Raw genomic sequence first — 54827 nt, forward strand, 5'->3', positions numbered from 1 at the left:
GCATAGCGCAGTTGGATGGCGGCCTCGTCAATCACACCGCGATTCTATAGGCTTCAAACCAAAAGGGAATCCCGGCGCCGCAAAAAATCCAAAGCTGCGATTCCTTTATTTATCAACAGTTCCTTAGCTTGTTGTTTCAGTTGAAATCCCGAATCGGGAGCTGCATCAAGCGCCGCTTTGCTTTCCGATTGCAAAGCGCTCAACGACTTGGCTCCCCGCACCTGCTTCCAATTTTGAGGCTACTGCCGTCCTTCGGTCGCTCGGTGCAAAAGGACACCCAACAGGTCGCATTTTCCTGAAGTCCTCCTTACGCCCTGCACAAAATCTGCAAGCGAGCCCGGCAATGTGTTGCCATGATCAAAAACAACACCCCGCCGCACGCCACATCCTCAAACCTTCCAGATCGCATCCGCAATGATGGATGGTGGCTGACAGACGATTGCCGGGCTAGCTGGATCAATCCTCGCCCAGTCCCAGCGGCCACGCTCGTCGGAACCGAAGCGAAATGTCAGAAAGAGAATCTCAGTGCAGATGACAGATAAATTGGACTACCGGAATGTCCGTCCACGCAGCACCAACCGGCTCGCCATTGTCGTCGCGGTCGTGGTGCTTTCGGATTTCCTGATCTTCGGCCAAACGCCTGGTCTCAACTTTTTCCTTTTTGCGATCTTGGTTACCGCCGCCATTCTCGTATCAGCAGCAAAGCAGCGGCATTTCTCGACGGCGGCCTGGTGCCTGGGCATTTCCGCATTCGCCTCAGCACCGCTGCTCGAGGCTCCTTCTCTCATGGGGATAGCCGTCTCACTTGGCGCGATCCTGTGTGTCGCGCTTGTGAACGCGAAGCTCGTACCCCGGCGGCTAACCCGTCTTCCCCTAGTGCTTTGCCGCTTTGTCCTCGTTGTCCCGATACGGCTTGTGCAGGATTACCGAAAGTATCTCAACTCGCACACTGAACGCTCGATCCTTACCGCGACCCGGCAATATCTAGGCACCTGGATGGTGCCGCTCATTCTCGCATCCATCTTCCTGTTCCTCTTCGCAACAGCCAATCCGCTGATAGAGCACGTGCTTCACGACATCGATTTCGCGTTCCTGCTGCCATTTATGGATTTCTGGCGCATCGGCTTCTGGGTGAGCGTAGCGGCGTTTGTGTGGGCCATGCTGCGACCGCGACTGACGCGCCGGACGCTAAGGGCCACGGCCGATCGCAAGGCTCCGGACCATGCAGAGAACAAGTTTCTCAACCAGGGCTCCTTGCTGCGCTCCCTTATCCTATTCAATGCGTTGTTTGCCGTGGAGAGCCTGCTCGACCTCATCTATCTCTGGGGTGGCGCAGCGCTGCCCGATGGCATGAGCCATGCGGATTATGCTCATCGCGGCGCCTATCCCCTGATCGCCACCGCGCTGCTTGCCGCCGGTTTCGTTCTTCTCGCCATGCGCCGGGATGGCCCGGGAAATAAGAGTCCTTTAATTCGCGGCCTCATTCATGTCTGGATCGGTCAGAATATCCTTCTCTGCCTGTCGTCGATCCTGCGGCTCGAACTGTACGTCGAGGCGTACTCGTTGACGGAATTGCGGGTTGCCGCCGGGATATGGATGGGCCTCGTCGCCGTTGGCCTTGTCTTGATCTGGTTGCGCATCCTGTTGAACCGGTCCAATGAATGGCTGAACGCCATGAATATCGCGATCTTGGCAGGCGTCCTCTATCTCAGTGCCTTCATCGATTTTCCGGCCTTCATTGCGCCATTTAATGTTGCGCACTGCCAGGAGCTAACGCACGAAGGCGTGCCGCTGGACGTCGACTACCTGTCTTCATTGGGGCCATCGGCTATCCCAGCGCTCGACAACTACCTTTCCTCGCTGCCCCACGATGCCGTAGACAAAATGCGTGCTGCGCAGTCGATCAGACAATCGCTTGCCCATGACTTTGAACGCCGCTCCCATGATTGGCGAAGCTGGACATTCCGCGCGGCGCGGATTGAAGCCTATCTTTACTCATCTGCCACCAATGCAAGATAAACGGAGAAGGATAGGACCGACAAAGAGTATTTTAGGGGCCGGACATGGCGCAGCGCATCCTCGTCGTCGACGACGAACCCCATATCCGCGACGTCATCTGTTTCGCCCTGGAGCGCGCCGGCATGATGCCGACGATCGCCCGGAACGGCAGCGAGGCGATGATGGCCTTCCATCGCGGCGGCATCGACCTCATCGTTCTCGACATCGGCATGCCTGGCATGGACGGTTTGGAGGTTTGCCGCCAGATACGCAGAACGTCGGGGCTTCCGATCCTGTTTCTGTCGGCAAGAGACGAGGAGATCGACCGGGTGCTGGGCCTTGAGATCGGCGGCGATGACTATGTCACCAAGCCATTCAGTCCCCGCGAACTGGTCGCGCGCGTCAAAGTTATCCTAAAGCGCAGCGGCGATGGCGACAAACCGGACATAGGTGAGCTCGTATTGGTCGCAGGAGACCTCAGACTTGATCGGGCTGCCAGGGCAGTGACCTTCGGTGACACCATGATCGCGGCAACCGCGCTTGAATTCTCCATTCTCGACACGCTGCTTTCGCGCCCCAACATGGTGTTCAGCCGTGAACAGTTGATGGAGGCGGCATATGGCGCCAGCACCTATGTGGCCGATCGCACGATCGATAGCCATATCCGCAACATCCGGGCAAAGTTTGCAGCCGTTGGGGCGTCCGGCATAATCACGACCGTTCATGGCATCGGTTTCAAGCTGAACGGTGATCTCCCGAGGAAAGCCTGATGCGGACGCCCAAGGTCAAGACGAAATGGCGCCCGCCGCTTGCACTTATCGTCTATGCGGTGCTGCTCGCCGTCATGGCGCTGCCAACCCTGATCATTGTCTGGTTTCGCGCCATGGAAAGCACCTCGGCCCGATTGGCGCCCTCAGAAATCGGCGCGCTTGTCGTGGTCTTGGGATTGACCCTGGCGGTCGCCTACGTCTTGACACGCGCCGTCACCGCGCCGATCAACGCCCTCATCGTTCGCACGGACGAAATCGCCCGTGGAGGCAAAACTGCCATCCGACCGCTCAAGAGCTATGGCACACAAGAGATCGCTACCCTGTCGCAGAGCTTCCTGGACCTCGCCGGCAAGCTGGTCGATCGCACCGAGTATGTCCGCTCCTTTGCCGCGCATGTGTCCCACGAACTCAAGTCTCCTTTGACGGCGATCAGGGGTGCCGCAGAGTTGCTTCGTGACGACGATGCCGGCCAACCAATGTCGCAGGCTCAGCGCTTGCGTTTCCTTGGCAATATCATCGCCGATGCCGAGCGACTTGATACGCTTTTGCTAAGGTTGCGAGAGCTTGCGCATGCGGAGCTTCCGATAGCCAAAGGTCAGATGAGCGTTGAAGGCATCGTATCCATTCTACGTCAGCGTTTTCCGGCACTGGATGTTGCCATCGACGGAAACACGCAACTTACTTTCGCTTTGCCAACCGAGGCCGCTGGCATCGTCTTTGCCAATCTCGCGGAGAACGCACTTCAGCATGGCGCGGTGCGACTAACTCTGGCTGCGACCGCCAGCGACCAGAAGGTCACCCTGCTCGTGAGAGACGACGGCAGCGGCATCTCTGACGCCAATCGCGGACAGATTTTCCAACCGTTCTTCTCCACCCGGCGCGAACACGGCGGAACGGGCATGGGGCTCGACATCGTCCGCACGATGCTTGGGGCATATGGCGGCACAATAAAGTTGAACGACAGCATCGGCGGCACGGAATTTGAGGTCGCCATCCCAATTGCTCACAGCATGAAATAATTGGAACTGATGGCCGCGTCTGGGTTCATGTCCGTGCCACCACAGAGGGCATTCGACTTGATCGGACCGGCATCGCCGATTACTCAAACCTCGTAGAATGGGTCAGGAAGCTAAGCCGATCCTGGCAGAATTGAAGCTTGATTTGCATGAGGAGCACCATGTCAACCGATAAGACCGACGCCGCCTTCAGCACCTGGTACATCGATCCGGACGCGGAAGATAAGATGGCAGACGGGCATGCGCCAATCTGGCGGCACCTGATCGACTTGATCGTCGAGAAGGACCTGAGCGCCAAAAGCGTGCTTGATTTCGGGTGCAATCAAGGCGGTCTCCTTCGGCATCTTTACGCCATGCGGCCGTTTCAGAAGGCGCTCGGCATCGACATCGCCGAAGCCTCGATCGCACGGGCCGAATCCTTGAAAGGAAATCTTCCGGTACAGCACCAGGTCGGCAGCTCGCTTCTCGGATGGGACGGAGAGTTCGATCTGGCGATCAGCCATGAAGTGATCTACCTCATTCCAGATATCGCGGCCCACGCTACGGACATCTTCCGCTCGCTGAAGACGGGCGGCGTCTACTACGCGGTCACCGGTTGCCACACGAACAATCCACTCTGGCCGAAGTGGCGGACCTTGGTCGCCGAACGCACCAACACCGTCGTCCAGGATCGTTCCATCACGGATTATGCGAAGGTGTTTCAGACCACCGGCTTCACGGTCTCCGCACGCAAGCTCGAGTTCGACGGCTTCCTTCCCTATTCCGAAAGCACCTGGACGCCAGACTTTGCCGACGCCCTCGACTACTATACCCAGATGAAGATCGTCTTTCGCTTGGTCAAGCCGTAACAGAGCTGCGTTTCACCAGCTCGACGCTTACACTTTCCCTTGCTTCCAATCAGCGCTCAAGTCGCTGGCATTCAACAAAAGCTTAGTCGATCCGTGCCGGCCCCGCGCGCCCAACGCCGAGGTCCGTGGGAATGTCCCAGAGGCTATCGCCGGCACGGGTAGCGGAGGGCGCTCGCGCATCTGGATTTCAGACGGTTTCTATACGGAATATGCGATGGCGCAGGCGCGCAAACTCATCATCTTCCACGAGGCCTTCGCAGAGATCGAAGGGCGGGCGTCAAAAATGGAAGACGAGGATTGTGCCGTTTTTTCATAGCTTTGGCTCGGCCTGTCTTTTTGTCGACTGCCATTGAGGTCTTCCTCCTGTGTGGAATGGCCTAGTTGGCTAGGCATTTATTGCGCGAATCCCCGTCTGACGACGGGGTCAATCTGAAGCGATCTCGACCGAGGCAAGAAGAGTCGAGCGGGCGGTCTTCAGATGCAGGCCGCAGGCCTGGCGTGCCTGTTCCAAGTCTCCACTCTTTAGCGCCGCGATATAGGCGAGATGCTCGTTCATCGCGACGTGGTTGCGCTGCCGCTCGTCCTTCTTGTTCCATTGATAGTGGTAGTGAAAGATCACTGACATCACGCCCTGGATATTTATAAAAAACCGATTGGGGGCCGTACCGTTGACCAGCCGGTGGAAGCGGTGGTCGAGATCGGAAAAATCGCGGTAGCGCCGGTCGATGTCGGCCAGCATTTCCCGGTGCTCCTGTTCGAGCAGCGCCAGCATACGCCAGGCGACATGATCGCGCGGCAGCGCTACGAAACGCTCTACTGCCCGGAATTCCATGAATTCACGCATGTCGAAAAGCTCGGCCACGAAATCCACGGTGAGACCGAGCGCCTTCCAGCGTCCGTTGCTCTGCCGCTCCAGCAGGCCAAAATGGCTGAACGTGTTAAGGCATTCGCGGATTGCGGTGGTGGAAACGCCGAATTGGCGGGCGAGATCAAGCGCGTTGACGCTCTGGCCGGGGCGGCAGTCGGGCCCTACCATCCACGTCATGAACTTGCGCTCCACAATTTCCGCCAATGGCCCAAGGTCGGTTTCCGACAGATAATCCTCTGCACGCGGCCGGCGCAGGAGCACTTTTGAACGGCCATTGAGCGCAACGATACCGCTGTTCGCAAACTCTGCGAGCACGGCGCGTAGCGTCGTGCGGCTGACACCGAGTTCGGACGCAAGTGTCGGCTCCGACGCAAGTGCCGAGCCCGGCGAAGCCCGTGCCAGAACGTCGAGACATTGATTGAATGTCCGTTTGTAAAGCGTGTTCGTTTTCATGCCGCCCCTTCGGCTGCGTTGTTTTTTTCTGTGATTTTTTTATAAAAAAAACAGATTGCCCGCCAGAATAATGTCTTTTATACAAAAAAAACAGACCTGCTGTATGGAAGGAGGAGTTCATGCAAGCAGATATTGGATGCGTGAGGCATCCTTATACCCTTTCCTATCCCTGTCCTGCGTCCCACACTGGCGGCCTTCCGGTATCATGCCGATGACCGGGCTCATTCTCCAATTTGGTACGAGCCGTTTCCTCCAGGCTCATGCGGATCTGTTCCTGCATGAGGCGCGGGAAGCGGGTCAGGACGTACCGCCTGTCGTCATCGTCCAGACCTCAGGATCGGCAGAACGAGCTGGTCGCCTTGCGGCCTTTTCCGATCCGGCGGGCTTTCCTGTCGTCATCCGCGGCCTTGAGAACGGCACGGCCGTCGAACGCCGCGTAGCGGTGAAGAGTGTGTCGCGCGGCCTTTCGACCGCCCGCGACTGGGCGGAGGTCGTCGACCTTTTTGCAGACAAGGCCGATTTCGTCCTCTCCAACACGGGTGATGCCGGCTATGCGGTCACCCCTGGCGAGGCCTCATCGGGCCTCGGGGCTGACACGCCACTTGCCTCCTTTCCCGGCAAGCTCGCCCAGCTTCTTTACGCCCGTTGGCAGCGCGGCGGACGACCGCTGACGGTGCTGCCCTGCGAACTCATCAACCGCAACGGGCCGGTGTTGAAGGCCGTTGTGCGAGAGCTGGCAGCAACGGCCAATGCCCCTGCGGATTTCATGCGCTTCCTCGAGCAAGATGTGCTCTTCGCCAACACGCTGGTCGACCGTATCGTCTCTGAGCCGATCGAGCCTGCGGGCGCCGTGGCGGAACCTTATGCTCTCTGGGCGATCGAATGTGCGCCGAGCCTGCGCCTCCCTTGTGAGCATCCGTCCATCGTGCTGACAGATGATCTGGAACCCTACGAGCGGCTAAAGCTGCACATCCTCAATCTCGGCCACAGCGTGCTTGCCGATATCTGGCAGTACGAGGGACGTCCGGCGGACGAGACCGTGCGCGCCATCCTCGCCGACCCCAGCATCGCCCCGCGCCTCGAGGCGATCTACCGCGACGAAGTCCTGCCCGGTTTCACCGCACGCGGCATGGAGGACGCGGCACGCGCCTATGTTGCCACCACAATGGACCGTTTCCGCAATCCCTATCTTGATCACCGCATTGCCGACATCGCCGGCAATCATGCACTGAAGGTCGAGCGGCGTATCGCTGCCTTCCTTGATTGGACCAACGCACAGGCGCCCGTCCTTTCCTCCATCGTTTCCCGGCAGAGGGCAGCGATATGAGCTACACCTTCGACTTTTCGGCCCTCTTGCCTTACTGGCCGGCCTTCTTGCAGGGTGTCTGGCTTACGCTGAAGCTCTCCGCGCTTGCGACGATCTTCGGTTTCGTCGTCGGTACGCTCTGCGCCATCGCGCGGGCAGACGGCCCTTCCTGGCTGAAAATTCTGGTGGCGATCTATGTCGAGACGATCCGCAACACACCCCTGCTGGTGCAGATCTTCCTCGTTTATTTCGGCTTCGCCTCGATGGGTCTTAAGGTAACGGCGAACACGGCAGCCGTCGCGGCCCTTGTGGTCAATGTCGGCGCCTATACCTGCGAGATCGTGCGCGCGGGCCTCGAATCCATCCATAAATCGCAGTTGGAAGCCGCCGAATGTCTCGGCCTGACGCGCGCTCAGACCTATTGGCACGTCGTCATTCGCCCGGCAATAGAGCGGGTCTATCCAGCACTAACCAGCCAGTACGTGCTCCTGATGCTCGCCTCATCGATTACGTCGCAGATTTCCGCCGAGGAACTGACAGCGGTGGCAAACCGCATCCAGTCGGATACGTTCCGCTCCTTCGAGACCTATATCGTCACTGGGGTTCTCTACATCGCCCTCTCCTTCGTGGTGCGAATGGCGTTCGTCCTGTTCGGCCTCGTCATCTTCCCCCGCCGGCGCACGCTCGGCACGGCCATCTGACGAGGAGCAGGACATGTCACTCACACCCGTCCATATCCAATTCATCGCCGTCGGTGCGCTCTGGACTATCGGCCTCTCGGTCGTCGCCTTTATCGGGGGTTCCATCCTTGGTTTCGCGCTGGCGCTCGCCCGGATCTCGCCAAGTCCGCTCGTACGGCGGCTTGCCAGCGGCTATATCCAGATCGTGCAGGGTACGCCGCTGCTCGTCACGCTCTTCCTGTTTTATTTCGGCCTTGCCGTCATCGGCTTCGATAGCCTGCCCGCTATCGTCGCGGCCGGTCTCGGCCTCGTCGTCTATTCCTCCGCCTTCCTCGCGGAAATCTGGCGCGGCTGCCTGCAATCCGTGCCGAAGACCCAGTGGGAGGCGGCCGAATGCCTGGCGCTCACTCGCTGGCAGCGCATGACGCGAGTAATCCTACCGCAGGCCATGCGCATCGCCACGGCGCCGACGGTCGGCTTCCTGGTGCAGATCGTCAAGAATACCTCGCTCGCCTCGGTCGTCGGCTTCGTCGAGCTCGCGCAAGCCGGCAAGCTCGTCAACAACACGATCTTCGAGCCCTTCATGGTGTTCATTATCGTCGCCGCCTTCTACTTCGTTATCTGCTACCCCCTCTCGGCCTGGAGCCGCCGCCTGGAAAGGAAACTCAATGTCGGCCGTCGTTAGCGTCAGCAACGTGCACAAGAGCTTCGGGGCCTTGCCGGTCCTGAAGGGGGTAAGCTTCGAAGTCGGCGCCGGCGAGGTGGTCGCTGTGATCGGCGCGTCGGGCTCCGGCAAGTCAACGGCGCTGCGCTGCATCAACGCGCTCGAAACCATCGACAGCGGCGAGATTGTCGTATGCGACCATAAGATTCACGACGCGGCACTCGACCGGCGAGCGCTGCGGCGAGACGTCGGCATCGTCTTCCAGAGCTATAATCTCTTCCCACACCTGACGGTGGCGCAGAACATCATGCTCGCGCCGACCTGCGTGAAAAATATGGGCAAGGCCGCAGCCCGAACTCTCGCCGAGCAGGTGCTGGCGAAGGTCGGCCTCGCGGAGAAGGCGGACAATTACCCCGAGCAGCTTTCCGGCGGCCAGCAGCAGCGCGTTGCGATTGCCCGCTCGCTCGCCATGCAGCCGAAGCTGATGCTGTTCGACGAGGTAACCTCGGCGCTTGACCCGCAACTCACCGGCGAAGTGCTGCGTGTCATGGAGGATCTCGCCCGCGGCGGCATGAGCATGATCCTCGTCACCCACGAAATGGCCTTCGCCCGCAAGGTGGCGAGCAAGGTGATCTTCATGCATCAGGGCAAGGTCTGGGAGACCGGCCCGGGGTCGATGCTCGGCAGTCCGCAAACGAAGGAACTCACCGAGTTCCTCAGCAACGACCTCTAGTCCATCGAAACATCTCAAGGAGGAGATCGAGAAATGAAACGCAGAACCCTGATGACCGGCGCTTTGGTGCTCGCCCTCTTTGGCGCCGCCCCGGCGGTAGCCGCGGCCGACACGCTGAGCGACATCAAAACACGCGGCACGCTGCGCGCGGCCATCGACCTCGGCTCGCCGCCCTTCGGCATGCAGGACGCCAACATGCAGCCGACCGGCTCAGAAGTGGAAAGCGCCAAGCTGCTCGCCGATCATCTTGGCGTGAAACTTGAAATCGTCGAGGTAACGAGCCCGAACCGTATTCCCTTCTTGCTCACCAATAAGGCCGACGTAGTCATCGCCTCCCTTTCTATCAGCGACGAGCGCAAGAAGGTGATCGACTTCGCCGACCCGCATGGCGTCATTCAGATCATTGCTGCGGCGCCCAAGGCGGTCGAAATCAAGGCGTTGGAGGACCTCAAGGGCAAGGATGTCGCCACGACCCGCGGCACTACCAATGACAAGGAGGCAACGGCACAGGCGACTGGAGCCAACATCGTACGCTACGACGACGATGCAACGCTCGTCACCGCGCTCGTTTCCGACCAGAACAACATCATGATCTCTGCGCCGCAGATCATGAACACCGTTAACAAGCGTCGGACGAACGACCCGCTGGAGGTCAAGTTCGTGCTCAAGGTGAACCCCTATGCAGTCGGCCTGCGCAAGGGCGACGACGCGCTCAAGGCCGCGGTCAACGACTGGGTCAAAACAGATCTCGCCAACGGCAAGCTGAACGCGATCTACAAGAAGTACAACAACGTCGACCTTCCGGCGGAAATGCCGAAGCCATAAGCGAATAAAACGGGCGGCCGGCTCTCGGTCGCCCGATACGTCCCGCTCATGCGGTCCGTTTCCCAATGAAATGGAAAGCGAGGGGATTTTTACGATAAACGGCGGCCGTCTGATGGCGCTGCCCTCCCCTTCAGACAACAGGAAGATACCCATGAAAGCGCTTTTCTGCGAGGAACCCGGCCGTCTCACGCTCGTCTCCCGTCCTGCCCCGCAGCGCAGCGCAGGCGAGGTTCTCGTCCGCATCCGCCATGTCGGCATCTGCGGCACAGATTTTCACATCTTCGCCGGCAAGCATCCCTTTCTTGAGTATCCGCGTATCATGGGCCACGAACTTTCCGGCACGGTAGAGGAAGTCCCGGAAGGCAGCCGCCTCAAGGTGGGAGAGCCCGTCTATATCGTGCCCTATCTTTCCTGTGGCAGTTGCCATGCCTGCCGAAAGGAACTGACGAACGCCTGCCAGTCGATCCGCGTGCTCGGCGTGCATTGCGATGGCGGCATGGCCGAATATGTCTCGGTGCCCGAGGCCAATGTCGTGCCGACGGGCGGCATCGCGCTCGACGATGCGGCGATGATCGAATTCCTGGCGATCGGCGCACACGGCGTCAAGCGCGGCGCGATCACCGCCGCCGACCGCGTGCTCGTCACCGGTTCCGGCCCGATCGGCATGTCAGCCATCATCTTCGCCAAGGCACGCGGGGCGAACGTGACCGTCATGGACACGCGCGCCGATCGCCTCACCTTCGCCACTGACAGGCTCGGCGCCGATGCCGCGATGCTTGCCGACACCTCCGCCGAGGCGGAAGCAAACCGCCTGACCGGCGGCGACGGCTTTGACGTGGTGATCGACGCAACCGGCAATGCCGGCCCTATCGAACGCGGCTTCCGGTTCCTTGCCCACGGCGCGCGCTATGTGCTGCTCTCCGTTGTACGGCAGGATATTACCTTCTCCGATCCGGAGTTCCACAAACGCGAAGCGACCCTTCTCGCCAGCCGCAATGCGCAGCCGGACGACTTTGCCGAGGTCGTGCGCCAGATCGAGGCGGGCCGCGTACCGACCCGCGCGCTCAACACCCACCGCGGCCGCCTGGAAGACGGCACGGGACTGCTGGTAGAATGGGCCCGTCCCGAAGCAGGTGTGATCAAAGCGATCTTGGATGTCTGAGGCAATAAACGCGAAGAAGACCCTTCGGCTCAATCCGTGCCGAGCGACACTCAACGACAGGACTTCGATGGGGAAGTGTGCTGCGAATTTTTAATCTCGACCGGATATCCGCGCCGGCGCCGATCAACAGCGCTTCGGATCCGGTGGCCGCGGTTGCTCGGGCGTGTTTCCGAGCGCCCCACCTCATGGCCTCCAGGTTAGCAGACCTTAAGGACCGCGATCATCCTGACGCGCATGACCCCTTCAGAATGAACCACAACTGAATGGTGTCTTCAGCATCGGTTCCAACGACAGTTTCTAAAAGGAAGATGTTCAACCGGTACCGTCTGCCAAAGGAGACGCAGTCATGATCCGTAGTTCTTTCATTGCAACCGCACTCGTCGCAATCGTCGGCATTGCCACCGCAGCCCCCGCCATGGCCAACGATGTGCGCATCGAACAATATGGCTGGTCCAATTCGGCCGGTGGTGCCCAACAAGGGTTCAGAAACCGGATCAGAGTCTACCAGAATGGTGGTTACAACAGGATGGTCGGCCAGCAATATGGTAGCCACAACCTTTCCGCCGTCGGCCAGGAAGGCAACGGCAACTATGGCGCCACCTATCAGAATGGCGACCACAATGTTGCCGGTATCGGCCAGTTCGGTTCCAACCATACCACCATCCTTACGCAGGACGGCAACGGCAACATCGCCGCCGGGGTTCAGGTGGGACATGGCTGCAATGCCAATGTCAGCCAGGGCGGCAGCGGCAACGTCGCTGCCTTCGTCCAGGCCTGCCCGTAACCTGCAAGCATTGATGGAACGTCAAGGAGACGAACCATGCCAAATGTCGTCAATCAGCCGCGCCGTCTTATGACGGCGCTCGCTTTGGTCCTTCTCCCCGCCGGCGCGCTGGCGGCCATGGTTGCGACCGACCAATCCAATGGGGGCCTGCGTTGCGAGATCCGCATCACGCCGGAGGCAGGCATGGTCACGTTGGAGGCGCTTGCCCGTACTGACAAGCGCGTCAGCGGCACCTATGCCTTCCATGTCGAAAGTGTCGGAGGCACAGGCGGCTCCAATATCGATCAGAGTGGTGCCTTCGATGCCTCTCCAGGGCGCGCCGCCACACTCGGTTCCGTCTCGCTCAGCTCCAAAGCTGGCGCCTACGACGCCACGCTTGATGTCACCGCTGACAGCAACACCATCCGGTGTACGCGGCGGATCGATGCCGCGAACTGAGCATATTCGCAAAATTCACCACAAAGGGCGCCAGGTTTCCGGCACCCTTTGTGGTGTCAGCCGCTCTCGGACATGACCGATTGATAAATGATAGCTGAACAATGAATTCCGATTGGGTTCAGCCGCAAAATGCGAGGGTTGGCCATTGGCTTGAGGACAGCCGGAAAATGGAGACCAAGATGACCCCGAAAATGTTCAAGATCGTTACCGTCGCTCTTCTTGCCGGCAGCATCGGCCAGGCGGCTTTGTCGCTGCCAGCCTATGCCGGCGGCCGGATCTCCGTAAACTTCGCTCCGGCCAATGCCGAAGACGCTGGTACCTTTGCGACCGGTCTCCGTTTTTACTCGTTGTATCGCGGCCTGCGCGATGGCGATATCCGACAGTCCGGCCATGGCAATGTTGCCGGCCTGGCTCAGAACGGCCGAGGCAATCTCGGCATTATCCAGCAGCGGGGCAACGGCCACTCCGCAACCTTGCAGCAGAACGGCAACGACAATGCTTACGGCATTTTCCAGTACGGGAAACACACCAGCACCGATGTGGTGCAGGATGGCGATGGCGGAAGCGGCGCTACCTTCAGCTATGGTTGGTAGCGGCAGACGAGTTCTTGTGCCCCGCTAATCGTAGTCAGAGCATTTCGTCCGATCCGTCGGCGACGCCGACGTGGTGCCGATAGACCATTCCCCAGCCTTTCCAACCGGTGAACAGGAGGATGAGGACGACGATGAGCGACAGGACAAGGCCAACCGGCATGACCGCCGCATCGCCGTGAGCATAGCGCGAGTACCAGTTGTAAAGCTCGATCACGACGACGAGGACGTTACCGCCGGCGTGAAACCATAAGTCCCGGAGGTTGCGGATCTGGGCGTCCCCCAGGACATCGGTGAGGCCGGCAAGGGCGGCCAGCGCGGCCATCACCAGCCCGGCCCCAAGCAGCCAGAGCGAGCCAGTGAACCAGGCTGTATTACCGGTTCGCCAGAAGATGAGGTCGCAAAGGAAGGTCGCGACGAAGAAGGCAATAGGGAACGGTACTAGCATTGCATGGACCGGATGGCCGGCAATGCTCGCCGTGCTGTGCGGATTGTGGGTGATCATGCCCTGGGCCATCGTATGCCTCCCGAAGGCGTGGCGAGCGCCGCCATCAGACCACATCACAACGTATGACGGGTTTGGCAGCAAACTTGCCGATACATTCTGAACTCCGGTTGCACGGGAATGTTCCACACCTTCGCGTACGCGGGGCGCTTCTGGTAGGTGCTATCTGATCATGCGACAGGTGGGGCAATTTGAACGGCGACAGCCGCAAAATTTCATCGCGCTGCCTCTGCATTTGCATGGACGCGGGCGAAGGCGAGTGCGTCGGCGTAGGCGGCATCATCGGGGAAAGCGCGCCGTGGCAGAAGAACAGCCTGGCGGCTCGTGAGGCTCATCAGGAAGAAAGTCCGGCCTTCGATAACTCGCTTGATTGCCGACCATTTGATAGTCGAAGCCATATTCGGTGCTCGGAAGGCAACCTCCGTTTCATCCAGCTCAACCTCATGCCGCTGCCCGGCTGTCGGCATTTTCCTGAACAAGAAATAAGCGAACAAACCAGTTATCCAATGCCCGAACAACGCGACAAGCACCACCACCATGCAGACGCTGTAGATCCAGATTGGCACCTCGCCGGACGCAAGCGCCTTAACGACCTCAAACAACGTCGCAAAATACCCATCCTCAGAATCCATTCCGGCCCAAGTGCCGACGAGAAGTGCCACGAGAACAAGAGCAACGGCGCGAAACAGCCGACGAGGCAATGGGCGACGGCTTAGCGCAACCGACATCAGGACATAGTCGTTTCGAGTAAAGCCATATGAAACTATTAAGGCCAATTCAGTTCATTCTCTAAAGGTTCATGTTCAAGTGAAACGGGACCACACGAAAAGAGTGCGGAATGCCAATGATTTCAATGCCCGTCCTTTGCGACAGCATCCTTTGGGATGCCATCGGTCAGGTTCTTCCGGTGGAAGATGAAGAGGCCGGCAAGCACGATGATGATCGATCCAACGATTATCTGGGCGTCCGGAATGTCGCCGAAGAACAGAAAGCCCAGGGCGATCGCCCAGATCAGCAGGCTGTATTGCAGCGGCGCGAGCAGTGAGGCCGGCGCGAGTTTTAAGGAACGGGTGATCAGCAAATGGGCGCCGCCGGCGATGGCGCCGAGTGCCAGCATGGCCGCGAAATCGAGTGTCGAGGCGGAACGCCAATTGCCGATGCTGAGAACCAAACCTGTGGCCAGAGCGCCGAGCGTCTGCCAAGCGACCAGGGTTGCATCGCTCGTCTGCCGCAGTCGACGTCCAAGGACCAGCGTGAGCGCGAATCCAAGGCTCCCGCCAAGGCCGAAAATCGATGGCCAGGAGAACATTGCCGCGGAAGGTCTGAGCGCGATCAGCACCCCGATGAAGCCGACGAAAACGGCCAGCCACCGCCGCCAGCCGATGCGTTCACCAAGGAAGAAATGCGAGATTGCGGCAACGTAGATAGGGCCAGCCATGTAGAAGGTTATGACATCGGCAAGCGGCAAATAGGCGACAGCGGCATAGAAGAGAGCAACATCGGCAGTCGTCATGACGATCCGCAGGATCTGCAGGGGCGGCCGTTCGAGACGGAAGAGTGCATCACTTCCCTGCCGCGCGATCATCGGCGCGAGAACAATGAAGGAACCGAACGAGCGCACCACTAGAATTTGGCCGACCGAGAAACTTGCAACCAGCCATTTGCCCATGGCATCGTTCAGCGAAAACATGAAATCGCCGAGAAGCATCAGAAGCACACCGGCAAGCACGAGGTTGCCGCCCGTGCCGACCCTGCTAAAATTCATGATCTTTCCTCAAGCTAGTTCAAGTTTCTCCTGGCCGGCTTTACCCGGTTTCGCCCCTTCCCCGCAAGGCGCATATATGCGCATTCAAACGCCCTGAAGGTCTTTCACGGATTCGAAGGAAGTTCGTCCAGGCGTACGCCACCGTCGACATAAGAGCAGTGCGCGAGCTCTCCGATCCGGGCACAAGGCGAGAACTCATTGAGGAACTCGGCACGTCAGCAGAAATTATTGGCTATGGCTGAACACGTTTGAGTTGTCATGCGCATTGATTTGGCCTGCAGTGATTCGCCAGAAACTCGCCGCGTTTGAAACTATAAAGAATTGATATTCATCAATTTTGCTGCTTGAAACCTTCGATTGCCATCACTTCGCCTAGTCCTAAAAGCGCACCAATATCCGAATTACGAAAAGACGAGCGATCGACGGATATAGCAACAATAAACTGTTAATTTCTTGCGCCGCAAAACTTCGTCATCGTGTGCATGACGCAGAGCGATGTTTTGGGCTTTGGCGAGCCGCATGACAGCATCTCGCAGGCGATTTTGAGAGAATAGTAATGCTGTCATATATTTCGTCCCGCATCGGCGCCAAACTGGCCGCGCTTTCTGTCTGTAGCATCGCCATGGTAACGGTCATGCTTTTCATCGTGTGGCAAGGTGGCCTCGCGGTGGAAGAACGCTCGACTTATCTGAAAAGCCAACTGATTGTTTCCCGCAATTTGGTTGATGCCAAGGCAGCGATGCGCGGCATGCAAGTCGGCGTGCGAGATCTGCGTCTTGCCTCCTCCCCGGAGGAAATCACCAGTGCTGTCGACTCCATTACCACCCGTAACAAGTCGGTTATCAATTATCTGGACGAGGCCTTGGGCGGGTTGCAATTACAGGTCAACAGAGACCGGATTGAAAAGCTCAAAGCATTGACCGGAAGCTATCTTACGACTGCGGCCGACATGATCGAGGTCATAAAGGCGGAGGCGCAGATCAAAGGTGAAGACCCCGTCCTCGAAGGACGAGAAAGAGAAATCCAGGCAAAACTGTTCGCAACCACAGTCGAGATATCGAAATTGCTTGATGAGGGCGTTGAAGCGGCGAAGACGATGGCGACGCAGGCTGACAGCGATGCAACTGAGGCCGAAACACTCGCCTTACGGCTCAATATTGGCGTCGGCCTGTTGACTATGGCGGCCCTGATCGCGTCCGCCGTGCTGGGTGTCAAGGCCATTGCGCAACCGATCTCCGCGTTGACGGGCAGCATGAGGACATTGGCCGACGGACACCTTGATGCGAACGTTCCCTACGTCGGTCGCCCTGACGAAATCGGTGCGATGGCGCGCGCGGTCGAGATATTTAAACAGAACGGCATCAAGGTGCGCGAGCTGAATGCGCAGGAAGCAGCGTTGCAGGCAAAGAGTGCAGACCTGCAGTCAAGCATCAGCACCGTCGTGTCGGCGGCGGTTGCCGGCGACTTCACGCAGCGTATCACCAAGGCTTATGACAATGCCGATCTCGACCGCTTCGCAGCCGGTGTCAACGAGCTGGTGGCGTCTGTCGACAACGGCATCACCGAGACCCGCCGTGTCGTCGCCGCGCTGGCCGAGGGCGATTTGACGGAAAGCATGAGGGGCGAGTTCCAGGGGGCCTTTGGTGAGCTCAAGGACAACGTCAACGCGACGATGGACAATCTACGCTCCGTGCTCGGCGAGGTACGCGCTGCCATCGATACGATCAATGGCGGTGCAGGTGAGATGCGGATAGCGTCCGGCGACCTTTCCAAACGCACGGAGCAGCAAGCTGCCTCGCTGGAAGAAACCTCCTCGGCGCTCGAGGAAATCACGGTCGCGGTAAAGAACTCGACCGAGCGTGCCCTTGAGGCAAGCCACATGGTCGACGAAGCGCGCAGAAGCACCGAGCAGTCGAGCGCCGTGGTCAAAGATGCGGTCTCGGCGATGGGACGAATCGAGCAGGCTTCGGGCGAGATCGGCCAGATCATCAATGTCATCGATGAGATCGCTTTCCAGACCAACCTGCTTGCTCTGAATGCCGGGGTCGAGGCGGCGCGCGCCGGCGAGGCTGGAAAGGGTTTTGCCGTCGTCGCTCAGGAAGTGCGCGAACTGGCGCAACGGTCGGCCAATGCGGCCAAGGACATCAAGATGCTGATCAACCGGTCAGGCGAAGAGGTCCATTCCGGCGTCAAGCTGGTGACGGCGACCGGCGAAGCGCTGACGCTGATTGAGGGTCACGTGGTCAAGATCAACGGGCATGTGCATTCGATCGCCACCGCTGCCAAGGAACAGTCGACGGGTCTCTCTGAAGTCTCGACCGCCGTCAACCAGATGGATCAGGTGACGCAGCAGAATGCGGCGATGGTGGAGGAATCGACGGCTGCGACGAACCGGTTGGCCGACGAGGCGGCGAACCTTTCCCGGCTGATCGCCCGCTTCAAGATCGAAGTGAGAGCCACCCCGCGCACTGCCGTTGCAGACAGCAAACCGGTCGCCTCGCCTGCTCGGGCACTCACGCGCAAGCTCGCTGGCGCCTTCGGCGGCAAGGCGGCAACCGCGACAGCGACCAAGGAATGGGAGGAATTCTGATGGAGGCGACATCTTCAGCCCAAAGTCAGGCGACGACATTCGAAATCATCGCCTTCAATCTCGGTGAGCAGCAGTTCTGCATCAAGACGACCTCCATCCGGGAAATCCGGGGGTGGGCGGCGGCAACACCGCTGCCCCACGCTCCGGCCCACGTTCTCGGCGTCATGAACCTGCGCGGTTCTGTCATCCCCGTCATCGACCTGGCGGCGCGCCTTGGCGTCACCGGCACTATCGACAGCAGCCGCAGCGCCATCGTCGTTGTGGAAGTGGGAACAGGTATCCTCGGTCTCGTGGTCGACCAGGTCTCGGATATCCTGTCGATCAGCACCGACGGTATTCAGCCGGTGCCCGATTTTGGTGCGGCCTACGACCCCGCATATTCACATGGTATCATCCCCCTTGAACGCGGCATGGTGTGCTTTCTCAACCTCGATCACATGTTCGCAAATCTTGAGGTGGCCTCAGCCGCATGACAGCCCTTATTCGCCGGCTCCCGTATGGACAGACGCGGATGGGGGCCGGCAAATCGCCAGACATGGATCGCAGATCCGCCGAGAGCAGGTTCAATAAGTCGGGAAGCACGATGTTACGGCAATGGGCACCTGCACCGAGGGCAACAAGGGAACGGCGATCGTATAGGTATAGGATGCCGTAACATTCTGTCCGCATGTGTCTTGAGTCACTGAAAACACGCTGGGATCTATGTTAAGCCCATAAGCCTGGTCGGCTGCATATGCCTGGATTGAGCTTTCATCCGGACAGGTGGTGTGCATCAGGCTCGCACATCGGGCGCTGAGATCGACGGCATGTTGCAATCCCAATTGGGTCCATAGAAAAAGTCCAAATTGAGCGATGGAAAATACAAGAATGAAGAAGAGGGGAGCAGTCAGGGCAAACTCGACTGCGCTCGTTCCCTCAACCTCCCTCGCAAGACGACGAATCATTGAACCCTCGCTGTTGCCGTTGACTGCAGGGCAAACGATGCGGGCACGAAGGGAAGCGTGATATACGGCACGTAGGTCGCGGCGGCCGAGGCAGAAACATAGGTGCCCGCTCGCGATCCGTCCGAACAGACATCGGAGCACGCCGTGCTGGCGATGCCTTGACCGCTGGGGCAACCGCAAAATTTCGACGGAGCAGGCGCCGCCGAGATGACGGCAGAGCCGGTACCTCTTGTGATGACATTCGACATGGCGGAACTATCGAAGCCGCGAGCCAAAGCATATTGCAGACCGCGCTGAGCAGCATTCTCCACCTGCGCCTGCTGGAGCAGTGCGAACGAATAGTCGACAAGTCCAAATGTCATCGCAATCAAAACCGGCAGCATGATCGCCAGGTCGACGGCGACCGTGCCGTGCTGTTCACTGAGCAAGTCCCGACAGAGCCTTCTCCGAATCCGCGTCGGTATTGCCCGAGCGGGTGAACCCAGCCGCCCCTCGGCGACGAGCATCCCGGAGTGCGATACTTCAGTTGGTATCGTTGTTTTTACAGCCATCGTTCTCCTCACTCGACCAGTTTGCCGGCGGCGCCGCCGATGGCGCGGGTCGGATAAGCACTGCAATCGATGGATAGGTTGGAGTTGCCGGTAAAGGTGACCGTATCCGCGATAATCTTGATGCAGGCATTTGTCGCGGTGTTGCCCCCCGAGTAGCTGACGGCCGCCTTTGGCAGATAGATCGATCCCGCCAAACTCTGGGTCGCACCGCCATTAAAGCTGAAGGCCGTGCCGACCGGCATGTTACGGTCACCGAAAATGACGATACCGGCCGTGTCTCCCGTCAGCGGTGGCGTGAGATCCAGGATCGCCCCACCATTGATCGACGCGGTGCCATAATTGCTTCCCGTACTGGAGGTGAAGACGATCGTGACACCGTGGCCGATCAAAGTCGCGCCACCATTGACCTTCAGATTGGCGCGATCGAGAATGTAGATCCCGGGGTCAAGCGTGAGGACTGCGCCGGCGTTCACCGTAATATCGCCGCAATAGACACCTGGATCGAGTGCGGTCTTCCCCTTGATGTTTTGCTTGCCGTTGGTCGTGCAACCCGAGTAGGTCGGCATCTGAACGTCGGCATAAGGGTCCGTAAGAGGCCAAATTCCGGTCGCCGTTCCCTCGCTCGCTTTAATGCCGCTAAGACCGTTAATGCCGCCGGCAGCCCCGACAGACAGCGCTTGGATCAGCGCAGAACCGCCGACACTAACCGACGTGGGACTATTCGAATTCGAGACCAAGCTGCAGTTATTCAGCGTCACCGTGGTTGAACCCTGAGCCGAGGCGGCAGCACTTGCGGTCTGATCAAGCGCCAGGACGCAGGCGTTGCCCGCATTCGCGATGGCAACGGATCTTGTCGAAACGACGAAAGCCTGCTGCCAAAGCGCAGAGAACAGCACGTCCATCGGTTGTTGCGCGACGACTTCGATCGCCGAATTATTTCCAGCGTAGGATCCCTGCGTCGGAGGGCGATGGATCGATATCACCACGTTATTCTGGCCATTAACCAGCCCATAGCTCGCCGCTATCGCATTGACCTGGGACTGAACCGGCCCGTCGCCGCTGCTGGTATAGGCCGCCGCGCCGCTCACAGCGGCGGCATCGGTTGCCGACTGCATCTTCTGTTGCTTGTAGGTCCACAGCCCATAATCCGTGCCGAGCCCCATCAAACCGATCAGAACCGGGAGCGACAAAGCAAAGATGATCAGGTAAGCACCGGACGAATCGTGAATGAAGTCCACGATTGCCTTCCGGTGGCGCGAGCCAACAGGAAGTCGAAGCATTGTCCCCCCTTAAATTATACGGAAAATCCGTCGGAGGACTGTGCGGCTTAATTCTTTATTTTTCTCTTTTTTAAGAAGTTCGAATTGAACAGAAAACAGTAAAATTAAACGGGTGGAAGAGAAGCTGAGTTTTCAGACTATCACTTGGTTCAATGAGCCAATGGGCGAAGAAGTGAGACAGCCTCGCAGGCGTCTTCGCCCCCCGCTTTTTTATGTCTGATGTTTGCTCTTGAAACCGTTGTCCTACCATTCAAGCCGCTGCTTTCGCTATGCTAGCGAACGCCAAGATATGATCGATAGCGAGAGTATTGGGCCATGGCTTCCGGTGCGAGCTCGAGAAGCTCCTTCGAGCCGGGACGCCCCAGAAGACGGATGAAAATCGGTCTGGGCTTATCGACTTGTGTAACTTCCAGATAGGCGGACTCAAGCGGGCGCTTGGTGAGCCAGGTCGGATCGTGTCCGAAGGCAACCTTGAGTTTGGCCCGATCGAGCCGATACTCGACGGATAGCGGTCCGGTGCAACTCGTCTCGACGATCGATGTGGAGTCCAAGAGAACTGCCGTCGTCGTTCGCAAAAGACCACAGGTGGCCGCAACTACGGCAAAGATTGAGGCCCAGATGGCCCAAACAATGACCCGCCTCCGCGTCAAAAATGGCGGGCGGTCAATCGTTTCGACAACCGGACCATATCGATTAGGCCTGCGAACGGATGCCGAGAGGCTCGCAACGATCGCGATCTGTGCCAGGTAGGTGGTCACAAATACCGCCCCCATCCGCTGGCTGCAGTCGAAGCTCGAGAAAAAGCCGCTGTCCAAGACTACCATCACCCTACTCCGGTTTGCGCGACATCCTAGCGCGCCATGCCGAATGAACTCTTACTTCGTAAGCTCGGGCGATCGAAAACGAGGACTGGCGGACGCTGACTTGCGGAAGGATCGTGACGTCGTCCGCATTGATCTCCAAAACAAGAAGAATCCCGAATGGCGCTTGACTGTGCAGGAGCTGCAGTTGACTTCGATCATCTCGGCAATCGGATCAATTGGCTCCGACAGAAGGCCGTAAATCCGGTCAGGAAGGCGGCTGATCTTGGGGCCGTAAGCAGGTTGAACGGCGTGCGTGGAACCTGCATCTCGCGGAAGCATCTGCTCCTCGACGACCGACGGATTGGTGATGGTCAAAAATCGCAAGCCATTTGGCCTGTCCAGCCGAGACTAACTTCTGACGACCTTAAGGAAGCGCAAATGCAAGTGTTATAGGCTGAGAACGCTGAAATTAACTGCTTAACCGCGTTCGCCTGGATGATAGTGGAGGCGCCGATGCCCGCAACAGTATATCGCCATCGGCTTTTTCTGGCTGGCGCTCTTGTCCTTGCCTTCCTGATCTTGGCTCCGCTGGGTGTTCTCGGTGTCGCTTATTCCGCGTGTCACGCGAGCCCAGGAGGAGGCTGCGGCGACATAGGCTGTGTTGCTTAACGTTATCTGGACGGCGGTGCGCCGTTTGCAGTGGCTGAAACTGCCACGATGGTACACGGCGTTCGCCTGTTTGATAATTATTGGAAACATTCAGGTTGTTATGCAGGCTCCCGCATTGTTTGCGAACCTATCTTGGGAGCCTATGACAACCTTGTTTCTCTCCCTTTTTATTGTTGTTACTCCGCTGTGGATTCCCGAGTTCACCGATCGGGGCGATGTTAGGGCATTTCTGCCTGGCACCCTGTATCTGCTGGGGACTCTTCAATTGGCGAGATTGGCACCGGTGATCCTTTATCCGATGTGGATTCTGCCGGAAGGTCTGCAAATATCATATGCGATCAGACGGGTCTCCTATTGGGGTCCGCTGGGTTTGTTTCCCGACACTGCCCTGACTCTAGCATTCGTAGCGGTATTCCTGACCATGATCGTGCAGTGGCGCCAGTCATGTGCTTGAACTGTATCAGAGTTGCCATGGGCATCGGACCATGCCCGACACGCTTAGAAGACTGAACAGGGTATAAGCCTCCGTCGCGAACCAGCATGATGGTTTGTTCTACTTTGGCCCTATTCGAAAATGCTCGTTTTCGGACAAGTTTGTAATATGCCCGGAAGAGAATTGCCGGTTCTACGGCGGGTATTCAGCCTGGTTTCATCTTGTGGCGGTAGTATCTTTGGGCGCGAACAAGACGTCCCCTCGTCAAATTGTTCGCGCAAAATGAACCGACCCCCGGTTCCCTGGCCCTGCCTCCCCTCACGAGGTAGGGCCTCTCGTTTGGTTGCAGCTCTTTTCAGCGGGTTGCTATTTTCATCCCCTTGCCAGACTCGTGATGCAGTAATTTCATACTGCAATGTGGCACCCAGTTTTCGTGCGTAGAACGCCGGCTTGGCGATCATTTCGACGGGCATCTTTCGGCCTGCCCGGCATTCGTCGGAGAACTTGCGCAGGGTATGCTTGTTACCTCCGCGTCGATACCCTTCCCGACGACGACGTCCAGGGAAAATCGGCGTTGTATCCTGACGGGTTTGAAGGCGTGATCGATCCCTATTTTGCAATTCAGGATCAGCCTTTGTAGGTCACTTTCTTTCGCACAGGACCGATTTAATCGCGGTAGCGGCAACGCCAGTCTCGTCGATTTTGGCTGAACGGTGGTGCTCAGGTGCCAGAGATGATCTGGCTCTGACCGGCCGGATGGACACATCCAGCCAGTCAGAGCCTGGAGCTTTATTTGCCCATCATCTGCTTCGCGTTGTCAGGCGTAATAGCGGTGGTGTCGACCGTTACGGTTGCCGGCACCGACGAAGCGCAGTCCAGCAATATCGACTTTGCCATGTCGATCGCCTCTTTCGCTCCTGTCGGATACGTGAAAGTCGCAGACCAGTCGCCCTTCGCGACCGCTTCGATTCCGCCTGCCGGACCCGGCAGGCCATCGGTGCCGATGATCTTCACGCTCTTTCCGGCACCCTTTGCGGCAAGCAGTGCACCCGCCGCCATCATATCGTTACTGGCATAGACCATCTTGATATCGGGGTGAGCCTGCAGCATGGCGGCGAACGCCGTCTGCGCTTTATCCGGCAGCCAGTCGGCGGCCTGTTCTGCCACGATCTGGATCTTGGAATTGGCCTTCACGCCATCCTTGAAACCATTGAGCCTTTCGACGGCCGGTGTGGAACTTGGCAGCCCTTCCAGCACGGCAGCCTCGCCGCCATCCGGCAGAAGCGTCTTGCTCGTATATTCGCCGGCAGCCAAAGCGATCTTGTAGTTATCTCCTCCGATGAAAGATGTGTAGTCCTTGCCAGCTTCGCCGTTCGTCTTACGATCAAGTTCGACGACCGGGATACCCGCGTCCATCGCCCGCTTGACGGCCGGTGTGAGCGGAGCCGCCTCGAAAGGCGAGATCAACAAAAGGTCAACCTTTTGGGTAATGAAATTGTCAACCTGCGATGTCTGAGTGTTGACGTTGCCGGCCCCGTCGGCAATCTGCAGCGTGAATTGCGGGACTGCCTTGGCGGCTGCCTGCAGTTCATCATTGACGTGCTGGCGGTAGGGTTCCGCGTTGTTTGCCTGCGAGAAGCCGATCACGAATTCGCCATTCTTGGCGCAAGCCTTCACCAGCGGATCAGCAGCCTGGGCCACGCTGGCAATACCAAGGCAAGGACCGGCCAGGAGTGCCATGCGCCAGGCATTCGACAATCGAAGTGCATTCTGTGTCATTACTGTCTCCTCCACATTGATCCCGAATCCACCTTCCGGGAGATGCCGCCACACTACCTGCCCAATCCTTCGCGGCGACGAACGAGGGATTGAAGGACCGCCGCCAGAACGATGATTGCCGCTGTGGCAAGCAACTGCATGGCTGGCGTAATGTTGTTGAGCTGAAGAATATTGGCCAAAGCGCCTAGCATGATCGTGCCGGCGATTGTTCCGACCATGGAACCAGAACCGCCAAAAAGGCTGGTTCCGCCAATGACGACAGCCGCGATGGCCGTCAGTTCGTATCCTGTTCCATCATTGGCACTTCCGAAATTGAACTGCCCAGCATGAACGATGCCAGCAAGCGCCGATGCAAAGCCTGTAATGGCGTAAACGGCGATCTTGATTGCTGAGACCGGAACGCCTGAGATGCGAGCGGCACGCTCGTTTCCGCCGACGGCATAGACGTAGCGGCCGAACCTGGTTGTGTTCAGCACAAGCGTGGCGACACAGGCAAAGATCAGAAAGACGATCGTGGCCACGGGAACGACATTGCCGAATAGTCGACCGCCCAGAATGGCAAAGATGGGTGGAGCGAGACCGGGGCCATCGCCATAGGAGATATTGATATACTGATTGCCCGATACGACGAGCGCAAGTCCACGAGCCGCCTGTAAACCGGCAAGGGTCACGATAAATGCCTCAAGCCGAAACTTGCTTGAAATCGCTCCCTGGATCAACCCGAAACACGTGCCCATCAGCAGCACTGCGAGCACCGTTGTAATCAGCCCGAAACCGCCTGAGACCATCAACGTTGCTGTCACGACGCTCGCAAGACCAAGTGTCGCCCCGACCGAGAGATCAATCCCGGCAGTGATGATCACGAACGTCATTCCGATCGCGATGATGCCAGTTTCGGACACCGCGCGGACGATATTGGCGATGTTGTCGGGTTGAAGGAATAGGATGACACCATGTCGGCGCGGCGAGAAAATGATGCCGCCGGCGAAGACAAGGATAAGGCCGATCAAACTTTGGAAGCGGACCATCACCGCAAGCGGATCAATGCGCTTGGCGGGCTGAATCGCTGGACTGGACGTGATTTGCTGTTCGGACATCAGGCCTCCCTCCCGTTGGCGGCCGCCAGGACTTCATGTTCGCTGACGCCGCCAGAAAACTCGGCAACGCTGCAGCCGTTGCGCAAAACCACTATTCGATCGCATAGACCGATCAGCTCAGGCATTTCGCTCGAAGCGACAAGAATCCCCAATCCCTCGGAAGCAAGCTTGCGCAAGCGGGTGTAGATTTCCCCCTTTGCGCCGACGTCGACGCCGCGTGTCGGCTCGTCGAGAAGCAATAGACGCGGATTGCCCTGCACTTCCTTTGCAAGAACCACCTTCTGTTGATTGCCCCCGGAGAGAGCGCCGACCGCGATACCGGGATTCTTTGGACGGATGTCGAACTGGTCGAAAGACCTCTTGATTGCATCCTCTTGGCGTCGCGCAGACAGCAAGCCATTTGGTGATATCCGGCGGATGATCGACATGACCAGATTGAGACCTACCGACATACGCAGCATAAGGCCGGCCCCACGCCGGTCGTCGGTTACGAATGCCAACCCTGCCCTACGAGCGGCCGCGATCGATTTGAGCGTGGCCGGCCTACCGCCAATCGCAATCTCGCCCTGCCAATGGCCCGGCACGCCTGCTCCGTAGAGAGCGCTCAAAAGCTCGGTTCGACCCGCTCCCATAACGCCAGCGAGCCCAACGATTTCGCCACGCCGAACATCCAGATCGACTTTGACTGGAGCCCGCCAACCGGGAGACGCGCGATGTGGGTGGAAGGAAGCCTGCCGCATCCGCAGGAGTAGGTCACCAACACTGTCTGCGCGGCGCGGATAAAGCTCGTTCAAGGGACGTCCGACGAGAAGCTGCACCAGCTCGGCCTGCGGCGCGTCCGGTTCGGTGACACCAGCCACCTTGCCATCGCGCATGACCGTTACGCGGTGAGCGATCTGGGGAACTTCCTCAAGACGGTGCGAGATATAGACGATGCCAACGCCAGAGGACGCCAGGCCACGCATGATGTCGAACAATCGATCCACTTCGCCAACGGTCAAGGCGGCCGTTGGCTCGTCCATAATGAGGGCTCTCGATGCGTAGGAGAGCGCCTTGACGATGGCGACGACCTGGCGCTGGCCGATGGAAAGCTCGCTTACGAGCTGAGTGGGATCGATAGATTGATCGATCGCTTCCAGTCTTTTGCGCGCCTCGTGCAGCATTGCCTTACCGTCGAGCATGCCATGCGGATGGACAAGCTCGTGCCCGAGAAAGAGATTGGCAGCCACGCTCAGGCTCGGAACGAGGTCTAGCTCCTGGAAGATCGTTGCGATGCCCGCAGCTTGCGCATCGCGCGGGCCGTGAAATCGCGCGGGTTTGCCGGCTATGTAGATCTCTCCCTCGTCCGGTGTATGCACACCGGACAACAGGTTCATCAACGTAGATTTTCCGGCACCATTTTCACCAAGCAGCGCGTGGATTTCGCCAACCTTTAGTTCGAAATCCACCCCGCGCAGCGCCTGAACGCCGCCGAAGCGCTTGACGACACTTTTCGCTGAAAGAACAACCTCGCTCATGCTGCCTCTCCACACGATTCACGCAGCCGCAAAACCGGCGACAGTCGAACGGTTTGGCAGGGGCGGCGCTTGTTGCCTATCCGCTCGATCAGCAAGTCCGCCGCCCTCCGGCCGATCTCATCGCAAGGCTGAGCCATCAGTGTCAGGCGCGGCTCGAAATAATCCGCCCACTCGAAATCATCGATCCCGAGTACGGAAATATCCGCGGGGACGCGAAGTCCGCGTTCCCGAATGGCCCTCATAGCCCCGATCATCGTCAGATTGTTCGACGCAAGAATGGCCGTCGGCGGTTCCTTCAATTCGAGCAGACGGTGCGTCGAAGCAGTGGCGTCAGCAGTGTTGTTATTGCTGTCGCTAATCAGCTCGTCCGGCACCTCTATTCCCTTTTCCGCCATTGCAGCCCGAAAGGCATTCATTCGCTCCACGGTCGTCGCAAAACCGGGCTGCCCAAGAATGATCCCGACTCGTCTATGACGGAGCGTCGCGAGATGATCGACGAGCGTGCGAATGGCAGCGACGTTATCGGTCCCGACCTGGTCGAAACGGCTATCGGACAGCCTGTCAACGAGCACACAGGGAAGGTCGGATTCGATAAGGTAATCCAGCGATTTTTTAGCATCGCCCGAAGGAGCAAGAATAATTCCGTCGACGCGGCGCTGATGCAGATGCTGGACCAGCTCCAGCTCTCGATCTGGGTTATCCTGCGTGTCACACAGGAACACGATCAAGCCTCGCTTGGAACATTCGGCTTCAATCGCGCAGATGATGTCACTGAAGTAAGGGTTCGAAATCGCCGATATCGCGAGGCCGATGGTGCCCGTGGAGGAAAGTTTGAGCGAGCGAGCGAGCGCGTTGGGGATATACCCGATCGCCTCCACGGTTTCCATCACGAGCTTCACCTTCTCGGGCGAGACGTAGCGCGTCTTGTTGAGGACGTGCGAAACCGTGGAGACTGAAACGCCAGCCGCCTTTGCCACTTCGGAAATAGTCGTCATGGGCGCACTCCGGCTCTCGCCAGCAGCGCAACAAACAGGCTTTTCAAAGTATCCTCCCAAGCGGAATTCCAACCTCCAGGAGGCCTCCCAGGATCCGCTAATGTGGCCACGCTAGCGTCATCGAAACGTTTGCGCAATCGTTTTTTTTCTGATTATCGTTCTTATCGGAGATGATCTCCTGGGAGGGAATTGTCATGCTGAAGGGTGTTCCGCCGTTCATTACGGCCGACGTGTTATGGATCATGGCCTCCATGGGTCATGGCGACGAACTGGCGATCGTCGATCGAAACTTCTCGGGCTTTCGTGTGGCGACGCATACCACGAGCGGAAAGCTCCTGATCCTGGAGGGTGTCGATGCACCGACCGCAGTTCGCGGGATCCTTCAGATGATGCCCTTGGACGCTTTCGTTGAGGCGCCTCTCATGCACATGGAAGCGGCCGATGCGCCAGGTGAGCTGCTGGAAGTACACCGAGACGTCATCGCCGAGTGCAGTCAGGCAGAAGGGCGCTTGATAGCGAGCCAGCCCATCGAGAGATTTGCGTACTATCCGATCGCGATGCGATCGTTTGCGGTGATCCAGACGGCTGAATCGCGCCCCTACGGAAACTTCATCCTCAAGAAGGGCGTCGTCTGAGGGTTATCCTTCAAACGATGCGGCGGTCAAAGCCACCGGATAGAAATCGAGCATGCAAGCTAACGCATATTACCTGTATGGCCTTCCGAATATCTGCCGGGCTGTGGCCAAACCGTCAGGCCGTGCGGCTCCACGCCCACTCGAACCTTACTCACGGTACCGGAGGTGGTGTCGAACATATAGACCTCGCCGTCGAAGCGACCGGATAGCCACAATTGTTTGCCATCGGCGCTGACATTTCCCATATCGGGACTGCCACCGCCAGGTACGGGCCATTGTGCGACAACCGAACGGGTGGCGAAATCGATCACCGTTACGCTGCCTGGGCCGTGTGGACCTGCTCGCTTCATATTGTGCGAGCCGCGGTTTGCGACAAAGAGCCGAGTCCCGTCGCGGCTGACGGCAAGCCCGTGACTTCCCACGCCGGTCGGAATGAAACCGATCTCGGTGAAGCTGCTGCCATCAATCATGAAGACGCCGTCATTCATCATATCGGCGACGTAGAAAACCTTGCCATCCGGTGAAAGCCTGATGTCCTGCGGCATCCCTTTCTTAGACAAAGTGAGATTGCCGACGACCTTTTGGGTCGACAAGTCGACTTTCACAAGGCCGCCTCCGGCGAACTCGCAAGTGAAGATGACATAGGAATTGTCGGCAGCAAAATCCGCATGGTTGATGCCATGACAGGCGGGCGTTGGAATAAACGATTTGATCGCCATCGTTTGCGGGTCACGCAATTCGAGCCGTCTGTAGGCCTCATTGACGATGATCGCCGAACTGCCATCCGGCATGAAATACATGTTGTAGGGATCGTCTACCGGAATTGTCTTACCGGGTTTTCCCGTCTTCGGGTCGATGGGTGTGAGGCTGCCCTTGTTTGTGAGGCCGGCGTCGTTGGCAACCCAAAGCGTCTTCAAATCCCAGGAAGGCACGATGTGCTGCGGATGCCGTCCCACTCGGAACCTGTCGACTTCCTTTAACGTCTGGCTGTCGATGACCGATACGCTGTCTGACCCATGATTGGGGACATAGACGCGTGGCAGAGCATCAAGTGTCGCCGGCGCCATGTGGTCGGACGTTGTTTCGCTGTAGATGTTGACGGCCTCATGCGGCGCCGACTGCTCACCGCACGCTTCCGCGCAGGGGTCGGCTGAAGCTGAGGTCGCTTCCAGTGCGACGACACATAGGGCCAATACGAAAATAGCCTTGAAACGATTGTGCTCTCTCGTCATTGCGGCCGCCGATTTGCGATAAACTCACGGATCGCATCGGTCGTCCCATTGACGATCAGATCCACACCGATTTGGCCAAGCTCGCCGGATGATCGCGTCGGATCGCCACCGTAGACGCCGTCAGCCGCGCCAAGCTTCGGAGCCGTTCGGATGCGATCCATGCGGACCATTGATGGATCGATGGCAAGCATAAGCGATGTATCGGCTAACCCGGCGTGCGTCCCGATTTCACTGCTCTTTGCCCCGGAAGACAAAAGCTTCTCGACATAGGCGCCTTGAGTAATCTCGTAATAGTCGAGCGCGGCGAATACTCTGGCCGGCGTATTGCCCCATTCACGGTTCAGACGATCGGCTACCAGACGCTCATCGGCTTGATAGCCTCCGTGATCACCGATCAGGACAATCGTCGTGAAGCCGTGCAGCTTGAAGCTGCGGGCTGCGGAGTCGAGCAACTGTTCAAAAACCTTGTCGCTGATCGAAATCGTGCCCGGAAATTTCATATGCCCAGTCGGCGGATCAATCGAACCTTCGGGAACATACGATATCACAGGCGCAACCAGCGCGTTACCGAGCCGCTCGGCTATCTTTGCGGCAAGATACTTCACGCGCACATCGTGCTTGCCCAGCGCTATAGCGGGACCGCTTTGTTCGACGCCACCGATCGGCACAATGATTGTTGTTGTTCCGGATTTAATAAGGTCGCGCAGTTCCGTCCAGGTTTGGTCTTCAAGCAAGACCGATGCGCCTGAAGGATATGCCGAAAGAAACATAAATGTAGACAAAACAGCGAGATAGATACCAACGAAGGTGAACTTGCCCCGACAAATCATGGTGCCTCACAAATCGAGCTTCACATCCAGCAAAAAATCCGAAGCTGCCCGCCGATGTTTTATAGAAGAGTAAGGTAACGATTGCCTGAATATTCCGGCGCACTTCTTCGATCCGAATGCATCCGCACGGCTGTTCTCGCACCAGGGGTTACGGAGGCCTTTTTTTCAATGCGGAGTGAACGATGGGCCGCGCGACACGGCTGGTTATTTAGAAGCGATGCAGCAACTCTTGCCGTTCCGATTTGCATTGGCATTGCGATTGCGGAATTGCGCTCCATAAATGCAAGGATGGTTGAGCGCCGAATATCTGCCGAGCTGAACGAGTTGATCGTCTTAAGGCCAAGCAAGGAGATGTCTCGTTCCAGGTATGTAGCTAACTCGGTCCGGAGCTGACCAGCGCTTCACGCCGGGCTCAATTCCTGACATATTTCCAGAGAGACGACCAACCGTGGTGGATATCGCCTCATGAATTTGCAAACACGTGAAAAAAGCAACCAGCGCGCACCTGTCGGATCCGTTACTGGGCTTTGCTCCGCGTCCGCCACCATGTTTGCAGTGGGAATGGCCTTTCTGGGTTACTGGGGGGTGTATGAACAGGGGCGCTGGCATACAGTCGATTATATTGTGCTGGTTTTAGCTCTCATCGGATTTGCAGCACTTGGTTTTGTGCCTTGGATTGTGACCACACCTGTAGCGGAGGGGGATGCAGAGAAAGTCGTCGGCGCCAGGCGAGCGATGGCATTGGGGACAATGTTAATCTGGATGGCCGTGGGTATTGCCGTATTTACCTGAGTTGCCCTGAATCGATGGCCCCGACCGCTGCTCGTCCGCGGCCATGAAATGCGCGACATGATCTCGATCACTCGACACGCTTGCACAGCATCCTTTTCTTACACATCTCGCATCTGCATCAGGGGCCTAGAAACAGGCCGGCAAATCACGACTTTCAATTGCCGCTGCCACAATTACGCCTGCTGTTTCCGGGAATTGTCGCCGGCGCGTTATTCGGAAAAGTATAGCTGTGAACATGAAGACTATAAAATTAGCCCTTTTAGCCGCTCTGGCTGTCCTGATGGCAAGCGTCGCCGCACATGCTCAGGAATGGCGGTATTTGTCGGATTATGGCGACGACCCGGATGGCGGCTATGCTGCTCCGCGTTATCGGCGGGAGGCGCCGGACTATCGTGATTATCGGCGTTCCGACGATGGCTATTCCTACCGGGGTGACCCCTATGGCTATTACGACGACGAAGACGGCGATTTCCCGTACCGCCGACGTCCACAGCGGCGGGCATCGATCGATCCGGGTGCAAGCTATCCGCAATTCAATCCTGGCGCCAAAGATGACAGGCGGGCCGGGTTGGCGCGGTCGTCGATCCCACGTACGGTCGTCCCCTTTTCCGGCTACGAACCCGGCACGATCGTGATCTCCACCAAGGAAAAGCGCCTCTATCTTGTGCTCAACGACGGCACTGCTCTCAAATACGGCATTGGTGTCGGCAAGCAGGGCTTCTCCTGGAAGGGCACGCAGACGATCAGCCGCAAGGCGGAATGGCCGGATTGGACGCCGCCGAAGGAAATGATCGCTCGCCGGCCGGAATTACCGGACCACATGGATGGCGGCCTCAACAATCCCCTCGGAGCGAGAGCGCTTTATCTCGGCTCCACCCTCTACCGCATCCATGGCACCAACGAGCCCAATTCGATAGGCAAGGCGGTATCTTCTGGCTGCATCCGAATGGCAAACCCGGATGTGATGGATCTCTATGGCCGGGTCGGCGTGGGAACGAAGGTCGTTGTGCTCTGATTAGGGGCTGCCGGGTGCTGGTGATTGCATTTCGATCAAGCAGCAGACACATCCCTTTTTGTCCGCCGAGGGAGCTGAGTTTGTTCTTGCGCTGTCCGTTGGTTGGTCGCTAAGTCATCTGTGAGCTTTGCGGCCGAGAAGCGACTCGGCCTGATCGAATTCGAGACCCGAAGGCAATTCAATGACTCGACAGCTTTCTCTTCCCCGCGATCGGATTTCCGTGCTTTTGTTGGAAGGCATCAGTCAGAGCGCCGTGGACTATTTTTCGTCGTCTGGCTACGTCAATCTGACTCATCTGCCGAAGGCTCTGGATGACAAGGATCTCAAAAGCCATATAGCCGAGGCGCATATAGTCGGCATTCGTTCACGCACGCATCTGACAGACGAAATTTTCAGCTCCGCCAAAAAGCTTATTGCCGTCGGTTGTTTCTCGGTGGGGACAAACCAGGTCGACCTGGATGCCGCCCGCCGACGCGGGATTCCCGTGTTCAATGCCCCTTATTCGAATACGCGCTCGGTCGCAGAGCTTGTAATCGGCGAGATCATAATGCTGACCAGGCGGATTTTCCCGCGGTCGGCGTCTGCCCATGAAGGCGGATGGGACAAATCCGCCGTAGGCAGCCGCGAGGTACGCGGGAAAACGCTAGGGATCGTAGGCTACGGCAACATCGGTTCGCAGCTCAGCGTTCTTGCGGAAAGCATGGGTATGAACGTTCGCTATTTTGATCCTTCAGACAAGCTCCGCCATGGCAATTCGGAATCGATGGCTTCGCTCGGCGAGCTTCTCGCAATCTCAGACTTCGTGACGATGCATGTTCCAGAAACCAGTTCGACGCAAAACATGATCACTGAGGCCGAGCTGCGGAGAATGAAAAAGGGAGCCTTTTTCATCAATAATTCCCGCGGCACCGTGGTCGATCTTGGGGCGCTTGCGAAGGTTTTGAAGGACGGACATCTTGCAGGCGCGGCCGTGGACGTGTTCCCGAAGGAGCCGGCATCCAATAAGGAGCGCTTCGAAACGCCGCTGCAGGGTTTGGACAATGTCATTCTCACTCCACATATTGGCGGGTCGACCGAAGAGGCCCAAGAGCGCATTGGAATGGAAGTTTCCAGGAAGCTGGTCGAGTACTCAGACGTCGGCTCGACGCTGGGTGCAGTCAATTTCCCCCAGGTTCAATTGCCGCCACGTCCAAACGGCACGCGTTTCATCCACGTTCATGAAAATCGCCCTGGTATCCTAAACAGCCTGAATGTGATTTTTTCGTCCCGTGGGCTCAATATCGTCGGCGAGTTCCTGCAGACGTATGGCGAAACGGGATACGTGGTCATTGAAGCCGAGGGTGCTGACCAGGCAGCGGGTGACATACTTGATGCGCTTCGCCAGATTCCGGGAACGATACGAGCTCGATTGCTTTACTGACGCCTGGCGATCAAAAGAAGTTAGAATCCACGCCACGACGGCGAGTTTCGTCTCTTTGGAAAAGCCAATAGTGTGGAAGAGCCGTGACATGTCGACCGGCGTGGGCGGCTCGCGGTCATTGTGATGAAGAAGTTCTCATCGACGCCGCGCCAAGATTGCGACACTCGGCGCGGCTTTTATGGATGGTCAATTTTGCTTGCTGATCGTGGCGTCGTTTACTGCTGAGCAGGCGCGGATTTCTGAAGCTTGTCCTGAACTTTCTTAACGAGCACCGGGTCCTTCTGGGCAGCCGCTAGAATTGTCCTGTATTCGTCTACCGAGATGCCTGGAGAGGTCTGGACGGCCTGCACCATCTGTTTGCTTGCCTCGGTCTGTAACTGTTGCTTTGCGGTTGGATCCGACGTTGCTCCGATCTTGGCCGAATATTCCTGCCTGATCTTGTCCACCTGCTGATACGCGACCGCAAAAGCCTCGATCTTTTGATCGCTGACGGCCGCAGCCGCACTATTGCTCTCTGGTTGTTGTCCTTGCGTCGGCTTCTCTTGCGTTGCTTGCTGTGCGGACGCGGGATTGCCGAGAAACATCAAGCTCAAGGCGGCAGCGGTCAACGATGCGGCAGGGATACGAGTGATCATCTTAATTCCTCTTTGGGAGTACGGGGAGAACACCTCTTTGATGGCGTAGAGCGAGTGGCGGCATATCGCATTGATTTGGCCGCCGGTTAGGGTTGAAGAACGATCTGACGACAATGTGACCGTCAAACGTTTTCTATGGGGCAATAGCGCGGCGATCTGCTGACCACAGCGCGACCGCTTTATGGCGGTTACGAACTGACCCTATGCTTTTTCTTGTCCTCGTGGCATTCCACCGCAGGCGGCAGTCTTTGCATAAAGCCGGGGCCCAAGCTCAGCCCGTTACGCGCCTACCCATCGCTTGATCATCCGAGCGCTGCCCCGCTTCATCAGAGCGACGAGCCAGGTATTCGAACAGCCTGGCCACCGCTTCCGCACCGGGATCGATGTGGCCTTCGAGTTGCTTGGCATTGATGTATGCGGCGCGCCCGGCCTTGGCGTGAACGAGTGTCGCGGTTAGGTCTGCGCCGGCGCGCGCTGCTGCTGCTGCTGCGGAGAATCCTTCGTCGAGTGCATCCAATGCGGGCAAGAGAGCATCGACCATCGTTCGATCTCCCAGGCGCGCACCACCGATCTCCTGCATTCGGGACAGGCCTGCCTTCAGCGCTTCGCGCATAGTCAGCCCGCTCGACGCGCCGTCACCGGCCGCGGCAAAGAAGATCGCGAGAAGTACGCCCGACGAGCCGCCCATGGTCTGGCTGAGTTCCTGCCCCATGGCGCGGAAAAGCTGCGTATGATCTGAAAGGGGAAGACGGTCGAGCGCCTCGATGAGGGCTCGCGCGGCTCCAGCGAGCGTCGAACCGGTATCACCGTCGCCCGACTTGGCATCGAGAGCATTCAGATCCCCCTCTGCCTCGATGAGAAGGTTACAGCAATCTGTCAGGAACAGGCGCGTGGGTTCGTGCCTGGACGCCAGCGGGGCGATGGGCGTCAGTCCGTCCGGGAGCGAAAGGACGGCAACGGGTTTGATGGCGGTGACGCCCGGCCAGGCGGGAAGAGCAACCGGCTTGGACAACAGCGCCAGCTCTGTTTTGTCGGCGGGAAAGACCGAGATGGAAAAGCCTTGCATGTCGAGCGACGTCATCATCGCAGCCGGTCCGATGATGTGCGAAATCTTGCCTGCGATAGCCGATTGGGCGAGTTCGTGAACCACGACCGACATTTCGAGGATCGATGTGCCACCAAGATTGTTGACGAGGACGACATGGGGCCTGTCGTCCATCGCTGCGGCAAGGCGCTCCACCATCGCAGCAACCGCTGCTCTCGCACCGGAATACTCGATCTGCTCGACGCCGGCCTCGCCGTGAATGCCGAGGCCGAGTTCGGCGCGACCTTCGGGAATTCGGTTTTCCTTCGGGGAGCCGGGCACGGTGCAAGTGTCGAGCGACATTCCGATCGAGCTGGTGGCGGCGATGACCTTGCGCACGGCTTCGGCAACGGTCTCGAGATCAGCACCGCTCTCTGCCAGAGCACCGGCGATCTTGTGAACGAAAAGCGTTCCGGCCACGCCGCGGGACTGCGGCAGATCGGGCAGCGCAATGTCGTCATCGACGATAACCATGGTGACGTTCAGACCGAAGGCGCGGGCGCGTTCGGCCGCCAGACCGAAGTTGAGGCGGTCGCCAGTATAGTTTTTCACGATGAGCAAGCAGCCGACCGGTCCGGTGACAGCCAGGATACCGGCGAGGATCGCATCGACGCTGGGGGACGCAAACACGTCTCCACAGACGGCGGCAGTGAGCATGCCCCTGCCGACGAAACCGGCGTGCGCGGGCTCGTGACCAGAGCCGCCGCCAGAGACGATCGCCACCTTGCTCTTGTCCCAGTCCGAACGGACGACGACGCGGATATGCGGATAGCCGTCGACGCGGCTGAGTGCGCCGCCGGATGCGGCCAGAAGGCCGTCGATCGCTTCGGTGACTGCGTTTTCCTTGCTGTTGAGGAACTGTGACATTCTCGCCTCCCTTAAACTAAGCGCATGCCGGCCGCGTCGAAATAGAGCGGCTTGTTCGGCTGGATCTTAATGGTTTCGCCACCCTTGAGCCTGGTATGGGCATCGGTAACGGTTATCAGATTGTGTTTCTGGAACGAAAGATGCAGGCGGGTCTGATCGCCGAGATGCTCGACGCGCGTAACAGTCGCCTCCTGTCCATCGCCTTGATCGATATGTTCCGGGCGTAAGCCTATCGATTTGGCCCTCGCCGGCGCGCCGGGGAAAAGCTCGGCAGGAACGACGTTGATGCGGGGCTGCCCGAGGCGCGTCGCGGCGTAGACGCTGACCGGCTGTTCGTAGATTTCGCGCGGAGAACCGAACTGGACGAGCCTGCCCTCGTGAAGAACGCCGACATGGGTTGCCATGGTCATCGCCTCGACTTGATCGTGGGTGACATAAAGCAGCGTCGCACCGGATTTAGCCTGAATGCTTTTGAGTTCGACACGCAGATCGGCGCGCAGTTTCGCATCAAGTGAGCTCAACGGCTCATCCATCAGATAGATCTGCGGGTTTCTGACCAGCGCGCGTCCGATCGACACGCGCTGCATCTCGCCGCCGGAAAGCGCCGTCGCCTTGTTGTCGAGCTTGTGGGAGATCTGGAGAATTTCCGCGATCGCATGCACTTTCTCGTCGATCGTCCGTTGCGGCGTCTTCAGCAGCGGCGACTTCAGGGGGAATTCCAGATTCTGGCGGACCGATAGATGCGGATAGAGCGAATATTGCTGGAACACCATCGCAACGTTGCGCTGCGCCGGCGTCAGCCCACGCATGGACCGTCCGCCGATCATGACCTCGCCGACGTCGGGATTATCGAGACCCGACACCATCCGCAACGTCGTCGTCTTGCCCGCACCCGTCGGTCCGAGGAGGACGACGAACGAGCCGTCAGGGACGATCATCGAGACCTCATCGAGTGCCCGATGGCCGGCGAAGGATTTGGTGATGTTTTTCAGGATAACCTCAGCCACGGCGCAACACTCCCTCGTTGGCCTCGGAAACAAGCGCGTTTCCGGTCGCAGAGTCAAAGATCGTCAGGTTTCTGGAATCGAAGTCCAGGCCAATCAGGTCGTCGACGCGTGCGGATTGGTTGGATGGTGTACGGGCCTTGATCTCGCCATGCGGCGTATCGATCGTGACGATCTGCGTCGTGCCGAGATATTCAACCGCGACAACCCGCCCTCTGTAAGCAGAACCGTCGTTAAACCTGGTATGCTCCGGCCTGACGCCGAGCGCCAGTTTGCCAAGACGTTCGTCACGAGATTCCGGCACCTTGACCCTGTGTCCCGAGAGGGTCACGAAGTTGCTGCCTGCTGTAATCGAGCCCTCGAATTCCAGGAAATTCATTGGCGGCGAGCCGATGAATTTTGCGACGAATTTCGTCGCCGGCCAGTCGTAGATCTGTTGGGGCTTACCGAACTGTTCGACGACACCGTGGTTCATCACCACGATCTTGTCGCCCATCTGCATGGCTTCCAACTGGTCATGGGTCACATAGACAGTGGTGGCGCCCATGCGGTCGTGCAAAGCCCGCAGTTCTTCCGCCATATGCTCGCGGAACTCGGCATCGAGAGCGCCCAAAGGCTCGTCCATGAAGAAGGCTTTCGGATTGCGCACGATGGCACGACCAAGCGCGACGCGCTGCCGGTCGCCACCGGAGAGGCCGCCGACGGGCTTGTCGAGGATGTTTTCGATCCTCAGGATCTTGGCCACTTCCGCGACCCGCGTGGCGACTTCCGCCTTTCTCATGCCTTGGCTGACCAGCGGATAGGAGATGTTCTTGCGGACGTTCATGTGCGGATAAAGAGCAAACATCTGGAAGACGAAGGCGATATCGCGCTCACTTGCCCTCTTCATGCCCACCTCTTCGCCACCGATGTAGATTTCGCCACTGGTTGGAAGCTCGAGGCCGGCCATCATCCGAAGCGTCGTCGTCTTCCCGCATCCCGACGGTCCGAGAAGCATGAAGAATTCGCCATCCTCGACGGTGAAGGTGGAGGATTTGACCGCGTTGAACGCCCCAAAATCCTTGCGCACATTCTGAATTCTGATCTGTGCCATGGGTTCACTCCGGGAAATGGCTGACGATGATGAACATGACCGTTCCGACCAGCGTCACGAGGAAAGAGTAGGAGTAGAGCGACAGCGACAGGGGCTGCATCAGCATGACGACGCCAAGCGCAATCAGGACTGACGCCAGCATTTCCCATGCATCGCGGCGCAAGCGGATTAGGCGATTGAGAAAGGTCGTCATTTGCGTACCGCTCCAAAGGTAATGCCACGCAAGAGATGTTTACGAAGCAGGATGGTGAAGACCATGACCGGAACCAGGAAGATGGTTGCACCGGCGGCGACGGCTGGCCAATCCTGGCCGCTGACGCCGATGATGGTCGGGATGAACGGCGGCGCCGTCTGGGCATTGCCGGATGTGAGCAGCACCGCAAAGGCATATTCGTTCCAGGCGAAGATCAGGCAGAAGATCGCGGTTGAGGCGATGCCGGTGACGGCCTGCGGCAGCACGACTTTGTAAAAGGCCTGGAAGCGCGTGTAGCCGTCGATCAACGCAGCCTCCTCATATTCGATCGGGATTTCATCGATGAAACCCTTGAGCAACCAAACGGAGAGGGACAGGTTGACGGCCGTGTAGAGCAGGATCATGCCGGCATGCGTGTCGCTGAGGCCGAGCGATCGGAACATCAGGAAGATCGGGATCGCGACGGCAATCGGCGGCATCATGCGGGTCGAAAGAATGAAGAACAGCAAGTCGTCCTTCAGCGGCACCTTGAAGCGCGAGAAGGCATAAGCGGCCGCCGTACCGAGCACGATGCACAGAACCGTCGAGCCGAAGCCGATGATGACGGAATTATAGAACCGCTCGGCAAAGCGGGAGGCGCCGGTAATGATCACCCCATCCTTGCGAACCAATTTGTCATACCAGGTCGTTGGCTCGCCGAGCGCCTTGAGCTGATCCTCAGGCACACGGGTACGGGTGGTGAAGAGGTTGACGTATCCTTCCACCGTCGGCTGGAAGACCAGTTTCGGCGGGTAGGCAATTGCGTCGGCCGGCGATTTGAAACCGGTCGCGATGATCCACAACAGCGGAAGAAGCGTGATGACGGAATAGAGGACGACCAGAATACCGGCAAACCACTTCTGACGCCCTGATGGCTCGGTTACGGAATAGCTGCTCATCGTTGTTTCACCTTGTTCAGAGCTTTGACATAGATCGACGCGAGGCCGAAAACGGTGACGAAAAGAATGACGGCATAGGCGGACGCGTAGCCGGTGCGCCATTGCTCGAAAGCGGCGCGCTTCAGGTTGATGGACGTCAGCTCGGTGATCGATCCCGGACCGCCACCGGTCAATTGCACCACCAGATCGAACATCTTGAAATTCTCGATCCCGCGGAAGAGGACGGCCAGCATCAGGAATGGCAGCACCATCGGGATGGTAATGGTCCAGAATTGCCGCCATTTGCTGGCGCGGTCACATTCGGCCGCCTCGTAGATGCTGTTCGGAATGGAGCGCAGTCCCGCAAGGCAAATCAGCATCACGAAGGGCGTCCACATCCAGGTGTCCACAATGACGATCGCCCAGGGCGCAAGCTGGGTGCTCGCAATCATCGAGAAGCTGGAGGGGTCTTGTCCTGTCAAGAAGCCAACCACGTAGTTGAAGAGACCGATTTGCGGCTGGTACAGGAACGTCCAGAAATTGCCGACGACTGCGGGGCTCAGCATCATCGGGAGCACGATGATCGTCGTCCAAAGGTCGTTGCCGCGGAACTTCTTGTTGATCAGGTAGGCGAGCGAAAAGCCGATCAGCACCTGCAGGACGATGGTCCAGATCAGGAAATGCGCGGTCGCCTGCATGCTCTGCCAGATATCGCTGTCTGCCAGGATGTTGATGTAGTTCCGCAAGCCGACGAACTCTATCGGCGCGTTAGGCCGGTTCACCCGGAAGTTCGTGAAACTGAGCCGAATCGTCCAAATCAATGGAAAGATGTTTATGGCAAGCAGCAACACAATCGACGGCGCTACGAAGAGCCAGGCTATGGCGCGATCAGATAGGCCCCTGACGCGGGTCGCGATTGCAGGCGGAGTCGCACTGGCGATCCGATCGATCGGTGAGTGGAGCATGTCCGTCTCCTTGGCATAAAGATGATGATAGGCAGGGCCGGTTCGGTCCGCGTGGCCGGCCCTGCGCGACGCTCACTGCTGGGAGGAAGCGGTGTTAGCGTCAGTATTTTCCGTCGTCCTGGAAGACGCCCTTCCAATCCTTCACCAGGCCGTTGAGAGCGTCTTTCGCGCTACCCTGGTTGGCGATCACATAGTCGTGGAAGCGTTTCTGCGACGCCTGCAGAAGGGATGCGTAGGACGGCTCGGCCCAGAAATCCTTCACGATCGCCATCGAATCCAGGAACGGCTTGGCGTAGGGCTGGCTGGAAGCGAAACTCGGGTCGTCGACGACCGCGTTCAAGGCTGAATAGCCGCCGAGCTTCCACCATTTCTGCTGGATCTCGGGTTGGCCGAACCACTTGATGTATTCGAGCGCTTCCGTCTTTTTGTCGGAGGCGGAAACTACGGAAATACCCTGGCCGCCGAGCTGGGCGAACTGAACGCCATTCGGGCCGGCCGGATTGGGGAAGTAGCCTGACTTGTTACCACCGACGTTGGCGTCGGCGCTGATGCCCGGCCAGGTGAAGGTGAAGTTCATCTGCAAGGCGACCTGGCCGGACTTATAGGCATCGACGTCTTCGGTCATGTAGGCGTCGGAATGGCCGGGCGGTGTGCAACAGTCGTAGAGTTTCTTGTATTCCTCGAGGCCGGCGACCGCTCCGGGCGAGTTGACGAAGCCTTCAAGATCGTAGGGCTTCTTCGGATTCTGATATTCGAAGCCGTAGCTATAGAGCGCGTTCATGGCGCCCATGGTAATGCCTTCGGAGCCGCGTTCGGTATAGATGGCAGCACCATAGACCTTCTTGCCGTCGATCTCACGGCCCTGGAAGAACTGGGCGATATCCATCAGCTCGTCCCAAGTCTTCGGAACGGCGAGATCACGGTTATACTTCTTCTTGAATTCGGCCTGCAATTCCGGCCGCGAGAACCAGTCCTTTCGGTAGGTCCAGCCGACGACGTCACCAAAGGCCGGCATTGCCCAATAGTTCGGCGTATTCTTCGGCCACTCGGCATAGCCGACCACGGTCGCCGGGATGAAGTCGTCCATCTTGATTCCTTCCTTGTTGAAGAAATCGTTGAGCTTGACGTATTGCCCATTCTCGGCGGCCCCACCGATCCACTGGCTGTCGCCGATCAGCAGGTCGCAAAGCTTGCCGCCGGAATTCAGTTCGTTGAGCATACGGTCGGCGTAGTTCGGCCACGGCACGAACTCGTAGTGCATCTTGTTGCCGGTCTTCTTCTCGAAATCCTTGCTGAGCTCCACGAGCGCATTGGCGGGATCCCAGGCTGCCCAGCAGAGGGTAAGGTCTGCGGCCTGGGCATGCGAAGCCGTACCTGCAGACACAGCGATATACATCCCGGCAGCGAGTGCCGAGTTCATCAATAGAGATTTCATAACTGGGATCCTCCCGTTGAACCTCTCGACCTCCATCGAGAGGGTAAATGAAAGCGTTGCGGCAAGGGCGTTGCGAAACGCATTCCCGAGCCGGTTTCTCGACTTCCTTTTCAGTTCTGGCCGCCGAGGCCGTCACAACAAATTAATAACTGAGGTGCGGACCTCAATGCAAGCAAATTTTGAGGTCCGCACATCAATTCTTGCATTTTTCAATTTTTTGGGAGAGATGTGACTGACTGAAAATCGATTGGAGCCTACATGCGGCCAACAGCAAAAGACCTCGCGGAAGCGGCCGGCGTCAGTCTCGCGACCGTGGATCGCGTCCTGAACGACCGCCCGAATGTGAGCAAGAAAACGGTCCGCAGCGTTCACGAAGCCATTGAACGCATTGGCTTTATTCGCAATCCCGCCGCCGTCAGCCTGGCGCGCAATAAAAGCTATCGCTTCAGGTTCGTCTTGCCCAAGTCAGGCGATCTTTATCTTCGCGAGCTTTTACGCCGAGTGGAGGATTTGGGGGCGGCCCTCAAGGCGGACCTGACGGATATCGACTATGTTCAAATCCCGACCGAAGACGCCCACGGCATTGCCAAGTACCTCGCTGGGATAGGCGAAGACGAGCTCGATGGCGTCGCCCTCATGGCGCCGGAGTCGCCCCAAGTGCGCGATGCTTTGGCGCGTCTCCTCGAAAGAGACATCAAGGTCGTGCAATTTCTATCGGGTCAGGAAAAGCTTCCAGCGGCCGATTTCGTGGGCGTGGACAACTTCGCGGCTGGGGCAACCGCCGGGAAGTTGATAGGCACGTTTGTCTGCCGGGCGCCGGGCAAGGTGATGGTTGTTGCAGACACGATGCAATCGCTCGACAGCATTCAGCGCCGGCACGGTTTCGACACCATAATCAATGAGCAATTTCCGAACCTTAGGTCTCTTCCATCCATCGAGACCCATGCTGACGAAAAACGCGCAAACCAGATCATTGCTCGTGTCCTCGAAAACAACAGGGATATCATTGCCGTCTATGTACTGAGCTCAGAAGCGCGCGTGCCCCTTGCGGCAGCCGCCGCGAACATTGATCTCGTCAATCTCTCGGTGGTCGTCCACGAGCGTACGCCCTTCAGCGAGGAAGCGCTACGCGACGGCCGCATTGATGCCGTCATCGCCCAGGACCCCGGTCACGCGGTGCGCAGCGCCATCCGCATCATGCGGGCCCGCGCGGACGCACGCGAGCCGCTGGCCGAACAAGAACGCATCAGGATCGAGGTCCTTCTCAAAGAAAATCTTTAGGCGGCATCCTCGCCGCCCCTTCGAAAGTTCCGCTCGTTTTGATGTTCGCACCTCAATTGGAGCGTCTACCTCGTCCGGGAAGGCCTAGCGGCTGCCCCATCAAAGCCTGGGATCAAACATCCAGGTAAGTGTTTTTGCATAGTTTCCGACTGGCTGCCATCGTCTGCTATCCGAACTTAATTCTCTCTTTGCATGCCTCTACGGTCGCCCGAAGGTTCGTTTCGTGGCATTTCTCATAAAACTCGATGGTCGGTGCGGTCATCCCACTAGGGATTGCCACAAGATCTTGAAGCCGGAGACCCGGCAATTTGCTGAGCGCCTGGTCCGCCAACTGCTCTTCGTTCAGCCTGCCGACACGATCCGCCAATGTTTCGAAATAGGCCACATTCTTGTCCACCGTGGCGGGAGACGATGTCATGCCGTGAGCCGGGATAACGAACTTCGCTTTGAGATCGCGGATGCGCTTCAGTGATGAGCAGAGCAATCGAAGATCATCCGGATTATCACTCCAGACTTCCGGAATCGGATGCTCGACCGCGTCAACGGCTAGGCAGACCCGGATTTCAGGGATCCACACGGCAATATGGTCTGGTGTGTGTCCTGGGGTGTGAATGAGTTCCAGGGTGAGATCACCACCATGAAGCACCATCGAGCCAGAAAAGGTAATGTCGGGCCCAATGAGTTCAACGGTTCGAAACCGCGCGTCCTGGTTCGCCTTTTCGCTCAAGGTCTGCGGCGACGATGGATCGCGTAGGCGTTCGAGCGCTGCCGCATGGGCAATGATCGGGGCTTTTCCGGCGATGGCCGCGTTGCCCCAGAAATGATCCCAATCCATATGTGAATTGACGACGATCAGCGGGCGATCATTCGCTTTTTCCCCAAGCAGATCCAGCGCCATCTGACATTGCTCGGGCGTCCCGAGAGTATCGATCAGGACGTTATATCTTGCCGTGCGCACAAGCACGCCATCGACTTCGTCTCCCGCCCTGACAATTATGATTCGATCGTCAAGGCCAGGGTAAGAGCACAATTCTACAGCGACACTCACGCGATGCTCCTCCTTAAAAATCCCGATCAGATTCACTCATGTAGGCGGCATTGCGGATCACTAAAGCGCGGACCTGCCACCAGGCGGCAATTGCTATTCTTCGGGCCGGCCGGGTCAGTGTTCAAAGGGCTGGCAACTGCGTCAGCCCACCGCTCATCACGCATTCCTAAATCTCTCGATGGCAAACCGCTTCGATATTGTAGCCGTCCAGGTCAAGTATGAACGCGGCATAATAATTTGCATGATAATGGGCGCGAATCCCAGGTCCTCCGTTGTCAGTGCCACCAGCCGCCAATGCGGCCTGATGAAATGCCTCAACATCGTGACGGGTTTGAGCACTGAACGCGATGTGCGATCGCGGCTCGTAAGGCGTGCCCTGCGAAATCCAGAAGTCTCCACCCGGATCGCCGCCGCCATCCGGGCGCGGAGCACCAAATCCCGCCGCATTCGGAAAGTCCTTCAATATCCTGTAGCCGAGCGGCGCTAGCGCCGCGCGATAGAAGTTCTTGGCGTAATCCAGATCGCGAACGTTAATACCGGTGTGATCAATCATCTTGGCTCCTCATGTTCGATGCCTCAAGCGCCGTAGATCTCCCGCACGATATCTTGCGGATAAGCTCCCAGGCAGCCTTCGACCGCCGTGTTGGACATGATGGCAGCCGAAATGCCTTTCATGGGATCGATGAACCAACTATGCCCATAAACTCCACCCCAGGTTACCGATCCTTTCGACATCGGAGTCTCGGCCAGGACCGAGTCCTGAATCACCGCACCTAAAAAGGAGAACCCCTGTCCTGGTTCGCCTGGGCGCGGGATATTGCCGATCTGGTTGAGAAGTGCCGCTTTCGCCGTATCGGCCTCCAAGATGGGTGCCCCGCCCCGGCGGACGGCTTCGAGAAAGGTGATCAGATCCGGCGCCGTGCCCACCATGCCAGCGCCGCCGGATTGAAAAGCCTTGGGGTTGAACAGCCGGGTCGGCGCAAAAGTCATCAGATTGCCGTCACTGTCCGCAATCAGATGGCGATCCTCCATCCTGACGGCAGCCGGATGGGCATCGGCATAGGGCGTGGCAAGCCGCTCCCGGTCACCGACCGAGAAACCGGTATCGCTCATCCCTAGCGGTCCGGTCACATGGTGACGCACGGCCTCATTCAGGCTACACGCCTCGATCCGCGATAGAATTGCACCAAGAACGTCGATGGCGATCGAATAAGACCAGAGCGTACCCGGTACGGCCAGGAGCGGAAAGGTCGATAGTCGGCTAAAATTCTCCTCGAAATCGAGGTCAGTGTCGGCAAGGCCGGCATCGAACATCCGCTCCGGTGGCGTGGTTTTGCGATCTGCGCCATAGCTGAGGCCTGCCGTATGAGTCAGCAGGTGCCGGATGGTGATATCGGCGATCTCCCCATCCGGCCGCCTGGGCTGGAAATAGGGAAGATAATCTCGCGCGAGGTCGCCAAGCGCCAGCCTGCCCTTGTCGACAAGAGCGAGAGTCGTCGCTGCCACGAGCGGTTTGGTCACGGAAGCGAGACGGAAAATCGTCTCTGTCTCAACGGGTTTTCCCATTTCGCGATCGGCATAGCCGGCAGCGCGGCAATAAACGGTCTCCCCGTCTTTGGTGACGATCACGACAGTGCCGACGATCTTGCCGGCCCTGATCGCCCTCTCCATGACCGCGTCGATCCGCGCCTTCATCGCAACCATCCTCCAGAATTTCCGAACAAGCGGACACAGAACTACATGTTCCGCTTATGTTCTGCAAGGCATGCGATATCGTTCGCGCAGCGCAACATCAATGCAAGTAGTGCGACTTCATTCCGGTTGTACCGGCATTCAGGTTTTCGTCACGCCTTCATCACTCGTGAAGCCGACGATACCCTTGATTTCGGTAAATTCATGCAGGCCGAACTTCCCATATTCCCTGCCGTTGCCGGATTGCTTGTATCCTCCAAATGGCGCGGCACCATCCCATGCCGATTGATTGAGGCGAACCGTGCCGGCACGGAGCCTGCAAGCAACCGACCGTGCCTCCAGCGGATCGCCCTGTATATAGGCGGCAAGACCATAGGGCGTGTCATTGGCGATCGCCACCGCCTCGTCCTCGGTTTGATAGCCGATAATCGACAGTACAGGACCGAAGATCTCCTCGCGCGCGATCGTCATCGAATTCGTCACACGGGCGAATATGGTCGGGCTGATGTAGTAGCCTGCGTTGAGATGCGAGGGGCGCCCGAGGCCGCCGGCAACAAGTTCAGCCCCTTCCGCGATACCGGCCGCGATCAACGCCTGTATCTTTTCGAACTGGGCCACGCTGGCCACCGGCCCCAGGTTCGTGCGAGCATCAGAAGGAGGACCGACAACGAGCATGGCCGCTTCTTTCGCGGCGATTGCGCTTGCTTCATCCATTCGCTCCGCCGGCACGAGCATTCGCGTCGGCGCATTGCAGGATTGCCCGGAATTGCCAAAACACCGGCGTGCGCCCGCGCTAACGGCAGCGGCGAAATCGGCACTCCGCAATATGATGTTTGGCGACTTGCCGCCGAGTTCCTGATGCACTCGCTTGACCGTCGGTGCAGCCGCCTGCGCGACGGCGATGCCGGCCCGCGTCGAGCCCGTGAAGGATACCATGTCGACGTCCGGGTGGCTGGCGAGTACCGCTCCGACAGTTGGACCGTCACCCTGGACCAGATTGAAGACCCCCGCCGGTACACCGGCCTCATCCATGATCTCGGCAAAGATGACCGCGTTGAACGGCGCGATCTCCGAGGGTTTGAGCACCATCGTGCAGCCAGTCGCAAGTGCCGGAGCCACCTTGCAGGCGATCTGGTTTATCGGCCAGTTCCAAGGCGTGATCATCGCTACCACGCCAACTGGTTCGTGCACGATGCGAGTCGAGCCTTGCATGTATTCGAAGGCAAAGGTTTCGCAAGCCTTGATCGTTTGCTCGAAATGAATGGCGCCGAGGGCGGCCTGCTCGCCCCGAGCCATGGCAAGCGGCGCTCCCATTTCGCGGGAAATGACATCACCGATCTCGTCATTGCGACGCTTGAGGATCGCCAGAATGCGTTTTAACAACGCCAAGCGTTCCTCCTTCGTCGTTTGAGAGAAAGAAGCGAAGGCGCTACGCGCCGCGGCGATCGCCTTGTGGGCGTCAGCCGCGCTGCCAATCGCAATCGTTCCTATCGGCTGCTCGGTGGACGGGTCGACGACCTCGCGCGTGCTTAATAGCGTCGGGTCGACCCAGTCTCCGCCGATATAGAATTTGTGCGCATGTTTCACTGCTTTCTCCGTCGGTTTTCGTGCTGCTCACCAATTCGGTGATGCTGTCGGCGAAATTCCCACAATCCTGATAGCCGGGAAGGTTCTCCCATGTGGGTGCGCTGAAGCTTGTCCTTGGACTATCGATTTACCGCGAGATAGTTCATAGGGAGCATCCTCTGGTTGAGTTCATTTGCTTCCCGATGATAGTCGGCTCAATCCAGCGCAATCTGCCTATCCGGGATCGTAGGACAGAACTTAATTGCGAACGCCAGCAGTGTTTGAAGCTTCGAATCCGTTCGAAGTGAGCGTCCGTATCGCTAGCGTCAACCTCCAATCGCGCACTCGGTTGTCGGGGTGACGTTGACTGCTCTTGAATGGACGCGAACTACAGCTCACAGAATGAACGAGAAAACCAATCTGTGAAACGAACCAACGTCGGAGCCGGACGGCCGTCCGGCTCCTCGGGGTTTAAGCTGCCAAGACGCCGCTTTTCTTTGCCGTCCATGTGGCGATGTAGTCCATCAGGCCCGGGGAGAGGCAGTCGTAGGGTGCAAGGTCGAGCTCGGCGAGGCGCTCGCGGATTGCGTCCATCTTCGAGGGGTCATACCCTGCCTCGATGATTGAGGATACGAAGGCGGCAAAGCCGGGTTCCGCCCATCCTTCTTCTTCGAAACGCTCAGGGTGGATGAAGGACAGGCCCTTGAACGGATGATCCCGCTCGACCGGCCCGTACATATGAACGCCGCACTCCTTGCAGGCATGTCGCTGGATCAGGGCATTTTCATCGACGACCGCGAGCTTATCGCCGTTCTCGACAACCTCGACGGCCTCCGTCGGTGCCACCGCAACGATGGAGAAATTTGCGCCTACCGGCTTCCAGCATTTGGTGCAGCCGCAGGCATGATTATGGGCAATATCGCTCTTGATCTTCACCTTAACCGGGTTCGTGGTGCACTCGCAAATGAGAGTGCCTCCGGCGAACGCGGCGCCGCCCTTCCGCAATCCCCCATCGACATGGGGGTGTATGCCGACATTTGCCATAGTTTCTTCCTCCTATTTGGCCGGACACCTCGCCCGACCTTCAGAACGGTGGGTGACCGATTAGCGATTGGGTCGCTCCGCATGCCACCTCAAATGGTCTTCCATGAAAGTCGAAATGAAATAGTAGGAATGGCCGTAGCCTTCCTGCATGCGCAGGCTCAAGCGAATGCCTGCCTGGTCGCATGCTTTCTGGAGTTCCGATGGATGCAGACCGTCCTCCAGGAACGTGTCGGCAGTGCCCTGGTCAACGAGAAGTTCCGGAAACCGGAAGCCATCTTCGATGAGCGCACAACTGTCGTATTGTCTCCAGGTCTCTTCATTGCTGCCGAGGTATCGTTCGAACGCGGGACGGGACCAACCCGCCAGCATGGGCCGCGCGATTGGTGCAAACGCGGAGCAGCTCCGAAAGCGGTCGGGGTGTTTCTGCGCGAGGGTGATCGCGCCGTGCCCGCCCATCGAGTGTCCAAAGACGCCCTGCCGAGACATATCCGCCGGGAATTCCGACGCAACAAGACGTGGAATCTCCTCGGAGATATAGGAGTACATGCGGTAGTTTGCGTCGAATGGGGGGCAGGTCGCGTCAAGGTAAAACCCCGCGCCGCTGCCAAACTGCCAATTGTCCCGATCATCCGGCACCCCTTCACCCCTTGGACTGGTGTCAGGACAGACGACGATCAATCCGAGAGCGGCTGCCGCTCGCCTGTACTCGCCTTTTTCCATGACGTTGGCGTGCGTGCAGGTCAGCCCCGATAGATACCAAACGACCGGGCACGGACGCACCTCCGCCTGCGGAGGCAAATATACGGCGAAGGTCATGTCGCAGTCGCAGGTGCTCGAACGGTGCGCGTAGACACCTTGCGTCCCTCCATAGGACCGCTCAAGCGAAATGGTCTTCATGTCGTAATCCTTTATCGACCGCCACCGCGCCGCAGTCGCCGCGGATGAGATTCAGCGTTTCAGTGAGTTCATGAAGCTGCCGATATGGGGAAACAGTTCCTTGAAAGGCGTCTCCGAGCGGTTCCTCAAGAGGACTTCCGTGAACAGTTTCAGTCCGATCGTGAATTCGGCCGTCTCGTCGCAGGGCAGCATCTGTTTCTCGCGCATCATCGACAGGACCTTGAAGAGATCGTCATGATTGGTCGCTTCGAAGACAAGGGCCTTGTCGGCGGCCGAGGGGACATCCCCCTCAAGCCGCTCGACGGTGATCCGGTAGGTATAGGCCAAGTGGAACTCCGCTACAGTTCGACAGCGTAGTAGGTGAAGCCGCCTTCGTCCTTCCCGACACCGGAAATGGCGTCATTGATCTTCTCCAGCGGCCACACCATCGGCGACATGACCGACATGTCGATGATCCCTGCTTCGACCATCGCCGCGATCTCCATGCCTTCCGCGGCCGTGAACCATACCGAGCCGATCAATTCCATCTGCTCGTCCATCCACCATTTCACGTCGACGGGCAAAGCCCCCGATGTGCCGCCAATGTTGACGATGCGGCCGCCCCGTTTGACGCCGCCCATGGCGTCCAGCATGGAGTCGAGCGGCGCCTTGGCGCCGAGCGTATCGAGCATCAAGTCCGCACCGCTGCCGTTCGTCTGCTCCTTGACGAAGGCTCCTGAGGATCCCTTCACGTTCGAGAAAGTGACGATGCGATCCGGCGCGATCGCTTTCAGCCGCTCAAGAAGCGCCTCGCCCCTGGCCACGGCATAAATCTTCGCAACACCCATCGCCAACGCGAACAGCGTCGCACCCAGGCCCAGCGTTCCGGTGGCGCCGTTGATGATCAGGGTCTTGCCCATCAACGGACCGCATTTCTTGAGGGCGGCGTAGGACGTACCGAGATAGCCCATGCGGGAACCTTGGACGAACGTCATGTTGTCGGGGATTTTGATGACCTGCGCCTGTGGGGCGACCATGAATTCGCCGAAACCGCCATAAGGATAGCGGGCGAACATTTCCATGCTTTTCTGGTTGTATCCAAAGTATCCGCCGAGCGTCCAATATTCGCAGGCCTGCGGTTTGCCCGAAGAACAATGATGGCATGCGCCGCAGAAACGCCCGGGGTTCACATAGACCCGGTCGCCCGGTTTGATACTGACAACTTGGGGACCGACCTCGTGAACCACGCCACTCGGATCGAGACCATGAATCGCAGGCCGAGGCGGCAGCGGCATCTGCGGATACCAAGTCTCCCAGTTAGCCAGAACATTCGCGAGGTTCGGAACCATTCCGCAGGCTTTTACACGGACGATCACGTCGCTCCCGGTTGCCTTCGGACGCTCAACCTCGTCAATGCTCATCGGCTGACCCACGGCGTGGAGCCGCGCGGCACGCATCATTTCCATCGGTATTCCTCCCAAACTCAAAGATTGCCTCGTATTGACATACCATTTGGATTGTGAATACCGTTTAGTATCTTAAAAGGCAAGCGAGGAATGCAACTATCCTCGCGGACCCGGCAAAGGCCCGGCGTCAAGGAGGAGAAATGGATTTCGTTTTGGTTGACTGGCTCCGCATTCTCTGCGGCGTCTGGTTCATTCCCCACCTCGTTGGCAAGGGCCTGCACCGTGAGAAGGCCGGCGAAACATTCGAAGCGGCGGGCTTCAAACCCGGGACGCTGTTCGTGGTGCTTACCATGGTTGCCGAGACGTGCGCGGCTGTCGGAATGATTTTTTCCGTGTACCCCAGGGTTGCAGCCGTGTGCGGTGCTTTGGTATTGCTTGGGGCCGGATACGCGGTCGTGAAGATCAACGGCCTGAATTGGCGCTGGCAGAAGATGGGCCCGGAATATCCAATCTTTTGGGCGCTCATTTGTCTGCTAACAGCTCTTGTATGACCGCTGCATTTTGGGGTACGCCTCGGTGTCTGGATACGCGAGAACAGGAATTGCGAATGGCACGGCTGACACGTGAGCAAAGTCAGGCTCGAACGAAAGAGAAGCTTCTAGCGTCCGCTTATGAAGTCATGGCACGATACGGCTACGCCGGGGCTTCGATTGAGCGGATCGCCGAGGAGGCCGGCTATTCGAAGGGGGCGTTCTACTCGAACTTTGCCAATAAGGAAGACATCTTCCTCCAACTCCTTGCCGGCAATGCCGGCGGCGACGTGGTTCAACTGACGGAACTTCTCGGGAACTGCGATGATCCCATGGAGCTCATTGACGTTCTCGCGACATGGGCGAACAACCGCGGAGATGACCGACGGTGGGGAATGCTGGCGATCGAGCTGCTGCGCATGGCACAGCATGATCACACACTGGGAGATCGTCACATCAAGCTTTTCCGGGATCAGTGGGAGGGCGTCGGCAAGATCCTCATCGACAAGTTGGATCTCGTCATGCAGTCCCCTGCAAACCCGTTCTATATCGGCGGTATCGTTCTCGAGCTCACCTATGGCGGTATTTCGAGCTTCCTCAAGGAGGGAGCCCCTGGAGACATGGTCCGGGTCGTTTTACGAGACATGTATCGGTCGTCGCGAGCAACCAAGTCTGGCGTCCCGGTAAAGGCCTGACGGGGACCATCATGCCATACGGCATGACAGACGCACGGCTGTACCGTTAGTCGCCGCGCGCTCTTAACGTCTCAACAATCTATCGATCAGGACAGCCGGCACGCAGCGGGGCGAGAGCCCGTTTTTGCGTCCATAGCGCGCTTGACATCCAAAAATTCAGAGACTAGCTTTCATCCAGAAACCAGATAGTATGTGAAAACTATTTGGTATCCAAACTGGAAGTGGCGACCGCTGTTGAGGAGCATGCGGTTATTGGGGGGGACTATGAGCAAAAGTAGGATGACAGCGATCTGTCGGAGCAAGCAACCCGGACGCTAAAGCGCCGGCTGCTTTGGTGCCGCATGTCACGCGCTAGCGGACCGGGCACCGCAGAATACCTGTCGCAATTCGGAAAACGTCGCATGCTTGGATTTGGCAACTCTCCGCAGGAGGCGCTGGCCGCGTCTCTGCTCGTCATGGTGCTCGTCGGCATTTTCGCGTCGGGCCTGATGCGCTGGCGCCGCCTGGTGCGCCTTACTGACCTCCTAATGCCTGCCGCATTGCTGGCAGCCTATTGGCTTGTCTACAACAAAGTGCCGGCTTTTCCGCCTGTCGGGGCGGTCAACAAGCTGTTCTACGTGATTGTTATCGGGACGGCAGTGGGGTTTGCGGTCGAGATCGCCGCCCAACGCGCGGTTCGAGTTGTGTCCCTTTTTCAGCCGGTGGCGGCTGCATTCTATATTGGCCTGCCCCGCTTGGGAGTGGCGACGTGGGAAGTGGTGACTGCTGCGACGGCCGGCGTGGCCATAATGTGGCTCATCTTGCGCGGGACGTCGGTTCGCGCGGAGGATGACGTAAAGCGGGGCGGCGTCGTTGCCGTGCTTGCGCTCGGCTTCGCGCCGATAGCCCTTCTCGGCGCATCGTCCTCCTCGTTTCAGCTCTGTCTGATGTTCGCAGCCGGTTGCCTGGGAATTCTCCTGGTACCCATCGTCAACCCCGTTTTCCGCTTTGGCGGCGCCTCATCGATCGGCGCGTTGGGTGGACTGATTTCCGTCGCTTTCACCGTGGTGTTGATCACGCGCAAAGCCGATCCCGTCGCCATTGCGATCCTCGGCCTCTGCGTCGTGCTGCCAGTGTTCTCGGAGGGTATCTGCCGGATGCTCGGCGTATCCCGGCAGTTTCCGCGCCTTTTCGTCCATGTCGCCCTGGCTGTGCTTCCGGCCGCGTTGGCGGTCGCTGTCGCGTTCCTGGACTATGGATCGAGTTTTCCAGCTTAACCTGAGGAGGAGAATGAAAATGAAATATAGACTTGCAGCTTTGTTGCTTTCGATGACGTCGCTCGCCGGGGCAGTGTCGCCCGCTTGGGCCACCAAGTTCGACATCGACCCCGTGCATTCGGGAATCGCGTTTTACATCGATCACCTGGGCTTCTCGAAAGTGATTGGGGTCGCGCAGGAATTCTCAGGCGCTTTCGACTTCGACGCCACGAAGCCCGAGGGAAGCAGCCTTGATGTCAAGGTCAAGGTCGGTTCGATCTCGACGAACAACAAGCAACGCGACGGCGACATCCAGGGTGCTGATTGGTTCAATGCGACGGAATTTCCGGAAATCACCTTCGTCGGCAAGGAGTTCAAGAAGACCTCCGACACCACGGGCCAAATTACTGGCGACCTAACGATTGCGGGCGTCACGAAATCCACTGCGCTGGATGTCAAGTTCAATAAGGAAGGTCAGAACCCGTGGGACAAGAGCCACGTTGTCGGCTTCAGCGCGACAACTAAGGTCAAGCGGAGCGATTTCGGCATGAAGGCAGCACTTGGGATGATCGGTGACGATGTCGATCTCGTGATCCAGGTGGAAGGCCGCGAGCACCAAGGCTGATTAAACGCAATCCCGACCGCAGGGTCATTTCGTGAGAAAGGTACCGTCGCTGTCGCAGACGGTACCTTTTCTGTATAGGCGCATCAGAAAACGCTTTGCCCAGAACAAATAGCCGCTTCACCGGTCGCTTCGCAGCTTCCATAGTCGCCCGGCGCGGGGGTGGCGGCCGGGTGAAATTTCCAACTATTTCGGATACTTTTTAGTATGCAAATTCTAATCAGTATGTTAACGAAGATCCGTGCGGCTGGAGGACGGAGATAAAACCGTAAGCGCGCATCGGGAGGATCTGTCAATGCTTTCGCCTGCAATCTCGCTCGTTTGCGGTACACCCGCGCGGCCAAGCTCGCCCATTTGCGGACCGCGAACCTTCAGCCGACGCATTCCTTATTCTTCCGCGACCTGACACTCGCAATCAAGGCCGCACCGCGGCAATTCTGGCAACCATCGAAAGGAAATCTAATGGACGTACGCGCCGCCGTCGCCGTTGCCGCCGGTAAACCGCTGGAAGTCATGACCGTTCAGCTCGAAGGCCCAAGGGCCGGCGAAGTGCTGGTCGAGGTCAAGGCAACCGGCATCTGCCATACCGACGATTTCACGCTCTCAGGCGCCGATCCGGAAGGCCTGTTTCCGGCGATCCTCGGCCATGAAG

General features: G+C 58.3%; 57 protein-coding genes. 26 read left to right on the forward strand and 31 right to left on the reverse strand.

The features are described 5' to 3' along the window. Window positions 1–53 precede the first annotated feature (53 nt). Entirely contained in the window at window positions 54–203 is a 150-nt protein-coding gene (locus QD357_RS29130; RefSeq protein WP_414125627.1) for a hypothetical protein, read from the reverse strand. 328 nt (window positions 204–531) lie between these two features. Between QD357_RS29130 and QD357_RS29135 the strand changes: the two genes are divergently transcribed. From QD357_RS29135 to QD357_RS29150, 4 genes are all read left to right on the forward strand, one after another. Next, window positions 532–2019: a DUF4173 domain-containing protein gene (locus QD357_RS29135; protein WP_414125628.1), complete on the forward strand. Its 1488-nt coding sequence runs from the start codon at window positions 532–534 to the stop codon at window positions 2017–2019. A 44-nt stretch (window positions 2020–2063) separates the two neighbouring features. After that, window positions 2064–2768, forward strand: a complete 705-nt coding sequence (locus tag QD357_RS29140) for a response regulator (protein WP_183938714.1) — start codon at window positions 2064–2066, stop codon at window positions 2766–2768. Further along, a complete protein-coding gene (locus QD357_RS29145) occupies window positions 2768–3787 on the forward strand; it encodes a sensor histidine kinase (RefSeq protein ID WP_183938713.1) in 1020 nt (339 codons plus the stop codon). The genes QD357_RS29140 and QD357_RS29145 overlap by 1 nt, the downstream gene beginning before the upstream one ends. A 158-nt stretch (window positions 3788–3945) precedes the next feature. After that, window positions 3946–4632: a class I SAM-dependent methyltransferase gene (locus tag QD357_RS29150; RefSeq protein WP_414125629.1), complete on the forward strand. Its 687-nt coding sequence runs from the start codon at window positions 3946–3948 to the stop codon at window positions 4630–4632. A 424-nt stretch (window positions 4633–5056) separates the two neighbouring features. On the opposite strand, the gene QD357_RS29155 is transcribed toward QD357_RS29150, so the two are convergent. Beyond that, window positions 5057–5953 (reverse strand): GntR family transcriptional regulator, encoded by an 897-nt coding sequence (locus tag QD357_RS29155; protein WP_183938711.1) that lies wholly within the window; start codon window positions 5951–5953, stop codon window positions 5057–5059. A gap of 211 nt (window positions 5954–6164) precedes the next feature. On the opposite strand from QD357_RS29155, the gene QD357_RS29160 reads away from it, so the two are divergent. The 9 genes from QD357_RS29160 to QD357_RS29200 all read left to right on the forward strand — a co-directional run bounded on the left by QD357_RS29160 (window position 6165) and on the right by QD357_RS29200 (window position 13138). Next, entirely contained in the window at window positions 6165–7280 is a 1116-nt protein-coding gene (locus QD357_RS29160) for a mannitol dehydrogenase family protein (protein ID WP_414125630.1), read from the forward strand. Then, a complete protein-coding gene (locus tag QD357_RS29165; RefSeq protein WP_183938709.1) occupies window positions 7277–7960 on the forward strand; it encodes an amino acid ABC transporter permease in 684 nt (227 codons plus the stop codon). The genes QD357_RS29160 and QD357_RS29165 overlap by 4 nt, the downstream gene beginning before the upstream one ends. Before the next feature lie 13 nt (window positions 7961–7973). Continuing rightward, window positions 7974–8624: an amino acid ABC transporter permease gene (locus tag QD357_RS29170; RefSeq protein ID WP_183938708.1), complete on the forward strand. Its 651-nt coding sequence runs from the start codon at window positions 7974–7976 to the stop codon at window positions 8622–8624. Then, window positions 8608–9336: an amino acid ABC transporter ATP-binding protein gene (locus QD357_RS29175; RefSeq protein WP_183938707.1), complete on the forward strand. Its 729-nt coding sequence runs from the start codon at window positions 8608–8610 to the stop codon at window positions 9334–9336. The genes QD357_RS29170 and QD357_RS29175 overlap by 17 nt, the downstream gene beginning before the upstream one ends. 33 nt (window positions 9337–9369) lie before the next feature. Continuing rightward, entirely contained in the window at window positions 9370–10161 is a 792-nt protein-coding gene (locus QD357_RS29180) for a transporter substrate-binding domain-containing protein (RefSeq protein WP_183938706.1), read from the forward strand. Between the two features lie 151 nt (window positions 10162–10312). Then, entirely contained in the window at window positions 10313–11323 is a 1011-nt protein-coding gene (locus tag QD357_RS29185; RefSeq protein ID WP_183938705.1) for a zinc-binding alcohol dehydrogenase family protein, read from the forward strand. A gap of 346 nt (window positions 11324–11669) precedes the next feature. Then, window positions 11670–12107 carry a curlin gene (locus QD357_RS29190; RefSeq protein WP_183938704.1) on the forward strand — a complete coding sequence of 146 codons (438 nt, stop codon included), beginning with the start codon at window positions 11670–11672 and terminating at the stop codon, window positions 12105–12107. Window positions 12108–12143: 36 nt separating this feature from the next. Beyond that, window positions 12144–12545: a curli-like amyloid fiber formation chaperone CsgH gene (gene csgH, locus QD357_RS29195; RefSeq protein WP_183938703.1), complete on the forward strand. Its 402-nt coding sequence runs from the start codon at window positions 12144–12146 to the stop codon at window positions 12543–12545. Window positions 12546–12724: 179 nt separating this feature from the next. Further along, window positions 12725–13138: a curlin gene (locus QD357_RS29200; RefSeq protein ID WP_414125631.1), complete on the forward strand. Its 414-nt coding sequence runs from the start codon at window positions 12725–12727 to the stop codon at window positions 13136–13138. A 34-nt stretch (window positions 13139–13172) separates the two neighbouring features. On the opposite strand, the gene QD357_RS29205 is transcribed toward QD357_RS29200, so the two are convergent. The 3 genes from QD357_RS29205 to QD357_RS29215 form a co-directional block, all read right to left on the reverse strand. Further along, a complete protein-coding gene (locus tag QD357_RS29205; RefSeq protein ID WP_246451338.1) occupies window positions 13173–13652 on the reverse strand; it encodes a DUF2231 domain-containing protein in 480 nt (159 codons plus the stop codon). A gap of 203 nt (window positions 13653–13855) precedes the next feature. Then, window positions 13856–14368: a YcxB family protein gene (locus QD357_RS29210; protein ID WP_414125632.1), complete on the reverse strand. Its 513-nt coding sequence runs from the start codon at window positions 14366–14368 to the stop codon at window positions 13856–13858. 122 nt (window positions 14369–14490) lie between these two features. Continuing rightward, entirely contained in the window at window positions 14491–15405 is a 915-nt protein-coding gene (locus tag QD357_RS29215) for a DMT family transporter (protein WP_183938700.1), read from the reverse strand. Window positions 15406–15961: 556 nt separating this feature from the next. On the opposite strand from QD357_RS29215, the gene QD357_RS29220 reads away from it, so the two are divergent. Beyond that, window positions 15962–17995 (forward strand): methyl-accepting chemotaxis protein, encoded by a 2034-nt coding sequence (locus QD357_RS29220; protein WP_414125633.1) that lies wholly within the window; start codon window positions 15962–15964, stop codon window positions 17993–17995. Beyond that, complete coding sequence (locus tag QD357_RS29225; RefSeq protein WP_183938698.1) at window positions 17995–18468, forward strand: chemotaxis protein CheW; 474 nt, start codon at window positions 17995–17997, stop codon at window positions 18466–18468. The genes QD357_RS29220 and QD357_RS29225 overlap by 1 nt, the downstream gene beginning before the upstream one ends. 90 nt (window positions 18469–18558) lie before the next feature. Here the strand turns inward: QD357_RS29225 and QD357_RS29230 are convergent, their stop codons facing one another. From QD357_RS29230 to QD357_RS29245, 4 genes are all read right to left on the reverse strand, one after another. Beyond that, window positions 18559–18939: a TadE/TadG family type IV pilus assembly protein gene (locus tag QD357_RS29230; protein ID WP_183938697.1), complete on the reverse strand. Its 381-nt coding sequence runs from the start codon at window positions 18937–18939 to the stop codon at window positions 18559–18561. Further along, window positions 18936–19367, reverse strand: a complete 432-nt coding sequence (locus QD357_RS29235; protein ID WP_414125634.1) for a TadE/TadG family type IV pilus assembly protein — start codon at window positions 19365–19367, stop codon at window positions 18936–18938. The genes QD357_RS29230 and QD357_RS29235 overlap by 4 nt, the downstream gene beginning before the upstream one ends. A gap of 131 nt (window positions 19368–19498) precedes the next feature. Then, window positions 19499–20728 (reverse strand): TadE/TadG family type IV pilus assembly protein, encoded by a 1230-nt coding sequence (locus QD357_RS29240; RefSeq protein WP_343069973.1) that lies wholly within the window; start codon window positions 20726–20728, stop codon window positions 19499–19501. Between the two features lie 314 nt (window positions 20729–21042). Next, window positions 21043–21585, reverse strand: coding sequence for a hypothetical protein (locus QD357_RS29245; protein WP_183938694.1), 543 nt, complete (start codon window positions 21583–21585; stop codon window positions 21043–21045). Between the two features lie 646 nt (window positions 21586–22231). On the opposite strand from QD357_RS29245, the gene QD357_RS29250 reads away from it, so the two are divergent. Beyond that, a complete protein-coding gene (locus QD357_RS29250) occupies window positions 22232–22696 on the forward strand; it encodes a hypothetical protein (RefSeq protein ID WP_414125635.1) in 465 nt (154 codons plus the stop codon). A gap of 768 nt (window positions 22697–23464) precedes the next feature. Here the strand turns inward: QD357_RS29250 and QD357_RS29255 are convergent. Genes QD357_RS29255 through QD357_RS29270 form a run of 4 tightly spaced genes read right to left on the reverse strand, consistent with a single transcriptional unit; the run spans window position 23465 to window position 28063 of the window. Beyond that, window positions 23465–24454, reverse strand: a complete 990-nt coding sequence (locus QD357_RS29255; RefSeq protein ID WP_183938692.1) for a substrate-binding domain-containing protein — start codon at window positions 24452–24454, stop codon at window positions 23465–23467. A 53-nt stretch (window positions 24455–24507) separates the two neighbouring features. Next, the gene (locus tag QD357_RS29260; protein WP_183938691.1) at window positions 24508–25551 is read right to left on the reverse strand and encodes an ABC transporter permease; all 1044 of its coding nucleotides are present in this window, start codon (window positions 25549–25551) and stop codon (window positions 24508–24510) included. Beyond that, a complete protein-coding gene (locus QD357_RS29265) occupies window positions 25551–27068 on the reverse strand; it encodes a sugar ABC transporter ATP-binding protein (protein ID WP_414125636.1) in 1518 nt (505 codons plus the stop codon). The genes QD357_RS29260 and QD357_RS29265 overlap by 1 nt, the downstream gene beginning before the upstream one ends. Further along, the gene (locus tag QD357_RS29270) at window positions 27065–28063 is read right to left on the reverse strand and encodes a LacI family DNA-binding transcriptional regulator (protein ID WP_414125653.1); all 999 of its coding nucleotides are present in this window, start codon (window positions 28061–28063) and stop codon (window positions 27065–27067) included. Before QD357_RS29270 ends, QD357_RS29265 begins: the two co-directional genes overlap by 4 nt. A gap of 194 nt (window positions 28064–28257) precedes the next feature. Between QD357_RS29270 and QD357_RS29275 the strand changes: the two genes are divergently transcribed. Then, window positions 28258–28698 carry an RbsD/FucU family protein gene (locus QD357_RS29275; protein WP_183938688.1) on the forward strand — a complete coding sequence of 147 codons (441 nt, stop codon included), beginning with the start codon at window positions 28258–28260 and terminating at the stop codon, window positions 28696–28698. Window positions 28699–28757: 59 nt separating this feature from the next. Here the strand turns inward: QD357_RS29275 and QD357_RS29280 are convergent, their stop codons facing one another. Next, window positions 28758–29930 carry a YncE family protein gene (locus QD357_RS29280; RefSeq protein WP_183938687.1) on the reverse strand — a complete coding sequence of 391 codons (1173 nt, stop codon included), beginning with the start codon at window positions 29928–29930 and terminating at the stop codon, window positions 28758–28760. Continuing rightward, on the reverse strand, window positions 29927–30664 hold the full coding sequence (locus QD357_RS29285; RefSeq protein ID WP_414125637.1) for a creatininase family protein: 738 nt from the start codon (window positions 30662–30664) through the stop codon (window positions 29927–29929). The genes QD357_RS29280 and QD357_RS29285 overlap by 4 nt, the downstream gene beginning before the upstream one ends. Before the next feature lie 561 nt (window positions 30665–31225). Between QD357_RS29285 and QD357_RS29290 the strand changes: the two genes are divergently transcribed. From QD357_RS29290 to serA, 3 genes are all read left to right on the forward strand, one after another. Then, on the forward strand, window positions 31226–31552 hold the full coding sequence (locus QD357_RS29290; RefSeq protein WP_183938685.1) for a hypothetical protein: 327 nt from the start codon (window positions 31226–31228) through the stop codon (window positions 31550–31552). Between the two features lie 280 nt (window positions 31553–31832). Further along, window positions 31833–32567 (forward strand): L,D-transpeptidase, encoded by a 735-nt coding sequence (locus tag QD357_RS29295; RefSeq protein ID WP_414125638.1) that lies wholly within the window; start codon window positions 31833–31835, stop codon window positions 32565–32567. Window positions 32568–32748: 181 nt separating this feature from the next. Next, window positions 32749–33987 carry a phosphoglycerate dehydrogenase gene (gene serA / locus QD357_RS29300; protein WP_183938684.1) on the forward strand — a complete coding sequence of 413 codons (1239 nt, stop codon included), beginning with the start codon at window positions 32749–32751 and terminating at the stop codon, window positions 33985–33987. A 215-nt stretch (window positions 33988–34202) separates the two neighbouring features. Here serA and QD357_RS29305 read toward each other — a convergent pair whose 3' ends face one another. The 8 genes from QD357_RS29305 to QD357_RS29340 all read right to left on the reverse strand — a co-directional run bounded on the left by QD357_RS29305 (window position 34203) and on the right by QD357_RS29340 (window position 42180). Next, window positions 34203–34622, reverse strand: coding sequence for a DUF4168 domain-containing protein (locus QD357_RS29305; protein WP_414125639.1), 420 nt, complete (start codon window positions 34620–34622; stop codon window positions 34203–34205). A gap of 271 nt (window positions 34623–34893) precedes the next feature. Next, window positions 34894–36573, reverse strand: a complete 1680-nt coding sequence (locus tag QD357_RS29310; RefSeq protein WP_414125640.1) for a dihydroxyacetone kinase subunit DhaK — start codon at window positions 36571–36573, stop codon at window positions 34894–34896. A gap of 11 nt (window positions 36574–36584) precedes the next feature. Next, complete coding sequence (locus QD357_RS29315) at window positions 36585–37580, reverse strand: ABC transporter ATP-binding protein (protein WP_414125641.1); 996 nt, start codon at window positions 37578–37580, stop codon at window positions 36585–36587. Then, window positions 37573–38670, reverse strand: coding sequence for an ABC transporter ATP-binding protein (locus QD357_RS29320; protein WP_183938680.1), 1098 nt, complete (start codon window positions 38668–38670; stop codon window positions 37573–37575). Before QD357_RS29320 ends, QD357_RS29315 begins: the two co-directional genes overlap by 8 nt. Before the next feature lie 4 nt (window positions 38671–38674). Then, window positions 38675–38863: a hypothetical protein gene (locus QD357_RS29325; RefSeq protein ID WP_183938679.1), complete on the reverse strand. Its 189-nt coding sequence runs from the start codon at window positions 38861–38863 to the stop codon at window positions 38675–38677. Further along, the gene (locus QD357_RS29330; RefSeq protein ID WP_183938678.1) at window positions 38860–39801 is read right to left on the reverse strand and encodes a carbohydrate ABC transporter permease; all 942 of its coding nucleotides are present in this window, start codon (window positions 39799–39801) and stop codon (window positions 38860–38862) included. Before QD357_RS29330 ends, QD357_RS29325 begins: the two co-directional genes overlap by 4 nt. Then, complete coding sequence (locus tag QD357_RS29335) at window positions 39798–40745, reverse strand: carbohydrate ABC transporter permease (protein WP_414125642.1); 948 nt, start codon at window positions 40743–40745, stop codon at window positions 39798–39800. The genes QD357_RS29330 and QD357_RS29335 overlap by 4 nt, the downstream gene beginning before the upstream one ends. A 100-nt stretch (window positions 40746–40845) precedes the next feature. Beyond that, window positions 40846–42180: an ABC transporter substrate-binding protein gene (locus tag QD357_RS29340; RefSeq protein ID WP_183938676.1), complete on the reverse strand. Its 1335-nt coding sequence runs from the start codon at window positions 42178–42180 to the stop codon at window positions 40846–40848. A 258-nt stretch (window positions 42181–42438) separates the two neighbouring features. Between QD357_RS29340 and QD357_RS29345 the strand changes: the two genes are divergently transcribed. After that, on the forward strand, window positions 42439–43461 hold the full coding sequence (locus tag QD357_RS29345) for a LacI family DNA-binding transcriptional regulator (protein ID WP_183938675.1): 1023 nt from the start codon (window positions 42439–42441) through the stop codon (window positions 43459–43461). 166 nt (window positions 43462–43627) lie between these two features. On the opposite strand, the gene QD357_RS29350 is transcribed toward QD357_RS29345, so the two are convergent. The 8 genes from QD357_RS29350 to QD357_RS29385 form a co-directional block, all read right to left on the reverse strand. Further along, window positions 43628–44509 (reverse strand): MBL fold metallo-hydrolase, encoded by an 882-nt coding sequence (locus QD357_RS29350; RefSeq protein ID WP_414125643.1) that lies wholly within the window; start codon window positions 44507–44509, stop codon window positions 43628–43630. A gap of 166 nt (window positions 44510–44675) precedes the next feature. After that, window positions 44676–45062: a VOC family protein gene (locus QD357_RS29355; protein WP_414125644.1), complete on the reverse strand. Its 387-nt coding sequence runs from the start codon at window positions 45060–45062 to the stop codon at window positions 44676–44678. A 23-nt stretch (window positions 45063–45085) separates the two neighbouring features. Further along, window positions 45086–46204 carry a serine hydrolase domain-containing protein gene (locus tag QD357_RS29360; protein WP_414125645.1) on the reverse strand — a complete coding sequence of 373 codons (1119 nt, stop codon included), beginning with the start codon at window positions 46202–46204 and terminating at the stop codon, window positions 45086–45088. Between the two features lie 138 nt (window positions 46205–46342). After that, window positions 46343–47788 carry an aldehyde dehydrogenase family protein gene (locus QD357_RS29365; protein ID WP_414125646.1) on the reverse strand — a complete coding sequence of 482 codons (1446 nt, stop codon included), beginning with the start codon at window positions 47786–47788 and terminating at the stop codon, window positions 46343–46345. Window positions 47789–48238: 450 nt separating this feature from the next. Further along, window positions 48239–48811, reverse strand: coding sequence for an S-(hydroxymethyl)glutathione synthase (gene gfa, locus QD357_RS29370; RefSeq protein WP_414125647.1), 573 nt, complete (start codon window positions 48809–48811; stop codon window positions 48239–48241). Window positions 48812–48871: 60 nt separating this feature from the next. Beyond that, entirely contained in the window at window positions 48872–49708 is an 837-nt protein-coding gene (fghA, locus tag QD357_RS29375) for an S-formylglutathione hydrolase (protein WP_414125648.1), read from the reverse strand. Window positions 49709–49759: 51 nt separating this feature from the next. After that, window positions 49760–50035: a DUF3861 domain-containing protein gene (locus QD357_RS29380; RefSeq protein ID WP_414125649.1), complete on the reverse strand. Its 276-nt coding sequence runs from the start codon at window positions 50033–50035 to the stop codon at window positions 49760–49762. A gap of 11 nt (window positions 50036–50046) precedes the next feature. After that, window positions 50047–51153: an alcohol dehydrogenase catalytic domain-containing protein gene (locus QD357_RS29385; protein WP_414125650.1), complete on the reverse strand. Its 1107-nt coding sequence runs from the start codon at window positions 51151–51153 to the stop codon at window positions 50047–50049. Between the two features lie 140 nt (window positions 51154–51293). On the opposite strand from QD357_RS29385, the gene QD357_RS29390 reads away from it, so the two are divergent. The 5 genes from QD357_RS29390 to QD357_RS29410 all read left to right on the forward strand — a co-directional run. Further along, the gene (locus QD357_RS29390) at window positions 51294–51644 is read left to right on the forward strand and encodes a DoxX family protein (RefSeq protein WP_183938666.1); all 351 of its coding nucleotides are present in this window, start codon (window positions 51294–51296) and stop codon (window positions 51642–51644) included. Window positions 51645–51700: 56 nt separating this feature from the next. After that, entirely contained in the window at window positions 51701–52318 is a 618-nt protein-coding gene (locus QD357_RS29395) for a TetR/AcrR family transcriptional regulator (RefSeq protein WP_183938665.1), read from the forward strand. 401 nt (window positions 52319–52719) lie between these two features. Then, a complete protein-coding gene (locus tag QD357_RS29400) occupies window positions 52720–53574 on the forward strand; it encodes a hypothetical protein (protein ID WP_414125651.1) in 855 nt (284 codons plus the stop codon). Window positions 53575–53593: 19 nt separating this feature from the next. After that, window positions 53594–54178 carry a YceI family protein gene (locus tag QD357_RS29405; RefSeq protein WP_183938663.1) on the forward strand — a complete coding sequence of 195 codons (585 nt, stop codon included), beginning with the start codon at window positions 53594–53596 and terminating at the stop codon, window positions 54176–54178. Between the two features lie 459 nt (window positions 54179–54637). Next, on the forward strand, window positions 54638–54827 hold a 190-nt coding region (locus QD357_RS29410; RefSeq protein WP_414125652.1), incomplete at its 3' end, for an alcohol dehydrogenase catalytic domain-containing protein.

It is taken from the genome of Rhizobium sp. BR 317 (assembly GCF_047445835.1).
Classification (GTDB): Bacteria; Pseudomonadota; Alphaproteobacteria; order Rhizobiales; family Rhizobiaceae; genus Rhizobium; species Rhizobium paranaense.

Bases quoted from the DNA above. Each gene is read 5' to 3' on its own strand.
- QD357_RS29135 (WP_414125628.1), top strand. From the start codon at position 532: ATGACAGATAAATTGGACTACCGGAATGTCCGTCCACGCAGCACCAAC.
- QD357_RS29140 (WP_183938714.1), top strand. From the start codon at position 2,064: ATGGCGCAGCGCATCCTCGTCGTCGACGACGAACCCCATATCCGCGAC.
- QD357_RS29145 (WP_183938713.1), top strand. From the start codon at position 2,768: ATGCGGACGCCCAAGGTCAAGACGAAATGGCGCCCGCCGCTTGCACTT.
- QD357_RS29150 (WP_414125629.1), top strand. From the start codon at position 3,946: ATGTCAACCGATAAGACCGACGCCGCCTTCAGCACCTGGTACATCGAT.
- QD357_RS29155 (WP_183938711.1), bottom strand. From the start codon at position 5,953: ATGAAAACGAACACGCTTTACAAACGGACATTCAATCAATGTCTCGAC.
- QD357_RS29160 (WP_414125630.1), top strand. From the start codon at position 6,165: ATGACCGGGCTCATTCTCCAATTTGGTACGAGCCGTTTCCTCCAGGCT.
- QD357_RS29165 (WP_183938709.1), top strand. From the start codon at position 7,277: ATGAGCTACACCTTCGACTTTTCGGCCCTCTTGCCTTACTGGCCGGCC.
- QD357_RS29170 (WP_183938708.1), top strand. From the start codon at position 7,974: ATGTCACTCACACCCGTCCATATCCAATTCATCGCCGTCGGTGCGCTC.
- QD357_RS29175 (WP_183938707.1), top strand. From the start codon at position 8,608: ATGTCGGCCGTCGTTAGCGTCAGCAACGTGCACAAGAGCTTCGGGGCC.
- QD357_RS29180 (WP_183938706.1), top strand. From the start codon at position 9,370: ATGAAACGCAGAACCCTGATGACCGGCGCTTTGGTGCTCGCCCTCTTT.
- QD357_RS29185 (WP_183938705.1), top strand. From the start codon at position 10,313: ATGAAAGCGCTTTTCTGCGAGGAACCCGGCCGTCTCACGCTCGTCTCC.
- QD357_RS29190 (WP_183938704.1), top strand. From the start codon at position 11,670: ATGATCCGTAGTTCTTTCATTGCAACCGCACTCGTCGCAATCGTCGGC.
- csgH (WP_183938703.1), top strand. From the start codon at position 12,144: ATGCCAAATGTCGTCAATCAGCCGCGCCGTCTTATGACGGCGCTCGCT.
- QD357_RS29200 (WP_414125631.1), top strand. From the start codon at position 12,725: ATGACCCCGAAAATGTTCAAGATCGTTACCGTCGCTCTTCTTGCCGGC.
- QD357_RS29205 (WP_246451338.1), bottom strand. From the start codon at position 13,652: ATGGCCCAGGGCATGATCACCCACAATCCGCACAGCACGGCGAGCATT.
- QD357_RS29210 (WP_414125632.1), bottom strand. From the start codon at position 14,368: ATGTCGGTTGCGCTAAGCCGTCGCCCATTGCCTCGTCGGCTGTTTCGC.
- QD357_RS29215 (WP_183938700.1), bottom strand. From the start codon at position 15,405: ATGAATTTTAGCAGGGTCGGCACGGGCGGCAACCTCGTGCTTGCCGGT.
- QD357_RS29220 (WP_414125633.1), top strand. From the start codon at position 15,962: ATGCTGTCATATATTTCGTCCCGCATCGGCGCCAAACTGGCCGCGCTT.
- QD357_RS29225 (WP_183938698.1), top strand. From the start codon at position 17,995: ATGGAGGCGACATCTTCAGCCCAAAGTCAGGCGACGACATTCGAAATC.
- QD357_RS29230 (WP_183938697.1), bottom strand. From the start codon at position 18,939: ATGATTCGTCGTCTTGCGAGGGAGGTTGAGGGAACGAGCGCAGTCGAG.
- QD357_RS29255 (WP_183938692.1), bottom strand. From the start codon at position 24,454: ATGACACAGAATGCACTTCGATTGTCGAATGCCTGGCGCATGGCACTC.
- QD357_RS29260 (WP_183938691.1), bottom strand. From the start codon at position 25,551: ATGTCCGAACAGCAAATCACGTCCAGTCCAGCGATTCAGCCCGCCAAG.
- QD357_RS29265 (WP_414125636.1), bottom strand. From the start codon at position 27,068: ATGAGCGAGGTTGTTCTTTCAGCGAAAAGTGTCGTCAAGCGCTTCGGC.
- QD357_RS29270 (WP_414125653.1), bottom strand. From the start codon at position 28,063: ATGACGACTATTTCCGAAGTGGCAAAGGCGGCTGGCGTTTCAGTCTCC.
- QD357_RS29275 (WP_183938688.1), top strand. From the start codon at position 28,258: ATGCTGAAGGGTGTTCCGCCGTTCATTACGGCCGACGTGTTATGGATC.
- QD357_RS29280 (WP_183938687.1), bottom strand. From the start codon at position 29,930: ATGACGAGAGAGCACAATCGTTTCAAGGCTATTTTCGTATTGGCCCTA.
- QD357_RS29290 (WP_183938685.1), top strand. From the start codon at position 31,226: ATGAATTTGCAAACACGTGAAAAAAGCAACCAGCGCGCACCTGTCGGA.
- QD357_RS29295 (WP_414125638.1), top strand. From the start codon at position 31,833: ATGGCAAGCGTCGCCGCACATGCTCAGGAATGGCGGTATTTGTCGGAT.
- serA (WP_183938684.1), top strand. From the start codon at position 32,749: ATGACTCGACAGCTTTCTCTTCCCCGCGATCGGATTTCCGTGCTTTTG.
- QD357_RS29305 (WP_414125639.1), bottom strand. From the start codon at position 34,622: ATGATCACTCGTATCCCTGCCGCATCGTTGACCGCTGCCGCCTTGAGC.
- QD357_RS29310 (WP_414125640.1), bottom strand. From the start codon at position 36,573: ATGTCACAGTTCCTCAACAGCAAGGAAAACGCAGTCACCGAAGCGATC.
- QD357_RS29320 (WP_183938680.1), bottom strand. From the start codon at position 38,670: ATGGCACAGATCAGAATTCAGAATGTGCGCAAGGATTTTGGGGCGTTC.
- QD357_RS29325 (WP_183938679.1), bottom strand. From the start codon at position 38,863: ATGACGACCTTTCTCAATCGCCTAATCCGCTTGCGCCGCGATGCATGG.
- QD357_RS29330 (WP_183938678.1), bottom strand. From the start codon at position 39,801: ATGAGCAGCTATTCCGTAACCGAGCCATCAGGGCGTCAGAAGTGGTTT.
- QD357_RS29335 (WP_414125642.1), bottom strand. From the start codon at position 40,745: ATGCTCCACTCACCGATCGATCGGATCGCCAGTGCGACTCCGCCTGCA.
- QD357_RS29340 (WP_183938676.1), bottom strand. From the start codon at position 42,180: ATGAAATCTCTATTGATGAACTCGGCACTCGCTGCCGGGATGTATATC.
- QD357_RS29345 (WP_183938675.1), top strand. From the start codon at position 42,439: ATGCGGCCAACAGCAAAAGACCTCGCGGAAGCGGCCGGCGTCAGTCTC.
- QD357_RS29355 (WP_414125644.1), bottom strand. From the start codon at position 45,062: ATGATTGATCACACCGGTATTAACGTTCGCGATCTGGATTACGCCAAG.
- QD357_RS29360 (WP_414125645.1), bottom strand. From the start codon at position 46,204: ATGAAGGCGCGGATCGACGCGGTCATGGAGAGGGCGATCAGGGCCGGC.
- gfa (WP_414125647.1), bottom strand. From the start codon at position 48,811: ATGGCAAATGTCGGCATACACCCCCATGTCGATGGGGGATTGCGGAAG.
- fghA (WP_414125648.1), bottom strand. From the start codon at position 49,708: ATGAAGACCATTTCGCTTGAGCGGTCCTATGGAGGGACGCAAGGTGTC.
- QD357_RS29385 (WP_414125650.1), bottom strand. From the start codon at position 51,153: ATGGAAATGATGCGTGCCGCGCGGCTCCACGCCGTGGGTCAGCCGATG.
- QD357_RS29390 (WP_183938666.1), top strand. From the start codon at position 51,294: ATGGATTTCGTTTTGGTTGACTGGCTCCGCATTCTCTGCGGCGTCTGG.
- QD357_RS29395 (WP_183938665.1), top strand. From the start codon at position 51,701: ATGGCACGGCTGACACGTGAGCAAAGTCAGGCTCGAACGAAAGAGAAG.
- QD357_RS29400 (WP_414125651.1), top strand. From the start codon at position 52,720: ATGCTTGGATTTGGCAACTCTCCGCAGGAGGCGCTGGCCGCGTCTCTG.
- QD357_RS29405 (WP_183938663.1), top strand. From the start codon at position 53,594: ATGAAATATAGACTTGCAGCTTTGTTGCTTTCGATGACGTCGCTCGCC.